At 66.7% G+C, this 56,463-nt stretch carries 56 protein-coding genes and 1 pseudogene; 18 read left to right on the top strand and 39 right to left on the bottom strand.

Going from position 1 to position 56,463, the window contains the following annotated elements:
- Positions 1–16 precede the first annotated feature (16 nt).
- The 4 genes from pstC to VGP60_RS37150 all read left to right on the top strand — a co-directional run bounded on the left by pstC (position 17) and on the right by VGP60_RS37150 (position 4,649).
- A complete protein-coding gene (gene pstC, locus VGP60_RS37165; RefSeq protein ID WP_327552894.1) occupies positions 17–1,006 on the top strand; it encodes a phosphate ABC transporter permease subunit PstC in 990 nt (329 codons plus the stop codon).
- Complete coding sequence (gene pstA / locus VGP60_RS37160; RefSeq protein ID WP_327552893.1) at positions 1,006–2,160, top strand: phosphate ABC transporter permease PstA; 1,155 nt, start codon at positions 1,006–1,008, stop codon at positions 2,158–2,160. Before pstC ends, pstA begins: the two co-directional genes overlap by 1 nt.
- Before the next feature lie 125 nt (positions 2,161–2,285).
- Positions 2,286–3,077: a phosphate ABC transporter ATP-binding protein gene (locus tag VGP60_RS37155; protein WP_327552923.1), complete on the top strand. Its 792-nt coding sequence runs from the start codon at positions 2,286–2,288 to the stop codon at positions 3,075–3,077.
- Between the two features lie 15 nt (positions 3,078–3,092).
- A complete protein-coding gene (locus VGP60_RS37150) occupies positions 3,093–4,649 on the top strand; it encodes a substrate-binding domain-containing protein (protein ID WP_327552892.1) in 1,557 nt (518 codons plus the stop codon).
- Positions 4,650–4,769: 120 nt separating this feature from the next.
- Here VGP60_RS37150 and VGP60_RS37145 read toward each other — a convergent pair whose 3' ends face one another.
- Together VGP60_RS37145 and VGP60_RS37140 are read right to left on the bottom strand one after the other, a co-directional pair.
- Positions 4,770–5,534, bottom strand: coding sequence for a polysaccharide lyase family 7 protein (locus VGP60_RS37145; protein WP_327552891.1), 765 nt, complete (start codon positions 5,532–5,534; stop codon positions 4,770–4,772).
- A gap of 82 nt (positions 5,535–5,616) precedes the next feature.
- The gene (locus VGP60_RS37140) at positions 5,617–6,921 is read right to left on the bottom strand and encodes an alginate lyase family protein (RefSeq protein ID WP_327552890.1); all 1,305 of its coding nucleotides are present in this window, start codon (positions 6,919–6,921) and stop codon (positions 5,617–5,619) included.
- A 174-nt stretch (positions 6,922–7,095) separates the two neighbouring features.
- On the opposite strand from VGP60_RS37140, the gene VGP60_RS37135 reads away from it, so the two are divergent.
- Positions 7,096–9,657: an ATP-binding protein gene (locus VGP60_RS37135; protein ID WP_327552889.1), complete on the top strand. Its 2,562-nt coding sequence runs from the start codon at positions 7,096–7,098 to the stop codon at positions 9,655–9,657.
- On the opposite strand, the gene VGP60_RS37130 is transcribed toward VGP60_RS37135, so the two are convergent.
- Complete coding sequence (locus VGP60_RS37130) at positions 9,621–10,106, bottom strand: carboxymuconolactone decarboxylase family protein (protein ID WP_327552888.1); 486 nt, start codon at positions 10,104–10,106, stop codon at positions 9,621–9,623. The genes VGP60_RS37135 and VGP60_RS37130 overlap by 37 nt on opposite strands.
- A 177-nt stretch (positions 10,107–10,283) precedes the next feature.
- On the opposite strand from VGP60_RS37130, the gene VGP60_RS37125 reads away from it, so the two are divergent.
- Together VGP60_RS37125 and VGP60_RS37120 are read left to right on the top strand one after the other, a co-directional pair.
- Positions 10,284–11,210, top strand: a complete 927-nt coding sequence (locus VGP60_RS37125; RefSeq protein WP_327552887.1) for an RNA polymerase sigma-70 factor — start codon at positions 10,284–10,286, stop codon at positions 11,208–11,210.
- Positions 11,211–11,314: 104 nt separating this feature from the next.
- Positions 11,315–11,467 (top strand): hypothetical protein, encoded by a 153-nt coding sequence (locus VGP60_RS37120; protein ID WP_327552886.1) that lies wholly within the window; start codon positions 11,315–11,317, stop codon positions 11,465–11,467.
- A gap of 18 nt (positions 11,468–11,485) precedes the next feature.
- On the opposite strand, the gene VGP60_RS37115 is transcribed toward VGP60_RS37120, so the two are convergent.
- Positions 11,486–12,814: an aspartate aminotransferase family protein gene (locus VGP60_RS37115; RefSeq protein WP_327552885.1), complete on the bottom strand. Its 1,329-nt coding sequence runs from the start codon at positions 12,812–12,814 to the stop codon at positions 11,486–11,488.
- An 86-nt stretch (positions 12,815–12,900) separates the two neighbouring features.
- On the opposite strand from VGP60_RS37115, the gene VGP60_RS37110 reads away from it, so the two are divergent.
- Positions 12,901–13,854 (top strand): LysR family transcriptional regulator, encoded by a 954-nt coding sequence (locus tag VGP60_RS37110; protein WP_327552884.1) that lies wholly within the window; start codon positions 12,901–12,903, stop codon positions 13,852–13,854.
- Here the strand turns inward: VGP60_RS37110 and VGP60_RS37105 are convergent.
- The 3 genes from VGP60_RS37105 to VGP60_RS37095 all read right to left on the bottom strand — a co-directional run bounded on the left by VGP60_RS37105 (position 13,836) and on the right by VGP60_RS37095 (position 15,070).
- Positions 13,836–14,441 carry a dihydrofolate reductase family protein gene (locus VGP60_RS37105; RefSeq protein ID WP_327552883.1) on the bottom strand — a complete coding sequence of 202 codons (606 nt, stop codon included), beginning with the start codon at positions 14,439–14,441 and terminating at the stop codon, positions 13,836–13,838. The genes VGP60_RS37110 and VGP60_RS37105 overlap by 19 nt on opposite strands.
- Positions 14,442–14,510: 69 nt before the next feature.
- A complete protein-coding gene (locus VGP60_RS37100) occupies positions 14,511–14,924 on the bottom strand; it encodes a nitroreductase family deazaflavin-dependent oxidoreductase (protein ID WP_327552882.1) in 414 nt (137 codons plus the stop codon).
- Entirely contained in the window at positions 14,921–15,070 is a 150-nt protein-coding gene (locus VGP60_RS37095) for a hypothetical protein (RefSeq protein ID WP_327552881.1), read from the bottom strand. Before VGP60_RS37095 ends, VGP60_RS37100 begins: the two co-directional genes overlap by 4 nt.
- 48 nt (positions 15,071–15,118) lie before the next feature.
- Here VGP60_RS37095 and VGP60_RS37090 point away from each other — a divergent pair, with 48 nt between their 5' ends.
- Entirely contained in the window at positions 15,119–16,042 is a 924-nt protein-coding gene (locus tag VGP60_RS37090) for an SDR family oxidoreductase (protein ID WP_327552922.1), read from the top strand.
- 466 nt (positions 16,043–16,508) lie between these two features.
- Here the strand turns inward: VGP60_RS37090 and VGP60_RS37085 are convergent, their stop codons facing one another.
- Genes VGP60_RS37085 through VGP60_RS37075 form a run of 3 tightly spaced genes read right to left on the bottom strand, consistent with a single transcriptional unit; the run spans position 16,509 to position 19,440 of the window.
- Positions 16,509–17,402, bottom strand: coding sequence for a CoA ester lyase (locus VGP60_RS37085; RefSeq protein ID WP_327552880.1), 894 nt, complete (start codon positions 17,400–17,402; stop codon positions 16,509–16,511).
- The gene (locus tag VGP60_RS37080; protein WP_327552879.1) at positions 17,399–18,553 is read right to left on the bottom strand and encodes an acyl-CoA dehydrogenase family protein; all 1,155 of its coding nucleotides are present in this window, start codon (positions 18,551–18,553) and stop codon (positions 17,399–17,401) included. Before VGP60_RS37080 ends, VGP60_RS37085 begins: the two co-directional genes overlap by 4 nt.
- Before the next feature lie 8 nt (positions 18,554–18,561).
- A complete protein-coding gene (locus tag VGP60_RS37075) occupies positions 18,562–19,440 on the bottom strand; it encodes an FAS1-like dehydratase domain-containing protein (RefSeq protein WP_327552878.1) in 879 nt (292 codons plus the stop codon).
- On the opposite strand from VGP60_RS37075, the gene VGP60_RS37070 reads away from it, so the two are divergent.
- Positions 19,412–19,891, top strand: a complete 480-nt coding sequence (locus VGP60_RS37070; protein WP_327552877.1) for a hypothetical protein — start codon at positions 19,412–19,414, stop codon at positions 19,889–19,891. The two genes, VGP60_RS37075 and VGP60_RS37070, sit on opposite strands and share 29 nt — an antisense overlap.
- Here the strand turns inward: VGP60_RS37070 and VGP60_RS41840 are convergent.
- The 5 genes and pseudogenes from VGP60_RS41840 to VGP60_RS37050 all read right to left on the bottom strand — a co-directional run.
- Positions 19,823–20,104: pseudogene (locus VGP60_RS41840) on the bottom strand (hypothetical protein); the annotation flags it as partial. The gene VGP60_RS37070 and the pseudogene VGP60_RS41840 overlap by 69 nt on opposite strands.
- 9 nt (positions 20,105–20,113) lie before the next feature.
- On the bottom strand, positions 20,114–21,403 hold the full coding sequence (locus VGP60_RS37065; protein ID WP_327552876.1) for an aromatic ring-hydroxylating dioxygenase subunit alpha: 1,290 nt from the start codon (positions 21,401–21,403) through the stop codon (positions 20,114–20,116).
- A gap of 25 nt (positions 21,404–21,428) precedes the next feature.
- Positions 21,429–22,235: an enoyl-CoA hydratase/isomerase family protein gene (locus VGP60_RS37060; protein ID WP_327552875.1), complete on the bottom strand. Its 807-nt coding sequence runs from the start codon at positions 22,233–22,235 to the stop codon at positions 21,429–21,431.
- Between the two features lie 82 nt (positions 22,236–22,317).
- Positions 22,318–23,115 (bottom strand): enoyl-CoA hydratase/isomerase family protein, encoded by a 798-nt coding sequence (locus tag VGP60_RS37055; RefSeq protein ID WP_327552921.1) that lies wholly within the window; start codon positions 23,113–23,115, stop codon positions 22,318–22,320.
- 17 nt (positions 23,116–23,132) lie between these two features.
- A complete protein-coding gene (locus tag VGP60_RS37050; protein WP_327552874.1) occupies positions 23,133–23,918 on the bottom strand; it encodes an SDR family NAD(P)-dependent oxidoreductase in 786 nt (261 codons plus the stop codon).
- A gap of 431 nt (positions 23,919–24,349) precedes the next feature.
- Between VGP60_RS37050 and VGP60_RS37045 the strand changes: the two genes are divergently transcribed.
- The 6 genes from VGP60_RS37045 to VGP60_RS37020 are packed head-to-tail and all read left to right on the top strand — an operon-like array spanning position 24,350 to position 31,721.
- The gene (locus tag VGP60_RS37045; RefSeq protein ID WP_327552873.1) at positions 24,350–25,888 is read left to right on the top strand and encodes a class I adenylate-forming enzyme family protein; all 1,539 of its coding nucleotides are present in this window, start codon (positions 24,350–24,352) and stop codon (positions 25,886–25,888) included.
- Positions 25,885–26,337 (top strand): Zn-ribbon domain-containing OB-fold protein, encoded by a 453-nt coding sequence (locus tag VGP60_RS37040; RefSeq protein ID WP_327552872.1) that lies wholly within the window; start codon positions 25,885–25,887, stop codon positions 26,335–26,337. Before VGP60_RS37045 ends, VGP60_RS37040 begins: the two co-directional genes overlap by 4 nt.
- Positions 26,334–27,482 (top strand): thiolase family protein, encoded by a 1,149-nt coding sequence (locus tag VGP60_RS37035; protein WP_327552871.1) that lies wholly within the window; start codon positions 26,334–26,336, stop codon positions 27,480–27,482. The genes VGP60_RS37040 and VGP60_RS37035 overlap by 4 nt, the downstream gene beginning before the upstream one ends.
- The gene (locus VGP60_RS37030; RefSeq protein ID WP_327552870.1) at positions 27,479–28,528 is read left to right on the top strand and encodes a TIGR03617 family F420-dependent LLM class oxidoreductase; all 1,050 of its coding nucleotides are present in this window, start codon (positions 27,479–27,481) and stop codon (positions 28,526–28,528) included. The genes VGP60_RS37035 and VGP60_RS37030 overlap by 4 nt, the downstream gene beginning before the upstream one ends.
- 34 nt (positions 28,529–28,562) lie before the next feature.
- On the top strand, positions 28,563–30,074 hold the full coding sequence (locus VGP60_RS37025; RefSeq protein ID WP_327552869.1) for an alpha/beta hydrolase-fold protein: 1,512 nt from the start codon (positions 28,563–28,565) through the stop codon (positions 30,072–30,074).
- Positions 30,075–30,119: 45 nt separating this feature from the next.
- Positions 30,120–31,721 (top strand): acyl-CoA synthetase, encoded by a 1,602-nt coding sequence (locus VGP60_RS37020; RefSeq protein ID WP_327552868.1) that lies wholly within the window; start codon positions 30,120–30,122, stop codon positions 31,719–31,721.
- Between the two features lie 52 nt (positions 31,722–31,773).
- On the opposite strand, the gene VGP60_RS37015 is transcribed toward VGP60_RS37020, so the two are convergent.
- From VGP60_RS37015 to VGP60_RS37005, 3 genes are read right to left on the bottom strand one after another with little or no spacing between them, the layout of a single operon-like run.
- Entirely contained in the window at positions 31,774–32,574 is an 801-nt protein-coding gene (locus tag VGP60_RS37015) for an enoyl-CoA hydratase/isomerase family protein (RefSeq protein WP_327552867.1), read from the bottom strand.
- Positions 32,575–32,577: 3 nt separating this feature from the next.
- Positions 32,578–33,033 carry a (2Fe-2S)-binding protein gene (locus VGP60_RS37010; RefSeq protein ID WP_327552866.1) on the bottom strand — a complete coding sequence of 152 codons (456 nt, stop codon included), beginning with the start codon at positions 33,031–33,033 and terminating at the stop codon, positions 32,578–32,580.
- Positions 33,034–33,060: 27 nt separating this feature from the next.
- The gene (locus VGP60_RS37005; RefSeq protein WP_327552865.1) at positions 33,061–35,334 is read right to left on the bottom strand and encodes a molybdopterin cofactor-binding domain-containing protein; all 2,274 of its coding nucleotides are present in this window, start codon (positions 35,332–35,334) and stop codon (positions 33,061–33,063) included.
- 529 nt (positions 35,335–35,863) lie between these two features.
- Between VGP60_RS37005 and VGP60_RS37000 the strand changes: the two genes are divergently transcribed.
- Positions 35,864–36,571 (top strand): TetR/AcrR family transcriptional regulator, encoded by a 708-nt coding sequence (locus VGP60_RS37000; protein WP_327552864.1) that lies wholly within the window; start codon positions 35,864–35,866, stop codon positions 36,569–36,571.
- A gap of 33 nt (positions 36,572–36,604) precedes the next feature.
- Here the strand turns inward: VGP60_RS37000 and VGP60_RS36995 are convergent, their stop codons facing one another.
- The 11 genes from VGP60_RS36995 to fabG form a co-directional block, all read right to left on the bottom strand.
- A complete protein-coding gene (locus VGP60_RS36995; RefSeq protein ID WP_327552920.1) occupies positions 36,605–37,837 on the bottom strand; it encodes an NAD(P)/FAD-dependent oxidoreductase in 1,233 nt (410 codons plus the stop codon).
- 28 nt (positions 37,838–37,865) lie between these two features.
- Complete coding sequence (locus tag VGP60_RS36990; protein ID WP_327552919.1) at positions 37,866–38,057, bottom strand: ferredoxin; 192 nt, start codon at positions 38,055–38,057, stop codon at positions 37,866–37,868.
- A 68-nt stretch (positions 38,058–38,125) separates the two neighbouring features.
- Complete coding sequence (locus VGP60_RS36985) at positions 38,126–39,439, bottom strand: phytoene desaturase family protein (RefSeq protein ID WP_327552863.1); 1,314 nt, start codon at positions 39,437–39,439, stop codon at positions 38,126–38,128.
- A gap of 26 nt (positions 39,440–39,465) precedes the next feature.
- Positions 39,466–40,629, bottom strand: a complete 1,164-nt coding sequence (locus VGP60_RS36980; protein WP_327552862.1) for an acyl-CoA dehydrogenase family protein — start codon at positions 40,627–40,629, stop codon at positions 39,466–39,468.
- A 2-nt stretch (positions 40,630–40,631) separates the two neighbouring features.
- Positions 40,632–41,837 carry an enoyl-CoA hydratase-related protein gene (locus VGP60_RS36975; RefSeq protein WP_327552861.1) on the bottom strand — a complete coding sequence of 402 codons (1,206 nt, stop codon included), beginning with the start codon at positions 41,835–41,837 and terminating at the stop codon, positions 40,632–40,634.
- 124 nt (positions 41,838–41,961) lie between these two features.
- A complete protein-coding gene (locus VGP60_RS36970) occupies positions 41,962–43,167 on the bottom strand; it encodes an acetyl-CoA C-acetyltransferase (protein ID WP_327552860.1) in 1,206 nt (401 codons plus the stop codon).
- Positions 43,164–44,432 carry an acetyl-CoA hydrolase/transferase family protein gene (locus VGP60_RS36965; RefSeq protein WP_327552859.1) on the bottom strand — a complete coding sequence of 423 codons (1,269 nt, stop codon included), beginning with the start codon at positions 44,430–44,432 and terminating at the stop codon, positions 43,164–43,166. The genes VGP60_RS36970 and VGP60_RS36965 overlap by 4 nt, the downstream gene beginning before the upstream one ends.
- A complete protein-coding gene (locus tag VGP60_RS36960) occupies positions 44,432–44,674 on the bottom strand; it encodes a hypothetical protein (RefSeq protein WP_327552858.1) in 243 nt (80 codons plus the stop codon). Before VGP60_RS36960 ends, VGP60_RS36965 begins: the two co-directional genes overlap by 1 nt.
- 22 nt (positions 44,675–44,696) lie before the next feature.
- Complete coding sequence (locus tag VGP60_RS36955; RefSeq protein ID WP_327552857.1) at positions 44,697–45,188, bottom strand: aromatic-ring-hydroxylating dioxygenase subunit beta; 492 nt, start codon at positions 45,186–45,188, stop codon at positions 44,697–44,699.
- A 209-nt stretch (positions 45,189–45,397) separates the two neighbouring features.
- On the bottom strand, positions 45,398–46,150 hold the full coding sequence (locus tag VGP60_RS36950; protein WP_327552856.1) for an enoyl-CoA hydratase/isomerase family protein: 753 nt from the start codon (positions 46,148–46,150) through the stop codon (positions 45,398–45,400).
- A gap of 44 nt (positions 46,151–46,194) precedes the next feature.
- Positions 46,195–46,938: a 3-oxoacyl-ACP reductase FabG gene (gene fabG, locus VGP60_RS36945; protein WP_327552855.1), complete on the bottom strand. Its 744-nt coding sequence runs from the start codon at positions 46,936–46,938 to the stop codon at positions 46,195–46,197.
- Positions 46,939–47,415: 477 nt separating this feature from the next.
- On the opposite strand from fabG, the gene VGP60_RS36940 reads away from it, so the two are divergent.
- On the top strand, positions 47,416–48,213 hold the full coding sequence (locus VGP60_RS36940) for an SDR family oxidoreductase (protein WP_327552854.1): 798 nt from the start codon (positions 47,416–47,418) through the stop codon (positions 48,211–48,213).
- Positions 48,214–48,409: 196 nt separating this feature from the next.
- Here VGP60_RS36940 and VGP60_RS36935 read toward each other — a convergent pair whose 3' ends face one another.
- The 10 genes from VGP60_RS36935 to VGP60_RS36890 all read right to left on the bottom strand — a co-directional run.
- Entirely contained in the window at positions 48,410–48,814 is a 405-nt protein-coding gene (locus tag VGP60_RS36935; RefSeq protein WP_327552853.1) for a DUF6262 family protein, read from the bottom strand.
- Between the two features lie 123 nt (positions 48,815–48,937).
- Positions 48,938–49,213: a hypothetical protein gene (locus VGP60_RS36930; protein WP_327552852.1), complete on the bottom strand. Its 276-nt coding sequence runs from the start codon at positions 49,211–49,213 to the stop codon at positions 48,938–48,940.
- A 55-nt stretch (positions 49,214–49,268) separates the two neighbouring features.
- Positions 49,269–49,709 (bottom strand): hypothetical protein, encoded by a 441-nt coding sequence (locus VGP60_RS36925; protein ID WP_327552851.1) that lies wholly within the window; start codon positions 49,707–49,709, stop codon positions 49,269–49,271.
- A 177-nt stretch (positions 49,710–49,886) separates the two neighbouring features.
- The gene (locus VGP60_RS36920; protein WP_327552850.1) at positions 49,887–50,285 is read right to left on the bottom strand and encodes a hypothetical protein; all 399 of its coding nucleotides are present in this window, start codon (positions 50,283–50,285) and stop codon (positions 49,887–49,889) included.
- A gap of 25 nt (positions 50,286–50,310) precedes the next feature.
- A complete protein-coding gene (locus tag VGP60_RS36915) occupies positions 50,311–50,712 on the bottom strand; it encodes a hypothetical protein (RefSeq protein WP_327552849.1) in 402 nt (133 codons plus the stop codon).
- Positions 50,713–50,745: 33 nt separating this feature from the next.
- Positions 50,746–51,219, bottom strand: coding sequence for a hypothetical protein (locus VGP60_RS36910; protein WP_327552848.1), 474 nt, complete (start codon positions 51,217–51,219; stop codon positions 50,746–50,748).
- A gap of 38 nt (positions 51,220–51,257) precedes the next feature.
- Positions 51,258–51,767, bottom strand: coding sequence for a hypothetical protein (locus VGP60_RS36905; protein ID WP_327552847.1), 510 nt, complete (start codon positions 51,765–51,767; stop codon positions 51,258–51,260).
- A gap of 186 nt (positions 51,768–51,953) precedes the next feature.
- Positions 51,954–54,056, bottom strand: coding sequence for an ATP-binding protein (locus tag VGP60_RS36900; RefSeq protein WP_327552846.1), 2,103 nt, complete (start codon positions 54,054–54,056; stop codon positions 51,954–51,956).
- Positions 54,057–54,219: 163 nt separating this feature from the next.
- Positions 54,220–55,959 (bottom strand): BTAD domain-containing putative transcriptional regulator, encoded by a 1,740-nt coding sequence (locus VGP60_RS36895; RefSeq protein WP_327552918.1) that lies wholly within the window; start codon positions 55,957–55,959, stop codon positions 54,220–54,222.
- Positions 55,960–56,276: 317 nt separating this feature from the next.
- Positions 56,277–56,463 (bottom strand): RidA family protein (locus VGP60_RS36890; protein WP_327552845.1); only part of this gene is annotated, 187 nt, incomplete at its 5' end.

Here is a 56,463-nt window from a genome sequence, read left to right as displayed (position 1 = left end):
TGAAGGAAGGCAGCACGTGACCATCGCGCTCCCCCGGCCCGAACCGTCTCCGCCGGATTCCCCGGTCCGGCGAGCGGTCTCCGACGAGCCGTCGAAGGCGGACCGCGCGTTCCGCCGGGTGACCACCGGCGCCGGGCTCACGATGCTGGGCATCCTGGTGGTCATCGGGTTCTTCCTCGTCTACCGCTCGAGGCCAGCCTTCGACGCCAGCGGCTTCGGTTTCTTCACCACGATCGACTTCGACCCGGCCAACAGCGCGCTCGGCGTCCTCGGGCTGCTCTACGGCACGATCGTGGTCGCGCTGATCGCCGTGTGCGTCGCTGTTCCGCTGAGCATCCTCGCCGCCCTCTACATCACCGAGTACGCCAGCGGCAGGCTTCGCGGTTTCCTGACCGGCTTGGTCGACCTGCTGGCCGCGATCCCCAGCCTGCTCTACGGCCTGTGGGGGTTCAGTTTCCTCGGCCCCCAAATCGTGCCGGTGTCGCGCTGGCTGACCGACAACTTCGGCTGGTTCCCCCCGTTCGCGGCCCAGGAGAACGCGCTGTTCATCAACTCGATGTTCATCGCCGGGCTCGTGGTGTCGCTGATGGTCCTGCCCATCACCACCTCCGTGATCCGTGAGGTGTTCACGCAGACCCCGCCGGGCGAAAAGGAAGCCGCGCTCGCGCTGGGCAGCACTCGGTGGGGCATGGTGAAAACCGTCATGCTGCCCTTCGGCCGCGGCGGGATCATCGGCGGGTCGATGCTCGGACTCGGCCGCGCACTCGGCGAGACCATCGCGGTTTCCCTTCTGCTGCCCCAGGTTCCGGAGATCACCACGCACTTCCTGGAATTCGGCGGCGCCACGATCTCCGGCTACATCGCCAACCATTCGGGAGCCTCCGGGCTCGCTCTGAGCGGGCTGATGGCCGCCGGTCTGGTGCTGTTCGTCTTCACCCTCGCCACGAACTTCACCGCTTCGGTGATCATCTCGAAGAGCCGGTCGGGCGCGGGGGTCGACGCCTGATGACCACCACGATGAACGCTCCGGACGAGGTCGCCGCCGCCCCGCCGAAACCGCGGCCGATGCTCAAACGCCGGACGTCGGCCACCACCCCGCAGGACCGGTGGGCGGCGCTCGGCTGCGCGGTGTCCGCGACCCTGCTCACCTGGTTCCTGATGCACCTGCTGCTGGTCTCGCCGGGCTGGCTGGCCGACCTGATCGTGGCCTACGCGCTGTATCTGGTCATGCTCTACCTCGTCACCCGCGACCGGCTGGGCAGGCTGACCGCTGTCGACAGGCTGGTGTCCACGGTCGTCGTCACCGGCGCGCTCGGCCTGCTGGTGCCGCTCCTGTTGCTGCTCGGTTACATCGTCGTCAAGGGTGCGCCGTATCTGCGCTTCGATTTCTTCACCCACGACATGTCCACCGTCGCCCCGACCGCTCCGGCGTCGGAAACCGGTGGCCTCCACGCGATCGTCGGCACCCTGCAGCAGACCGCGCTGACCCTGGTCTTCGTCGTCCCGCTCGGTCTGCTCACGGCGATCTTCCTCAACGAGACCCGCTCACGCTTCCGCCGCCCGGTGCGCATCCTGGTCGACGCGATGAGCGGGCTTCCCTCGATCGTCGCGGGCCTGTTCGTGTACGCCGCGCTGATCATTCCCGGCATCCAGGCGGGCGTGGGCCTGTTCAGCTTCAACGGTTTCATGGCGACGCTGGCGCTGACGATGGTCATGCTGCCCACGGTGACCCGCACCGTCGACGTCGTGCTCCGGCTGGTGCCGAACGGCCTTCGTGAAGCCTCCCTCGCGCTCGGTGCGAGCCGCGCCAGGACGGTGTGGTCGGTGGTGTTGCCGACCGCACGCACCGGCGTCACCACCGCGGTGATCCTCGGCGTGGCGCGGGTGGCCGGGGAAACCGCGCCGCTGCTGTTCACCTCGTTCGGCGCGCTCGGCATGAACGCCAATCCGTTCTCCGGGCCACAGGAAAGCGTGCCGTTGTTCGTTTTCCGCTACATCAAGGAACCGCTGGAGAACGTCCAGCAACGCGGATACGTCGGCGCGCTGGTGCTGATCCTGCTGATCTTCACCCTGTTCGCCATCGCCCGGCTGGTCGGACGCGACCGGTCGAAGCGCAAAGCCAAACGCACCACCACGAAGAGAGCACGGGAGACCCGGTGACCGACACCACCGAACTGTCCGATGTAGACAACAAGGACGACGACGCGGCCACCGTTCCCGACGGCATCGGCTACCTCGACGCCGAGTACGAAGACGGCCCGGCCGCCGCGACCAGGGAAGTACACCTGACCGGCGGCCCTCCCCCGGGCGCCGCCGAACTCGAATCCCGCGAGGTGGCCGCCTGGTTCGGCGACCGGCTCGTGCTCGAAGGCGTCTCCCTGCACATGCCCGCCCGCGAGGTCACCGCGCTGATCGGCCCGTCGGGCTGCGGGAAGTCGACGTTCCTGCGCATTCTCAACCGGATGCACGAACTGGTTCCGTCCGCGACGCTGGCGGGCGAAGTATTGCTGGACGGCAAGGACATCTACGCCGACGGGACCCGCGCCCAGCAGGTCCGCCTGCGGGTCGGCATGGTCTTCCAGAAGCCGAACCCGTTCCCCGCCATGTCCATTCGCGACAACGTGCTCGCCGGGTTGAAACTGGCCGGGGTGAAATGCGACGACAAGGCAGCACTCGTCGAGCAAAGTCTCGAGCGGGCCGGACTGTGGCGTGAGGTCCGCGATCGGCTGAACTCACCCGGCGGCGCCCTTTCCGGTGGCCAGCAGCAGCGGCTGTGCATCGCACGCTCACTCGCGGTCCAGCCGAACGTGCTGCTGATGGACGAGCCCTGCTCGGCACTCGATCCGACGTCGACGCGGCGGATCGAGCAGACGATCGCCGAGATCGGCCAGGAGGTGACCGTGGTGATCGTCACGCACAACATGCAGCAGGCCCAACGGGTTTCCGACCACTGCGCGTTCTTCCTCGCGGCCGAGAACGAGCCCGGCCGGGTGATCGAGCACGGCCCGACCGAGACGATCTTCAGCGCCCCAGCCGACGAACGCACCTACGACTACGTCAACGGCCGTTTCGGCTGAGGCGAAGGGAAACCCATGATCCACCAGACTTCCCTCGCGCGACGACTCGGTGCGCTCGCCGCCTGTTTCGCCGTCGCCGCCGGGTCCCAGCTCGCGCTCGCCCCGGCGGCGAACGCGTTCACCCAGATCACCGGTTCGGGTTCGACCTACGTCGGTCCCGCCATGAGCGACTGGCAACGCGGGGCCTCCGCCCGGGGTATCCCGGTCAACTACTCGAGTCTGGGCTCGCCCACCGGGGTGAACCAGTTCGGCGACCAGACCGTCGATTTCGGTGCCACGGAAGCGGAAGTCAGCTCGCTGAAGGCCGCCGGCGGTGGCGGTCAATCGGCCGAGCAGCGTGGCTACCAGTACGTCCCGGACGTCGCGGGGGCCGTCGCCGTCATGTACAACGTCAAGGACGCGGCCGGAACCCAGGTCGACTACCTGCACCTGACCCGCGGGGTCATCGGGCGGATCTTCAGCCGTGACATCACCCGCTGGAGCGACCCGGCGATCACGGCGACCAACGGTGGCAAGGCGCTTCCCGATCAGCCGATCACACTACTCGGCCGGACCGGGCAGTCCGGGACGACCGCTTTGTTCTACGACTTCATCGCCCAATCGGCACCCGGCCCCTACCAAAGCTTCGTCACCCGCAACGCCGGAACAGGAATCGGGGCTCTCCCGCCCGGCGTGCGGCCCATCCAGCTGCCGACGCGGGGCCCGGACGCCGAGTGGTACCGGCTGTTCGCCGATTCCGAGCAGATCGCGACGGGCATCAAGTCGGGGAACGTCCCCTACTCCATCGGATACGACGAATTCAGCTACGCACTCCGCTACAAAGTGCCGACGGTGTGGGTGGAAAACCAAGCCGGTGAATACAAACAGCCGTTCGCGGAGAACATCGCGGCCGCGCTGACCGCCGCCGAACTCCGCCCGGACCTGAGCCAGAAACTCGACAAGGTCTACACCAACCCAGACCCGAAAACCTACCCGATCTCCGCGTACTCCTACATCATGATGCCCTGCACCACCGGCCGCGACACGTGCCGCGGTGGCTACGGCGACCAAGCCAAGACCGACACCATGACGGCGTTCCTCGAGCACATCGCCTGCGACGGGCAGGTCAACATGGCGAAGGTCGGGTATTCCCCGCTCCCGACCAACCTGTCCCAGGAAATGATGAACGCCAACGCGCGGCTGACCGGGCGACCCGCGAAACAGCTCAATGCCGGAAACTGCGCGAACCCGACCTTCCACGGCGGTCTCGGTGCCGGTGCGTCCAGTCCGCCGGACCCCTTCGAGAAACTCGGCGGCGTCGGCAAGTTGACCAACGGGGGCAACGGCAATCCCTCGGCGACGACCGGTCCGGCCTCAGGTCCCGCGTCGGAGTCGGCACCGGCCTCGGCAAGCACCCAAGCGGACGCCGACCTCGCCAACGGCGGTTCCAAGAACTGGCGCGACGCCGAGCCCGCCGCGTACGGGGAAAACGCTCCCGGCGGTTTCGGTGGCTGGGCCGCGCTGGTGCTGTTCGCCGCGATCGTCACGCCACTCGCGATACGCGGACTGGTCCGCAAGATCAAAGGTTCGTGACCAGTGCGTGGGTGCCGAACACTCGGCAAGGAGACCCCTCGCGGTTTCCGCTGGCCAGGTGGGGTCGTGAGTGGCAACAAGTGTTAGAACACTCGTAAACACTCACGAGTGACCGCTGAACTATTTGTGGGTGACGGAAAGGTTGTGGATCACGACCTCGCCGTAGTTGCTCGACGAGCAGGGCGAGGCGTTGGTGCAGTTCGCCTGTGTGTAGGCACCTGCCTTGAAGAAGTTGCTCGACGAACTCGACGAGACCGTCGCCTTCAGGGCACCGTTGTAGTACACCTTCACCTTGCCGCCACCGGCGACGAACTTCGCCTCGAACTTCGTCCCCAGCTGGTAGGAGCTGGTGACGAGCTGGTAGGTCGAGTCGTTGCCCTTGCTGATGTAGAGGCTGGTGCCTTTCAGCCGGAACGCCGTCAGGTCGCTGCTGGAGTCGTGGATCTGGCCCGCGATGATTTCCGGCTTCCCCGACGGCAGCTGGGTGATCGTCTGGTCGACGATCATCGTGTGGGTGCCCGACGTCGTCGACCAGCTTGCCAGGCCGGCGCCGCCGTTCGTCATCTCGCGCAGCTCGGAGCGCGGGTAGCCGGAGTTGGAGGTGGTCACCCCGTTCACCGCCGCCCGGAACTGGACGCCACCGCAGCCGGAGGCCGCTTTGAACCAAGGATCGACCGAATAGGTGGCAAGCTTCGGCTGGGTGATCTCGGTGGGCTTGCTGGACGATCCCGTAGGCAGGGTCTGCTTCCAGTTCGTCAGTGCGAGGACGTCAGCCGGGTAGCTGCATGCCTCGGCCTGCCCGGTCGACGCCGAGGACGGCAGTGCGGGGACTACGCACAGACCGGCGACCACTGCCGGAGCGATCATCCACAGTAGACGCTTCATGGGTCTTGATCTCCTTTGACGGGGACGGGGATCGGAAAGACGGCGGCGGGATCTTGAGGCGCAGCTCGGTCGGCGGGTGCCGTCAGCCGGGGGTGACGATAGAGATGTCGTCGAGTTGCTCGGCCGCGGGCCGCACCGGGTAGAGGTCGCCACCTGGTGGTACCGGTACGTGCCGCAGCGCGGCCTTGGCCTTGCGGTCGCCGGCGTCCGCGGCGGCGTGCAGCGAGTCGAGTGCGGCGTACTGGGTGAAGTCGGTTTCCGGGAAGGGCCAATGCGCTTGCCCGCGCGTCGCGGCCGGGATCAGGAAGTCGACGGCCTTGGCCAGGCTGCCGCCCGCGGGTGTCCGGTAGGCCCACAGGTCGACCCCGACGTGCTGCCCGATGCGCGCCAGCCGCGTCATCGCGACCAGGTTGAAGGTGAAGTAGTGGTAGCTGCGGGTGCGGGTGGCCTCCATCGGCTGGCTGCCGTCGGCCGCGATCTGCTTGTCGATGCGGGTGGTCGCAGCGGTCTTGACGAGGGTCCGCGCGGTGTCCCGGTCGCCGGTATAGAGGGCGATCCCAGCGGTGAGCATGTCGTAGAACGTGCCGTGATTGTTCTGCTGCGCGGCCTCGTCCTTGCCGTTTTTGCTGGTCTGCAACCAGGTCAGGAACTCACCGGACCAGGTCTTGAGCCCGGCGTCGTCGCTTCCGCTCCATCCCGGCGCGCCGGTGTTGAGGATCGCGGCCGCGTCGAGCACCTGGGTGAACGTATAGGAGAACTCGATAATCCCGATGCCCCGGCCGTCGGTCATGCACGGGATGCCCTGGGCGAAGTTGAGGTTGGGGTTCATCCGGGTGCCGGCATCGAGGAACCAGGTACGCAGGTCCAACGCGGCACGCCGGGCGTAGTCGGGGTTTCGCGTGTAGTACCACGCCAGCGACAGCTGGTAGATCGAGTTGAACGCGGTCAGCCGTGACGGCTTGTCGGGGATCGCGTCGGTGGCGGGATTGCGCACGCCGTCCTTCTCCACGTACGGGCAGCCCTGCGGGTTCTCCGGAGTCGGGGGTTGCGTCGGCCACCAGTAGGGCGCGAGGCTCATATAGTCATGGCGATCACCGCTCGGCGGCACCTGGGTCTTGTCCGTGACCGACCACGGCCCCTTGGTCAGAGCCACGTTCGCCTGGGCGAGCAGCGCGTTCAAGGAGGTCCGCATCATCCGGTCACCGGCGCGCAGGGCGAGCTTGTTCCGGACGAGCTGGCCGCCGTCGAGCACCACGGTGTCCGGCCGACGGGCCGTATCAAGGAAGGTGGCCGGATCGGCGGTGGCGACGCCCGAAAAAGTGGCGCACAGCGTCACGCCTGCCATGGCGACGGCCGCGAGACGGCCCAGTTTGCTGCGAAACGACATGAGTGGCAACACCGCAACTCCGTTCAAGTACATGAACAAGTGACATGTATGTAAACACAAGTTAAGGTCCTGAACCGACGTCTTCCAGTCGGCAAGTTGTGCAAGCGTGACGAAACCCAGGGCAGACAACATTTTTCACAGCTGAATCTCGTTACAGATCACCTGAGGTGGTTCATGTCCGCTCCGAACGCCCGGTGTGCCGCCTGCGGGACGGCACTGCCCGCCCGCGATCCGGCCACGTCCCCCCATCCGGGCGGACGCCCGGCGCGGCACTGCTCGAACGCCTGCCGACAACGCGCGTACCGCAGGCGGGTAGCCACGGAGACCCGCCGCGACACCACCGGTCTCCCGTTGCTGTCGCGCGGGCTGGACACGTTCATCGGGCGCAAACGCGAGACGGCCGATGTGCGCCGGCTGCTCACCCGGCACCGGCTCGTCACCCTCATCGGATCGGCCGGAGTCGGCAAGACCCGGCTGGCCGTGGAGCTTGCCGACCGGGCCCGGCCCGCGTTCCTCGACGGTGTCCTCTGGGTGGATCTCTCCGGTATCGACCGGGACGAGCAGGTCTTGCCCGCACTCCGCGACGCCGTCAAGGCCGACGGGGAACCGGTCCGCGCCACCCGCGGGCGGACGGACCACGCAGTGCTCCTGGTGCTGGACAACTGCGAGCAGGTCGTCCGCGGCTGCCTGGCGGCCGTGGCCGCCATCCTGCGGGACTGTCCCCATGTTCACGTCCTGGCCACGGCGAGGGAAGCACTGGGGATCCCCGGCGAGCAGATCTACCCGGTACGGGAGCTCGCACTGCCCGGACCCCACGAGGACATGACGCCGGATCGCCTCTGCCGGATCGAAGCCGTCCGCCTTTTCGTCGACCGGGCCCGGCGGGCGGACCCCGGGTTCACGGTCACCATCGGCAACATGGCCGATGTCGTGGCGATCTGCCACGAGATGGAGGGAACACCGCTTGGCCTGGAATTGGCGGCGCAGCGTGTACGGCTGCTCGGGGTGGCCGGCCTGCGCCACCTGCTGGCCGACCCACTCGAACTGACGAACGACGTCGACCGGGCCGTGCACCCACGGCACCGGAGCCTCCGCTCGGCGATCGAATGGAGCTACCGGCTCCTCGATCCCGGTGAGCAGGCCGTGTGGCGGCGCCTTTCCGTCCTGACCGGTCCGTTCGACACGGAGATCGCGGTCGCGGTCGGCACGGGGAACGGGCTCGCCGCGGAGCCCACGCTGTCCATCGTGGGCCGGCTCGAGGCGAAGTCCCTCCTGGTGTCGGTACCGGGTGCGGACGGATCGATGTCACACCGCCAACCGAACCTCGTACGCGCCTACGGCCGCACCCTCGTTGCCACGGCAGGGGAATCCGACGCGACACAGGAACGGCTCGCTTCCCATCTCGCGGCCGCGATCGAACCGCATCTGAACTCGTTCCTGATTCCGCCCGCGGTCTGCGCGCAGATCGCCGCCCGGGAGCACCAAGTGCTCGCCGCGATCGAGTGGCTGGTGTCCCGCGACGATCCCAGGCTCGCCGTGCTCGCTTGTGGACTGGCCCGGTCGTGGCTGGCACTGGGCCGGAACCTGGTGCGCAGCCAGGATCTGCTCAACGACGCACTGGCGCGGGTATGGCACGAGCCGGATCTGACGGCCTCGTTGCTCGCCGCGTTGTGCAAAGCGATCCACCGGCACGGGAACTACGCCGAACAGCTGCGGATCGGGCAGGACGCGCTGGCGCTCGAACGGACCCTCGATCGGCCCAGCCGGCTGGCCTCGGTGCTGGACCTGCTCGCCGCGGGCCAGCGTTCCTTGGGACAGCACCGGGAGGCCTACGACGGGTACGCCCGCGCGCTCGGGATCGTGCGCACACTCGGCGACCCGGCGGAACTTTCGGTGATGCTCAACGATCTGGCCTGGGCGGCACTCGAGTGGGAACAGCCGGACCTCGCGCATTCGATGCTTGCCGAAGCCCTGCCACTGGCCAGGGCCCACGCCACGCCTGGACGACTGGCGAGCGTGCTCCACACCGCGGGAGCGCTCGCGCTCTCCGAAGGCGACCACGGCAGCGCCGAAACCGCCTTCGTCGACGCGCTGCGGTCGGGCAACCCGGCCGACGGCCTGAAGATCCCCTATTTCCTCGAAGGACTCGGCATCGCACTGGCCGCACAGAACGCCGAGGAACGCGGGCTGAGCCTGATCGCCTGCGCGGCAACCATTCGGAAGGCCGAGCGCGCCGTGGCCGAACCCGTCTGGCAGCGACAGGTCCAGCGGTCCGCGGAGAACACCGCTGCGCGCGTGGGCACGCGCCGGGCTCAAGCGGCCACGGCCGCCGGCAGCCGGATCGGGCTGGCCGGCGCCGCCGCGTACGCGCTCGGCACCAGTACGCATTCGCCGGCTTCAAGCGGAAACCTGCTGACACAACAGGAACACACGGTGGCGGCCCTGGTCGCCGACGGCCTGACCAACGAGCAGATCGCCCGGCAACTCCTGATCTCGGCGCGGACAGTCGCCACCCATCTCGAGCGCATCCGCGCCAAACTCGGTATCCGGTCACGACCCGCGATCGCGACCTGGTTCACGCGAGCCGGTCAGCTCGCCGGCGCCGACACCGGCGAACCCGCGAGCACACTCAGTGCGTCAGACGACCTGCGCGGGCCCGGCTCGGATCGAATGATCCCGGGCCGGGACTTGCCCGCCGATCAGCTCTTCATACTGGCGAACATGCCGGGCTCGTAGGAACCCGCCGGGCTGCGCACGATCACGTTGAGCCGGTTGGCCGCGTTGATCAGCGCGACCAGTGCGACCAGCGCGACGAGCTGGTCGTCGTCGTAGTGCTTGCGCGCATCGGCCCAGGTCTCGTCGGACACGCCGTGGTGGGCGTCGGCGAGCCGGGTGCCCTCCTCGGTGAGCGCCAACGCGGCCCGCTCGGCCTCGGTGAACACGGTGGCCTCACGCCAGGCCGCGACCAGGTTGAGCCGCACCGCGGTTTCACCGGCGGCCGCGGCGTCCTTGGTGTGCATGTCGGCGCAGAAGCCGCACCCGTTGATCTGGCTGGCGCGCAGCGACACCAGCTCCTGGGTGGCCTTCGGCAACAGCGATTGGTCGAGCACCATGCTGAGGTTGGCGAACCGCTTGCCGAACTTGGCGGCGAGCTCGTTGTCGAACAGGTTCAATCGGGCTTCCATGACTTCGTCCTTACTCGTGGCGTCGCAGTGAACGAACACCAGATGCCGCCGGCCCGAACTGTGTGACAGCGCGGCTACGTGACGCACGCCACAGCGGGTGGCTACCGTCTCGGTGTCACAAAACGGCGGCGACCGGTGTCCGATGGGCGAAACAGTCGAGAACGAACAGGAGCCACCATGGCCGGCACGTCGCGGACCGCCCCCGACGATCGCGACGGGAGCACGAGCCAGGACCCGGCGACCGAGGCGTTCCTCGCCCACCGCAACCTGCTGTTCACCGTCGCCTACGAGATGCTCGGCTCGGCCGCCGACGCGGAGGACGTTCTCCAGGAAACCTGGCTGCGATGGGCGGGCGTCGACCTCGGCACCGTCGAGAACCAGCGTGCGTACCTGGTTCGGATCGCCACCCGCCAGGCACTCACCCGGCTGCGCACGCTCGGCCGCCGCAAGGAGTCCTACGTCGGCTCCTGGCTGCCCGAGCCACTGCTCACCACACCTGACGTGGCCGAGGACGTCGAACTGGCCGACAGCGTCTCGATGGCGATGCTGCTGGTGCTGGAGACACTCACACCGACCGAGCGGGCGGTGTTCGTGCTACGCGACGTGTTCGCCCTCGGGTACGACGAGATCGCCGAAGCCGTCGACAAGAACCCGGCCGCGATCCGCCAGATCGCCCACCGGGCACGGGCACACGTCGCCGCGCGCCGGCCGCGCGGCGACATTTCCCCGGCCGAGACCCGAAACGCGTTCGAAGCGTTCCAATGGGCGGTCGAAACGGGCGACCTCCAACGGCTCGTCGACATCCTCGCCCCGGACGTCGTCCTCCTGGGTGACGGCGGCGGCATCAAACAGGCCGTGCCGCGCCCCATCGTGGGAGCCGGCAACGTGGCCCGCGTGCTGGCCGCCGGGCTGAGCAGGATCGCCGCGGCGTCACTGCGGCCGGCACAGGTCAACGGCTACCCGGCACTGATTCTCCGGCAGGACGGCGAGATCGACACCGTCCTCGCGATGCGCATCGACGACGGCCTCGTCACCGGGATCTACGCCGTGCGCAATCCCGAGAAGCTGTCGCACATGGAACAGGAGACCGCCCTGCGCCGCTGAGGCGTCCTAGTCGCTCAGCGGCGCGGCGGTGCTCGAGCGGACGACCAGTTCGGTCGGGACACTCACCGCCGCCGCGGCGGAGTAGGCCGAGTGCCATCTGGTCGTTGGCGGCGAACACGGCTGTCACCGCGGGTCGGCGGCGAGCCGAAGACCGTGGTCGTAGCCGGAGTGACATCGTCGTGCTCGAACTGGACACCATGCTCGAACCCGAAGCTCGCTTCCTGCCCGGTCCGTCTTTGGGCCACACCGAGTTCTGACCCACCAGCCCCGGCCACTCACGACCACTTGGCCGAGGCGTCGGCGATGGCCTGGTCCAGGATTTCCAGGCCCAGTCCCAGTTCCTCCTCCGTCGCGGTCAGCGGTGGCGCGATCCGGAACACCCCGCCCATGCCCGCCAGCTGGACGATGTTCATGTGCAGGCCGAGTTCGAGGCAGCGCCGGGTGACGGCCGCGCCCAGTTCGTCGGAGCTCGTCTTGGTCTCCCGATCGACGACCAGTTCGAGGCCGGCCAGCAGACCCCGGCCCCGGATGTCCCCCACGACGTCGTGCCGCTCGGCGATCCGCTCGAGGCCGTGGCGCAGCAACCCGCCGAGCTGGAGCGCGCGCTCGTCGAGGCGGTCGCGGGTCAGGACGTCGAGCACCGTGTTGCCGACCGCCGCGACCAGCGGGTCCGAAACATGCGTGGTGAAGAACAGGAAACCGCGGTCGTACGCCTCCTGCTCGATCTCGGCGCTGGTCAGCACCGCCGCCAGCGGCAGACCGGCGCCAAGTGTCTTCGACAGCGTCAGAATGTCCGGGACGACGCCGTCGCGCTCGAACGCGTACCACGTACCCGTGCGGCAAAGCCCGGTCTGGGCCTCGTCGAGGATCAGCAGCATCCCGCGCTCGCGGCACTTCTCCCGCAACGCGGCGAAGTAGCCCGGCGGCGGCTCGAGGACGCCGCCCGAGGACAGGATCGGCTCGACGATGCACGCGGCCAGGCTGCCCACGGACTGGGCGTCGATCAGGTCGAACCCGAAGTCCAGCTGAAGCCGCCAGTCGAGCGAGCCGTCGGCGTGGGTGAAGTCCGGCCGGTAGGGATTCGGCGCCGGGATGGCGAAGTTGCCCGGCGCCGACGGGCCATAGCCCTTGCGACCCGCGCTGTACGTCGCGCTCGCCGCGGCGTGCGTCATGCCGTGCCACGACCGCGCGAACGACACGATCTCGTGCTTGCCCGTGACGAGCTTCGCCATCCGGATCGCCGCTTCGTTCGACTCGGCGCCCGTGGTCAGCAGCAGCGCCTTCGTCAGCGGCGCGGGCAGCGTCCCGGCCAGCCTCCGGGCCAGATCGACGACCGGGCGGCTCAGCATCCCGCTGAACAGGTGGTCCAGCGACCCGATCTGCCGCCGCACGGTGTCGACGATCTCCGGATGCGAGTGGCCGAGGATCGCGCTCATCTGACCGGAGGTGAAGTCGAGGATGCGGCGCCCGTCCTCGGTGTAGAGGAAGCTCCCGGCGGCGCGGTCGATGATCTCGGGGGTGAACTCACCGCCGTAGCGGACGAGGTGCCGTCCGGCGTCGGCCCAGAACTCGATGGACGGCGATGCGGTGCTCGGAGTAGCCATGCCGTCGAAGTTAGGAGCCCTCGAGCGACACGTCCATCTCACGTTTCCGACTGTGCTGTTCGGCAGAACCGCACAACAATGGGCGCATGCTGAACCCGTGGCGGCTGCGGCTGCTGAGCCTGCTGGACACCTTGGGCACGGTCCGCGCGGTCGCCGAAGCGGCCAACCTGAGCGCGTCGAGCGTGTCCCAGCAGCTCGCTGTCCTCGAGACGGAGACCCGTACCCAGCTGCTGGAACGCACCGGACGCCGGGTCCGGCTCACGCCCGCCGGGCTGATGCTGGCACGGCGGGCCCGTGCGATCCTCGACCACATCGACACCGTCGAGGCCGAGCTGCGCAGCCTCGGTGAGGAACCGGCCGGGCTCGTGCGGGTGGGTGCGTTCCAGAGCGCGATCCACACCCTCGCCGTCCCGGCGGTGACCAAGCTGGCACGCACCCATCCGCACGTCGACGTCGAACTGCTGGAGCTGGAACCGCACGAGAGCATCCCGGCGCTGCGCGTCGGCGACGCGGACCTGATCATCACGACACCGGACTCCGTCGAGCTGCCGCTCGGCCCGGACGTCGACGTCGTCCCGCTGGCCACCGACCCGATCGTGCTCGTCGTGCCGCCGGACAAGGCGGGGCGCGGCCCGGCCGACCTCGCCGCCTACGCCGGTGAGCCCTGGGCGTTCGACATACCCCAGTCCTACATGGCGAACCTCGTGACCCGGCTGTGCCGGCAGGCGGGGTTCGAGCCGAGAGTGGTCTGCCGGTTCAGCAACTACCTGATGACTTTGGAGCACGTCGAGGCCGGGCTGTCGGTCGCCCTGCTCCCCGCGCTCGCCGTCGATCCCCGCTATCGGGTCGCCACGCGCGAGCTGGCACCGGCTGTCACCCGCACGATCACGGCGGTGGTCCGGCGCGGCTCGCGGCCGCGAGCCGCGGTCGACCTGGTGCTCGAAACGATGCGCCGCCTGCCGATGCCGGCCGGTACCCAGGGCGCTTGGGTATCACCCAGCCAGGGCGGCGTGGGCGCCGATCATCGGACGACTTCGTAGTGGAGGTGGGTCACGCCGGGTGCCGGGATGGCCTCCAGCAGACGGAGGCGCACGTGCTTCGGGAGCTCCTGGAAGAAGCTGCGACCGCCGCCCAGCAGGATGGGCACCTGGTGGAGGATCACGTCGTCGACGAGGTCCGCTTCCAGCGCGGAGGTCAGCGCGCCGCCACCCATGAGGGCGACGTCCTTGTCCCCGGCGGCCTCGCGTGCCGCCGCGATCGCGTCCTCGATGCCGGTGGTGACGAGCGTCTGCGTCTCGCTGATCTCGGGCGCGGGCCGGTGGCTGAGGACGAAGAGAGGCGCCGTCGGGTGCGGGCCACCGCCTCCCCAATGGCCGGAATGCTCGTAGGTGGTGCGTCCCGCGACAATCGCCCCCACTCGTCCCGCGATGGCGTCGAAGAACCGGGCGCTCGGCTCACTCAGCTTGAATCCGTCGAACAACCGGCTCGGTGTGTCCCCGTCCATGTACCAGTCGAAGAGCCTGGGCGCGTCACCGAGACCGCGGCCGAACTCCTCGTCGCCGTCGGGGGTGCGACCACTGATATAGCCGTCGACCGAGACTGCATGGGCGGTGAAGACCTTGCTCATATCTCTCCTTCGCCGGCGGGGCGCTGACGCCGCGCGTCCGGCCCGGTGCGGGGCCGGACGCGCGGAACGTCACTGGCGCACCAGCTCCACGACCGGGATGAGCCGATCGGTCTTCTCCTGGTAGGCACCGAACTGCGGCTGCACCGCGGCCTGCTTGGTGTAGACCTCGTCGCGCTCGGCGCCTTCGAGCACCGTCGCACGCACCGGGAACGTCTCCTCGCCGACCTCGACAGTGACCTCGGGGTGGGCGAGCAGATTGTGATACCACGCCGGGTTCTCCGGCGAGCCGCCCTTACTCGCGAAAATGAACAGACGGTCACCGTCGGCGAAGTAGACCAGCGGCGCGATGCGCTCGGTACCGGACTTGGCTCCGAAGTGGTGCACCAGGATCAACGGCGCGTCGGCGAACATACCGCCGACCTTGCCGCTGTTGGCGCGGAACTCCTCGATCACCGGTGCGTTCATCGCGGCGAAATCGGTCATGTGTTTCCTTTCTCGGGGTCGTCCGCTCCAGTATGCGTCTGGCGCTCGAACGACGCCGGGCCGTCCCATCCACTGCCCGCCGCCAGCGCGTCGATCGGCGCGGCGGACGTCATAGTGCCGGAAGCGATGTCAGTTGCTGACATCACGTGTAGTACTGTTGATGACAGCAACTGACATCAACAGCGAGGTTCCTCATACGAATCTTTGTGACCGGCGCGTCCGGCTTCATCGGCTCCGCCGTCGTTCCCGAACTCCTCGACGCCGGGCACCAGGTCGTCGGGCTCGCCCGCTCCGACGCCACCGCCGCCGCGCTCACCGCCGCCGGTGTGGAGGTCGTCCGCGGCACTATCGACGACCTCGAGGTCCTGCGGGACGCGGCCGCCGCGTCGGACGGCGTGATCCACCTCGCCTTCAAGGGCGACGTCGCGTTCAGCGGCGATTACCAGGGCGCCGTCGAGGCCGATCGCCGCGTCGCGGACGCCTTCGGCGACGCGCTCGCCGGCACCGGCCGCCCCTTCGTCCTCGCCTCCGGCCTGATCGGCCTCCCGCCTGGACGCGTGGTGAACGAGCGGGACATGCCCGCGATCGACGACTTGCCCATGGCGGTCCGATCGGCCACTGCCCTGGCGACGCTCGCCCTTGCCTCGCGCGGCGTCCGCTCATCGGTGGTGCGACTCCCTCCGACCGTCCACGGCGAGGGAGACCCCGCCTGGATGGCGGGCGTCGTCGCCACCGCCCGTGCCAAGGGCGTCTCCAGCTACCTCGGCGACGGCACCCATCGCTGGCCAGCGGTCCACCGCCTCGATGTCGCACGGCTGTTCCGCCTGGCCGTCGAGAAGGCACCGGCCGGGTCGGTGCTGCACGGCATCGCGGAGGAAGGCGTCGCGCTCCGCGACATCGCCGAGGTGATCGGCCGCCACCTCGACGTGCCGGTGACCTCCGTGACCCCCGAGGTCCCGCCTGCGCACTTGGCCTGGCAAAGCGCCTACACCAGTTTCAACGCCCGGGTGTCGAACACCCTGACCCGCGAACTGATGGACTGGCAGCCGGCCCACCCCGGCCTGCTCGAAGACCTCGACCAGGGCCACTACTACCGCACCCCTGCCACCACCACCTGACCAGCCCCGGAGACCTGTCCGGCTTTGCCGCCGGCACCATCGGAACCCTCCGGGGCCGGGCCTACTGCAGCGGGCCCGCCCCGGAGGTTCCGGCGCGCTGGGTATGGCGCTGTCCATCGCTTTCCCCGTGAGACCTTGTTTGAAGGGAAAGCCCCGCAACTCGAACCGGCGAATCTCGTCACCCGCCGCGTCGTCCGGGGTTGACCGGTGAAACGGACCATCGGCCACGAAACAGTGCTGGATGCCGATCCACCGGAGTCGGGCAGCCACTGGAGCTGTCCACATAGGGCCGATCCGCCACACCGTGCCGACAGACACCGTTCCTCGCGGCGTAGCGCAGCGCCTCCCGGACCTCAGACATGGTCAGCGGCGCAATCTTCACAGCAGACCTCGGGTGAACGGAACTTCTCGGACCCACCACAGCCATCACCGCAGCATCCAAGTCGACCGTGCTGAGGCTCCGTGCTCATGGTTGTTCCTTCCTGCCAGGTCCTGAGGGCTGGGGCCTGGCCAGGGTGGTGTCTTCGGGCGGGCCCTCGCCTGCTGCCTGGATGATCGACTCGGCCTGGGCCAGGACCGGGGCGTCGATCATTTTCCCGTCGAGCTGGAACGCTCCGCTCTTTTCACTCGCAGCGGCTGCACGTACCGTGCGGGCCCAGGACATCTCGTCGGCAGTGGGGCGAAAGCTCTCGCGGACGATCCGTACCTGGGTGGGATGGATGCAGGCCTTGCTGGAGAAGCCCGCGTCGGCTGCCTCATCCGCGTCGGCCCGCAAGGTCGCCGGATCGGTGATGTCCACGAACACCGAGTCGATGGCGGGGAGTGCGGCGGCGCGGGCGGCGAAGAGCACGCTCCATCGGGCCTGTGCCACCACGGGACGCATCCGCCCGTCGGCGGCGCGTCCAGGACGCCCGCCGAGGTCCGCGACGAAGTCCTCGCTGCCCCACATCAGACCGCGGCAGTTGGCCGCGCGCGCGATTTCCCGCGCCTCCAGGACGCCCGCCACTGTCTCGCACAGGGCGATGACCGGCCGAGGCGCGAGCGTCGCCACGTCCGCGGCCGTGGCGACCATCGGGAGCATCACGACGACGTCGGGACGCCGCTCCAGCGCCCGCATGTCGTCGGAGTGCCACGAGGTGCCGGTCGCGTTGACCCGGACGATGGTGCGAGCGGGATCGAGCCGGCCGAGCAGGCCGCTCAGTGCGTCGCGGGCCGTCGCCTTCCGTTCGGGGGCGACCGCGTCCTCCAGATCGATGATCACCGAGTCGGCGGCGCCCGCGGCCTTCATGACCCGTTCGGGCCGGTCGGCCGGGCAGAACAACAGCGCCGGCCCTTGGAGGCGGACGGGGGTGATCGTCATTCGAGGCCGCCGCGCTTGACCAATTGGCCGACGATGACGTTGCGCTGGATCTCGTTCGTGCCCTCACCCACGATCATCAGCGGGGCGTCACGGAAGTAACGCTCGACGTCGAACTCGGTGGAGTAGCCGTATCCGCCGTGGATGCGCACAGCGTTGAGCGCGATCTCCATCGCGGCTTCGGAGGCGAACAGTTTCGCCATGCCCGCCTCCATGTCGCAGCGTTGACCGGTCTCGTGGCGTTCGGCGGCGTGCAGGATGAGCTGACGAGCTGCCGTGAGCCTGGTGGCCATGTCGGCGAGATAGTTGCCGATGGACTGGTGCCGCCAGATGGGCTTGCCGAAGCTCTCGCGTTCCTGGGCGTAGCGCAGGGCGTCGTCGAAGGCGGCACGGCCGACGCCAAGGGCGCGGGCGGCGACCTGGATGCGGCCGGTCTCCAACCCCTTCATCATCTGGGCGAAGCCCTGGCCTTCCTCGCCCCCGAGCAACGCGGTGGCGGGCGCCCGGTAGTCGTCGAAGGAGAGCTCACAGCTTTCGACGCCCTTGTACCCGAGCTTGGGGAGGTCGCGGGACACGACCAGCCCCGGGCCGTGCTCCACCAGCAGGATCGAGACACCCTTGTGTTTGGGCTCGGACACCGGATCGGTCTTGCAGAGCAGCGCGATCAGCTGTGAGCGTCGGGAGTTGGTGATCCAGGTCTTGGAGCCGTTGACCACATAGCCGTCGCGGTCACGACGGGCGGTGGTGGACATGGCCTGCAGATCCGATCCCCCGCCAGGCTCGGTCAGTGCCATCGTGGCCCGGATCTCTCCGGTGGCCATTCTCGGCAGGTAGTGGTCCTTCTGCTCCTGGGTGCCGAAGGCGAGGATCAGCTTGCACACCACGGTGTGCCCGCCCATCGCGCCGGCCAGGCTCATCCAGCCACGGGCGAGTTCGGCGGTGACCAGCGCGTAACACGGCATGGAAACCGGGGCCTCACCCCAGGGCTCGGGAACGGCGAGGCCGAAAATGCCGAGATCCCGCATCTGCTCGATCAGCTTCGCGGGGTACTCGTTGGCGTGCTCGAGGTCGCGCACGACCGGGCGGACCTCACGGTCGACGAAATCGCGGACCGTGGCCAGAACGGCCTGTTCCTCGGTATTCAAAGAATTCATGTCAGCACTCATTCACTCGGTTTCCGTGCGGCCACGCCTGTGATGGATGGTGCATTGCCGGCGACGCCCGCAGACAACTCCAGTTCGCCGTTGGTTCCCCAGCGGCCCCCCGCGGCGATCTCCGCTCCGGAGAAGGCCGGTTTGCTGAGCCGGTAAGAGAACGACGAGAACCGCTCGCCGGGACGGTGCCGCCGGGGGACCTCCAACAGGAGTAGCGCCAGCAGCGGCCCGTGGACCACGAGGCCGGGGTACCCCTCGACGGAGGTCACGTACTCATGGTCGTAGTGGATGCGATGGGAGTTGAAAGTCAGCGCGCTGAACTGGAACAGGACGACCGGATCGGTGGCGAAGCGGATCTCCAGGTCGTGTCCTGGGTCCTGGGCTGGAGTTGCCGAGGCAGGCCGCCGGGGCGACCCTTGGGCCTGACCGACCGGCTGCGACCGGTAGGCGATGTCCTGTTCCTCCACGACGAGCAGCCGATCACCGTGGCTGATTTCGTGGCCCACGGTCACGAACGCCGTCTCACCGCTGCTGCCGTCTTTGACGACGACGCCGCGCACCGACGATCGGCGGGTCACCTCGTCGCCGATCAGGATCGGCGCGTGCCATGCCAGGCGCCCGCCGGCGAACATGCGACGCCGGTCTGGGATCGGCGGCAAGAAGCCGCCTTCCTGGGGATGACCGTCCTTACCAAGCTCAGACCGGCGATGGCCGTCGAGGAGGTAGAACCAATGCCACAGCGGCGGCAGCGGGTCGCCGCTGTGCATAGTGTCAGGCAGGTCCAACAGCGCCGAGAAGGCGTTGGCAGGCCGGGGATCGATCCGCCCGGTGGTGTTCACCGGTGCGGGTGCCCAGTCTTTGAGGGCCGCGTTCAGATCGGTCGTCATCGCTCTCCTAACGACTTTTGGGCTGCGCTACCGCCGATGCTGGGCGTTCGCGACGGCCGCCTTCGACGTGCCGGCGGAGCAGGTGGCGTGCCAACCCTCGGAGAAGCACGGTCAGCCCAGCAGGAGGCCGAGCCGTGCCACGATCAACAAATGGGCGGCGGGTCTCGCCGACACCTACGTGCTGACTCGCTTTGCCGAGTTCACCTGCCGCGCGGTGCCGATCGCGGTCCTGCCGTTTGGGAACGCCGCGTTCGTGGCGAACCCCGCCTTCACACGTAGCGTCGAGACCCTGCGCTCCGCCGGAGTGGTAGTGGATATTCTCATGGCAGACGCGGCTGACGACCAGGGTCTTGCGTCGGCACGCGGCCATCTGCTGAACCCGGGCGGGCCGTCCCCTGGCGTTGAGGTCACGACGGTGCCGGATGTGGCACACCTCGACACCATCATGTGACCCACACATTTCGCAGGTATCGGCGAGCAGACGCTTGACTACTTCACTGCGCCCGCTGTTCCACACCTGTTTCGGACGATCGTTAAGGTTGCCGGTCCTGATCTTGCGTGCCAAGGAAATCCACTCCACTGCACCACCAGCGCCGCCGCGCCCGCCTATGCTCAACCGACTGACGCAATCACCTTGGGAAACGACACCACCCGTGCCCGGCATGTGAGCTGGTCATCCGTCTTGCATGAGTCGACGGTATTGCGACCAGAACGACCGCATGCCGACTTCGTCGTTAGCGGACCCAACCGTGAGACCACGCTCGTCTACGCGCTCACGATGAATTCCACGCTGGATATCCAGCCATTCTGGTTGGCGCGCCGCCACCCCGCGCTGGTTGCGTTCGTACATCTCGGTGTCGTCGGCGAGCAACATACCAGCCGGCCCAAAGGAGCCGATCGTCTGCGACACCATGCGCCTGTTGAGTTCAGGCGCACCCTTGAACTGGATCGCCGTTATGTGCTGAACACACTCGTTCACCGCGAGCGGCTGGATGACCACGAGTTGGATTTCAGCGATGAACAGATTCGGAAATACCATCATATGCGGCGAACCGTCGATCAGGATCTCATCCGCTGCGGCGCCGTAATTGTTCCGCATTGCCGCCACATACTCCGGCACCCGCGATTCAGTGGTGCCGAACCAGCGCATCGGCTCGCCATGCCGCCGAAACTCGGGACGCAGGTCGTTCTCGCTGTGCCCATTGCCGAGATCGCGTGTCACCGCCGCGGAATTCTCGCTGTAGAGCGGGCCTATCGGGCTTCCGGTAACGCTGAAGATGGAGCCGTGCACAAACTGGGGGTGGTAGCCGTCTGTTTCGTTTTCGGCCAGAAACTTCCAGTTTGCTTTCGCATGATGCTTGAGCCATCCTGCGGTGAGCTCGATCTCACCCTCCGGCGACAGCCGCGCCAGCCGATCGAGCTCACCGGCCGCCGGACCGAGATGTTCGGCAAGCGTGGGACCGTCCGGCGCGAAACTGGCGAACACGAAGCCCCGGTAGGACTCGACCCGGGGGATGCTGGCCATACGCAGATTCAGCTTTCCCCTGCCGCCATAGCCGTTGTTGTACGGGTAGCCGAGGAGCTCGCCCGTGTTGCGATAGGTCCAGCCGTGATACGGGCAGCGGAACGAGCTAGAGTTTCCAGCCGCATCCTCACACACCAGATTTCCCCGATGCGCGCATCGATTCATAAGAAGATGCACCGTGCCGTCACGATCCCGTGTCATTACGATGTCCTGCGGCCCGATGTTCTTACGCACGTAGTCATTCGGGTTGGCCACCTCGCTTTCGTGACCGACGTAAACCCAGGTGCGATAGTAGATCTTCGCCATTTCCTCGGCAAAGATGCCCGGCTCCGTGTACAGCGAGCCGTGCACCCTGGTGGGCTCGATCAGCCCTTCAACCTTGCTGTGACTCTCCGCCGAGTTCTGCGCACCTACCTGGCTATCCACCGTGGCCGCCATCGTGACTCACCTCCAGAAATACTGCCTATTTGCCAGTGAAGATCGGTTTGCGGCGTTCCAGGACAGCAGCAAGGCCTTCATGAGCGTCCGCGGTCCTCGCAAGCTCAGACTGTGCGCGCGCCTCCTCCGGCAATTGCGCGTCCAGCGTCGAGCCCAGGCCACGCCACACCAGACGCTTGGTCTCTGCTATCGCCGCAGGCGCCCCGGCCGCGATCGCGTGTGCGAGCCCGAACGCCTCCGCCAGCAGGGCATCATCGGGCACCACCTTCGTCAGCAGGCCGACCTCCAGAGCCTCGGCCGCGGTCAGAGTCGGATTGGTCACGAAGATCTGCATGGCCTTACGGAGCCCGACAATCTGAGTCAAGGTCACGGTGCTACCGGCGTCTGGAACCATGCCCACGTTCACGGCGGCAGGCATGAACCTCGCAGACTCCGCCGCGATCACGAAGTCTGCGGCACACACCAGTCCGAAGCCACCACCTCCTGCCGCGAAGCCGTGCACTGCGGCGATCACCGGTGGCCGCAGCTGCGTCAACGCCGAGGCAGTCGTCTGGAGCCACGCGGTGGCTTCCCGGATATAGTCGGGCAGGTTCGCTCCCTGGGCGGCAAAGGTTCGCACATCGCCGCCCGCGCAGAAGTTCTTTCCCTCCCCGGTCAGGACAACCGCGCGGATCGCCGTCTCGACGTGGCAGCGCATGATGGCGGCGTGTACCGCCTGGAGGAACTCGACACTCATGCCGTTGGCCGCCTCCGGCCGGTTGAGCCGCAGCCAGGCAATTCCGTCGGAATCCAGATCCAGCAGCGCAAAACCGGAATCGATCAGCGTCGTCATTACGATAGGTTCCTCTCCTTGCCGGCCCATCCTCGATGACACCGTCCAGCCAGAAAGTGGTTCAGCGGACTTTGACGAGGCCTCATCCGCCGCCCGTCTGGAAGATCCGCGCATAGGTAGCAGACCCGCTCTTCGCCGCATCACGGGCGGCTGCCAGCTCGTCATCGCCGGCCATGGTGGAAATGACCTGCCGCTCGAAGGCCAGAGCAGAGGTCAGCGGCACCTCGGTTGCCTGGTCTACCAGCAACTTCGCCGCATTCACCGCGAACGACGGGCGGCTCGCCAACAGCTCGGCGAACTCGACGACCTCGGTCATGAGCGCATCCGGCGCGCACACCCGGTCAACGATGCCCAGTTCACCGGCCAGCTGAGCGGTGAACTTTTCCCCGGTCATGATCAAACGCTTAGCGCGCGCCGGCCCCACCAGCCTGGTCAACCGCGGAATCCCCCCGCCCATCGGGAGAGCGCCGAACAAGATCTCGGGCAACGCCAAGGTCGCGGTGGCGGCAGCGAACCGGAAGTCGCAAGCCAAGGCCAGCTCGAAACCACCCCCGAACGCCGGCCCGTTGATCGCCGCGATCACTGGTTGCGGAATGTCGATCGCGAGGTGCCGCCCGGGAGACCGCCCGCCGGTCTCCATCACCCATTGCAGATCGGCGCCACCACAGAAGTGCCGGCCGGCACCAGTGACGACCAGCACTCGGATCTCGGGGCTCTGCGCGATGTCGCCACACGCGGCCTCGACGTCATCGAGCAGCGGTCCGTTGAGAGTGTTGGCCTTGTCCGGCCGGTTCAAGGTCAACACCGCCACGGCGCCGCGCACATCAACAGTGATAGTGGACAACGTCATGAAAAGAGCCTCCTCTGCCAGCCAGATCATCCTGGCCACGCGCTGACCTAGAGCGCGAACGAATAGCCACCGTTGACCGGATAGGTCTGACCTGTGATCCACGACCCTCCCGCGGACGCCAGCAGCAGCACCATCGGCGCGATGTCCGATGGTTCGCCCGGTCGCCGGAGGACATACTTGGACATGACCCTCTTCAAAGTGCCCGGATCGGACAGCTGCTCGTCCACAGCGGGGGTCCGGGTGGCCGCAATGGCGATGTTGTTGGCCGTGATGTCGTAACGACCAACGGATCGGGCGATCGCGCGGGTAAATCCGGCCGCGCCGGCCTTCGCCGCCGAGTACACCTCGGAACCAGCTTCCCCCACCCGGCCGGCGTCGGAGACGATCGTGATGATCCGCCCCCTGCGTCGCTCCACCATTCCCGGCAGTGCGGCATGGGCGCACATGATCGGGCCGTAGAAGTTGACGCCCACCCACGGCTGCCACTCCCGCGGATCAATGGTCCAGAACTCGCCAAAGGTAACCGCGGAGGCGTCCGCGCCGTAGTTTCCGGCGTTGCTGACCAGGATGTCCAGGCTGCCGAACCTCGCATTGACCTCGGCGACCATGTCACTCACCGCAGCCAGGTCGGTGACGTCGGCAACCGCGGCAGCCGCCCTGCCCCCGGCTTCCTCGATCTCCGCGACGACAGCCTCCGCCCGGTCACGATTGACGTCGTTGACCACAACCGCCCCGGCGTTGTGCAAGGCGAACTGGATGGCGATCTCCCGGCCAACCCCCTGCCCCGCACCCGTCACGAGCGCGGTCCAGCCCTGCAGGTCGAGCACGTCCATTGCAACCCCTCCGTGGGCACCGTCGATGGTCATCGACGAGCTTGAGCACACCACACCTTCCGGGCGTCAGGCAAGTGACACAGCCGAACTTTTCAAATCTTGATTATCAAAATCGACCAACTCGGCACCCGCGAGAGGCCCACATTGCCATCGACGGCGCCCTCGCCGGGCGTGCCACGCCCCGCGACCTTGCCGCCAGCGTATGCGTGGCACTTCACCAGCGGGTATCGACACCGACGGCGCGGCTGGCCCCCCTGCTGGCTTCCCGCCCATCCACCACCTTCCGATGGCGGGAAGAATTCAACCTTCGGAGAATTTTTTCTTCCAGAGATTCAAAAGTTTCTTGATAGAAGCCTCCGGGCTATGTATCGTGAACCGCACTGATCTCGTCATGTCAAGGCTGTGTTCTCAACGAGACAAAGGCGTCAACGATGAGCGATCCACAGGTCGGAAGCCTGGAGTTCTGGGCCGCGAAGACTCCCGGCAAACCCGCGATCATTCACGACAGCACCGTGCTGACGTACCAGGACTGGAACGACCGTGCCGACCGGCTGGCCGGCGCACTCGTCAAGCACGGTCTGGGCCCCGGCGACCACGTCGGTGTTCGGCTGCACACCGGCGCCGGATGGGCCATCGCCCACCGTGCGTTCGGGAAGCTCGGTGTCGTTCAGGTATCCGTCAACTGGCGGCTCACCCCGTCGGAGGCGGCCTACATCCTGCGCGACAGCGGCGCGGCGGGACTCATCTGCGACGACGCCGACGTATCCGGCTGGGACGAACTGGACCTGCCGTTCCTGCTCACCGTGGGCCAGCCCGCGGGCAGCTCGCGGCTACGCATGGAAGACCTGCTGGACGAAGGCGACCTCGAACGCCGCTACGGCCCGGTCAACCCACCGACAGTCATCTACACGGCCGGCACGACCGGCCATCCCAAGGGGGTGCCTCCTGCCGATCCGGCGACGATCGATCTGCAGCGGCTCGCCCGGTATCGGGCCGCACTATTGAACAATCCTCCGATACCCGACCAGGTCCGAGCGTTGATGACCCTGCCGGTGCACCATGCTGCGGGTCCGCTGGTCGCCAGCCTCACCATGGAGCGCGGCGGGTGCCTGATCATGCTGGACCGCTACGACCCGGAAAAGGTGCTCGCACTGATCGACGAGCACAAAGCACAGACCTGGCTCGCGGTCCCGACCATGCTGCTGCGTCTTCAGGCACTGCCACCGGATGTCGTGGCCAAGTATGACCTGACCTCCCTCGAAGCCTTGTCGGTCGGCGCGGCCCCGGTACCCGCCCCGCTGAAGCTCTGGATAGCCACACTGCTCGGCAAGGACGTGCTATGGGAGTCCTACGGCTGCACGGAAGCCGGCATGGTCACCGTCCTGCCACCCGAGGATCTCACCCGGAAGACGGGATCGAGCGGGCGGCCCTACCCCGCTGTCGAGGTCAAGATCGTCGATCTCGACTGGAACGAAGTACCGCCGGGCGTCGATGGCGACATCGCGGTGAACTCGCCTGCCGCGTTCCGCGGATATCTCGGACAGCGACCGCTCGGCAACGACCTGCTTCGTGATGGCTACTACCGCACCGGAGACATAGGACACCTCGACGACGACGGCTACCTGTACGTAACCGACCGCGGTAGCGACATGATCGTGGCCGGCGGCACGAACATCTATCCCGCCGAAATCGAAAAGGTGCTGGTCGAACATCCCGATGTGGTGGATGCCGCGGTGATCGGCGTCCCGGAGCCCGATTTCGGTGAGCAGCCCCTCGCGATCGTCGTCGCCAGCCCCGGCAGCGCACCCACGCTGGCCGAGCTCGTCGCGTTCGCCTCTCAGCGTCTGGCCCGGTACAAGCTTCCCCGCCAGCTCGAACTGGTGGACGAGCTGCCACTGAGCCCGACGGGCAAGATCCTCAAGACTGAGCTGCGCAAGACCTACCGCGCCAAATACCAGGTGCCGGCGTGATCGGGCGTGACGCCGGCACCAGTACGCCGGCGCCGAAGCGAGTCGCAGCGCAGGAAGGGCTCTTCGACGTGGCCTGTGATCCCCCGGTCCTGCTCGGAACGCGGTGCGGCGCATGCGATGCCGCGTTCTTCCCGCCGCTGGGTGTCGGATGCGAGATCTGCGGGGCGGCTGAGGAATCGCTGCGGTCCGCACCATTGCGGGCCACCGGGCGGCTGCAAGCCTTCGCCACGGTCTTCCGCCATCCCGGCACCGACATCGAAACCCCGTTCACCGTTGCAGAGATAGAACTCGATGACGGCCCGGTCGTACGGGCTCTGATGCTGGCGCCCACTGACGATGACCTGGCTGTCAACGACGGCGTGGCGGGCGCATGGATCAGTTGCGGTGCAACCGAAAAGGGCGAAGAAATCATCGATCTGCGCTTTGCGGTGAAGGAGAATCGGTCATGACGAGTCGCGGACTGCGGAGCCTTCGGCCCGTGCATGTGGTCGGGGTCGGCTTGCACCCCTACCGGTCCCCGAGTGACGCGGCGTACCCCGCTCTGGGAGTGCACGCCGTGCGTGCGGCATTGGCCGACGCGGGGTTGAGCTGGCCAGACGTCCAGACCGCGTACACCGGAACCGCGACAACGGTGATGGCGCTGTCCCGGCTGATGTATCGCCATCTCGGCGTAACCGGGATCCCGATGGTGCAGGTGGAAAACGCCTCGGCATCCGGGTCGAGCGCATTCCGGCAAGCATGTATCGATGTCGCGAGCGGCCTGCACGACGTGGCCATCGCGGTCGGAGTCGACAAACCGCTGCACATCCGGTTTCCCCACCCGGTGGCCGGCGTGCGGGACCTGACCGGCGACAGGGTCGTTCCCTTTACCCATTTTGCCTTACTGGCCAACCGCTACCTGCATGAGTCGAAATCAGACGTCGCACAGCTGGGCCTGGTCGCGGTGAAGAACAGCCGCAACGGCGCGCTCAACCCCTTCGCCCAGCGCCGGCGAGCGTTGACTCTCGACGAAGTGCTGGCACCTCCCGCCATCAGCGGAGTGCTCACACGCCTGCAATGCTGTCCGGTCGGCGAAGGCGCGGCCGCCGCGATCGTCGCTTCGGACGCCGCGATCGAGCGACTCGGCCTGGACCAGGCTCGCAGCGTCCGGGTGCTCTCGTCCACCGCGCGATCGGAAACCGTTTACCCCGGCCAGGACCCTGATGCCGCGCTGACCAGGGAAACCGCCGAACAGGCGTTCCTGGAGGCAGGCGTGGTACCAGCTGATCTCGACGTCGTCGAACTGCACGATGCGTTCACCGTCGAGGAGTTGCTCTACCTGGAAGCCATGGGCATCTCACCGGACGGTGAAGCTGCCCACCGGCTTGCCGAGGGGGAATTCGACATCGGCGGCCGGGTCGCGGTGAGCCCCTCCGGGGGGCTGCTGTCCATGGGCCACCCGGTGGGACCGACCGGCGTAGGCCAGATCTGTGAGATCACCCGGCAGCTGCGCGGCGAAGCGGGCGAGCGGCAGCAGCCGGACGCCACGCTCGGGCTGGCACACATGGTCGGTGTCGGCGAGGTGTGTGTCATCCACATCCTGGAAGCACCATGACCGGACAACACTTGTCCGTCGACTACTCACTCGGCAAGACCTTGGTCTCGCGCACCGGCCCTCTGAGCACGGCCGGCGCCTTGGCCGCCCGCGCCGAATCGCTGGGCTGCGGCCGGGTGTGGACCACCGAAACCGCGTGCGACCCGTTTTTGCCGGCGGTCGCCGCCTTGGGCACGACGAATCAGCTCGTCGTAGGCACCGGAGTCGCGGTTGCCTTCGCCCGCAGCCCCATGATCATCGCTCAGCAGGCCCACGACCTGCATGCCTTCTCCGGCGGCCGTTTCGTGCTCGGTATCGGTAGCCAGATCAAGGCTCATATCACGCGGCGCTACTCCATGCCCTGGGGCAAGCCGATCGCCCGGATGGGCGAGATGATCGGGGCATTGCGCGCGATCTTCGCACACTGGTACGACGACGCCACATTGGACTTCGAGGGCGAGTACTACAGCTTCACGTTCAATTCCGAGCCATTCCGGCCGCCCGTCCCGCCCGGCCTGCGGCCGCCACCGATCTACTTGGCCTCGGTGGGCCCACGCATGACCGCGCTCGCCGGCGAGCTGGCAGACGGCTACCTCAGCCACAGCTTCATCACCGAGGCCTTCCTGCGCGAGAACATCCTTCCCACGCTGACCAGGACCCGCGACCCGCGTCGAACGCCACTGGATCTCGTCATCACCTGCCCCACCGTGGTCCGCGCCGCCGACGAGACCCTCGAACAGGCACGTAACCGCGCGAAATCCACGATCGGGCTCTACGGATCGACCCCGGCATACCGGACGGTGCTCGATCATCACGGGCTTGGTGCGCTCCATGAAGAACTCAACCGGCTCAGCCGGCTCGGCCGCTGGTCCGACATGTCCGGCGCCATCGACGACGACACCCTGGACCTGTTCTGCGTCGTCCGGGAAGACCCGAAGGACGCGGCGATCGAACTGCTTCGCCGATTCGGACCATTGGCGACGTCGTTACGGCTGCCCGAAGACGCTATGACAGTCGTCGAACCATTGACCGCCCTGGTCGCGGAAACCGCGACCCCAACAAGATGATATTCGTATCCGACCAATGCTAAGCGAGCCAACGATGTCTCACGCCACCAAATCTCTGGCGAAAATACTGGCCACCCTGGCGCTCACGGTCCTTTTCGGCGCGAGCGCGGTCCTGCCGGCGAGCTCGACCCAGCTGGACACCAGCGCCGTCGAAGGCCTGTTGTCACACTCCACTGCGAATCTCGGGTTTCCATTCAGTGGCTGGGACGTCGACGTGGTCCCGTACGGGTCGAACCCCCGAGTCCTGGACGTATCGTTCAACAGCCCCCTGCTGCGGCAACGCGTCACCAACCGTGTGTACCTGCCCGACAGCTACACCGCCGCCGGCTCATCATCGGCCGTGCTGTACTACCTCCACGGCACGGTGCTGACTCCGCTGGACAATCCCGTCACCAAGCCGATCACCGACAACGAAGCGCTCCTCAAGGCCGTCGGTCAAGGTGGCGGCGCATGGCAGACGGATATCTTCGATTTCGGCAGCCAACTGTCACGAGCGCATTTCCTTGTCGTCTCGCCCGACTCGTCTGCCACAAATTCGGTGTGTGAAACGTGCGCGTGGATCGACGGACGAGACGACATCGTCCCCAACCTGCCGCCGCTCACAGCGACCACCATGCCCGCGGACAGCTTCCTCCACCAGGAACTCTATCCGCTGATCCAGACCCTCTTCAACGTGCGCTCCGACCGAGGCGGGCGCGGCGTGGCGGGCTTCTCGATGGGCGCGATCAGCGCCTACCTCCAGGACATGCTGCATCCCGACGACTACGCCTTCGCGGCTTCTGTGAGCGGCGCTCTCGACGTGGTCAATGACCCGCTGACCCAAACGATCTGGGACGTCAACCGCTACCTGCTCGACCAAGGCTACGGTACCGCCATCACCAACCCGGTGGAATGGCACGGCTTCAACCCGATCGACATCGCCAGCAACCTCGCGGGGACGGACACCACGATCCTGAGCAGCGGAGGGGACGGCTGCCTGCCACTGACCTCACTGCTCGCACCGGACTGCGTACGGCTGCCGGCCTTGACCAACCCCCTAGCCGCGGCCACCGAGACTCTCCTCGCCCAGCAGTTCCCCCGATACAACGGCTTCCTCTCCACCTTCGGCGTGCAGGAAACCCGCGTGCGGTACCCCGGTGTGCACGGCGCGAACAACCACCTCGTCTACAGCCACGACATCGTCCCGCTGGCGAACTCGGTCTTCACCCGCGCCACCACGGCCACCCCGGCGCAATTCAGCTACCGCACGGCGATCCCGCACTTCACCATTTGGGGTTATGACATCACGGTGACCCGGACCACCGCGGAGTTCCTCGACCTCACCGGCGCCCGCGTCGACGGGCGGCAGCTGGTCCTGCATGGGTCCGGTGTGGCGGAGATCCGATTCCCGGCCGCGTTCCAGCCAGGGCACAGCTACCAAGTCGACGCATCGGCCAGTGGGTCCGCCCAGACGCAGACGGTCGTAGCCGATTCTGCGGGACGCGTCACCGCGCACATCCCCCTTCCCGGCGCCAGTACCGCGGTCACTGTCTCGGTGCAGGGGTGAACTCGCTGTCACATCGGAGCATCATCCGACGAAAGGAGCACCACAGTGACCAGCGAGACCGGCGGGCCCACCGGCCACCTCGTCGCCGCGGCACGGCAACACGCAACCGGAGACCTCCTGCGCCGCACAGCCGCACGACACCCCGGCAAATTGGCCATCATCGCGGGCGAGAAACGCCTGACCTTCGCCCAGTTCAATACCGCCGTCAACTCCTGCGCCGCGGCATTGACCAGCCGGGGCATCCGCAAAGGTGACCGGCTGGCGCTGCTGAGCCACAACTGCTGGCAGTACGCGGTGCTCGTCTTCGCCACCGCGAAGCTCGGGGTCATCCTCGTGCCCGTCAACTTCATGCTCGGCCCCGACGAGGTCGGGTTCATTCTCGACCATTCCGGGGCGAAGGGAATCGTCGCCGAGGACGCACTTGCCGCCACCGCGGGCAAAGCTCTCGCCACCACCCGGCTCACCGGCGTGCTCCGTGGCCGGATCAGCTTCTCCGGGCAACCAGCCTTGGACGGCTGGCAGGATGTGGACGGCTGGATGAGCGACGCCGACGCACCTGAGCCGGAGGTGCGAGTCGCCGATGACGACCCGCTGCGATTGATGTACACCTCGGGTACCGAGTCCCGGCCCAAAGGTGTGCTGCTGTCCAGTCGTTCCCTGATCGCGCAATATGTCAGCTGTGCGATCGACGGCGAGATGAGCGTCGACGACGTCGAGGTCCATTCCCTGCCCATGTACCATTGCGCTCAGCTCGACTGCTTCTTCTCCGTCGACGTCTACCTCGGCGCGACCAGTATCATCCTGCCCTCCCCCGATCCAGCCGAACTGCTGAAAACCATCGCCACCCAGCGGGCGACCAAACTGTTCTGCCCGCCCACGGTATGGATCTCCCTGCTCCGGCACCCGGATTTCGACAGTACCGACCTGTCATCGCTGCGTAAGGGCTATTACGGCGCCTCGGCAATGCCCGCGGAAGTGCTCCACGAACTGGCCCGCCGGCTTCCCCACACGCAACTGTGGAACTTCTACGGGCAAACCGAAATGTCCCCGCTGGCCACGATCCTGCGCCCCAGTGAGCAGCTAAGCCACGCCGGTTCAGCCGGGCGGGCAGTCATCAATGTCGAGACCAGGGTAGTCGGCGACGACGACAACCCCGTGCCGAGCGGTGAAGTCGGCGAGATCGTGCATCGCAGCCCGCACGCTGCCCTCGGGTACTACCGTGACGACGAGAAGACGTCCAGCGCGTTCCGCAACGGCTGGTTCCACTCCGGCGACCTGGGCGTGATCGACTCGAACGGCTACCTGACCGTGGTCGACCGCAAGAAGGACATGATCAAGACCGGCGGGGAGAACGTCGCCAGCCGCGAAGTCGAAGAGGCGATCTACCAGCTCACCGGCGTCGCCGAGGTCGCCGTTTTCGGTATCAGCCACCCACACTGGATCGAGGCCGTCACCGCGGTGATCGTGCCCAAGGCCGGCGTCGATCTCACCGCTGAACAGGTCCGCGGCCATGCCAAGCAGGTGCTAGCCGGCTACAAGCGGCCCAAATATGTCGTGTTCGCCGATTCACTGCCGAAGAACCCCAGCGGCAAATTGCTCAAGCGCGAACTGCGCGCCCGTTACACCCATCTGGCCGGCCAAGAGTGACCGTGCGCGGGCACGCTGGACTTCCACCGCGTGCCCGCGAACGCGGGTACTGTCAGGAACGCTTGCGGGTGACGAACTTTTCGAAAGCGGAGCCACCGTCCTGGTCACCGAGATGAGCCACGACGGCATCGATCTCCATCGCCAGCCCGTCGGCCAGCGGCTTGCCGAGTCCGTCATGGACCAGCCGTTTGACCGTCCGCAGGGCACGTGGGCTCTTCGACGCCAAGCGCAGCCCGAATTCACGCACAGCCTCGTTGAACTCCGCCGGCTCATAGTTTCGGTAAGCAAGTCCCCAAGAAACCGCCTCGGCCGCAGACAGCCGGTCACCGGTCAAGATGTGGGCCAGCGCCCGCTGACGGCCCACCAATCTGGCCAGCCGCTGCGAACCGCCACCGCCCGGCACCATGCCAAAATTGGAATGCATGTCAGCAATCTTGGCATCATTGCTCACCAACACAATATCACTGGCTTGCATCAGCTCGAACCCTCCCGCCAGCGCGTAGCCCTCGACCGCGGCGACAACGGGAACATCGATCTCGGCGATAGCCGAGCAGGCCCGGCCGAAATTCTCGAACAGTGGGTACAGCGCCGCCGGGCCGATTCTCCGGAGTCGTTCCACTTCATCGAAATCTCCGCCGACCGAGAAATTTCCCCCAGCACCTCTGAGGACAATCACCGCTACCGACTCGGCGAGCTCACGCAAGCCTTGCTCGAGGCGCATTCCCAGATCCACAGTGATAGCGTTCATCGCCGCAGAACGGTTGAGAACGATATTGCCAACGGCACCGTCGCGACTGACCACGACCACGTCACCAGCCACAGAGTTGCTCAATTCGACCGCACTCTCCCACATTTATCACATTTCCTTGGCCGCCGCTTTGATCGCCTCGCGGATCCGAAAATATGTTCCGCAGCGGCAGACGTTCTCGATCTCGTCAATCTCGGCATCGGTGGGCACTTTCGTGCGATCGAGCAGAGCCACCGCCGCCATTATCTGCCCAGGCTGGCAGTACCCGCACTGTGCGACATCTTGATCGAGCCAGGCTTGCTGCACCGGATGAAGATCACCCCCCTCGGCAAGACCTTCGATGGTAGTGACCTCCCTGCCGGCGCACTCCGACACCGCGGTGACACACGGATTGAACGCCTTGCCGTCGAGGTGAGATGTGCACGCCTTACAGACATTGATCCCGCAACCGTATTTCGGACCGCGAATACCGAGTTTGTCGCGCAGGACCCAGAGCATGGGCAGGTCGGCAGGCGCCTCGACCGACACGGACCCACCATTGAGGTCAAACGTGAACTTGGGCAAGTGAACCTCCTGCAAGACCGATGAACGTTACCGGGGGAACGGTTCGAAGTCGACGTCGAAATTTATCGGAAAGCTGCGTGGCCGCACGCCAGTCGCCCGGGAGAATGCATTCGCCACCGCGCCAGATGCTGCAGCGATGCCGAGTTCCCCGGCTCCGCCAGGACGGCCGTTGGCCGGCATGATGAAGATCTGCACATCCATGGGAGAGTCCTTCTGGCGCGCGTAATGAAACTGCGAGTAACTGCCTTCCAGCGGCAGTCCTTTGTCGAAATGCAGCCCTGCGCGCAGCACAACCGAGATTCCATCTGTCAGCGTGCCGAGTAGTTGCGCCTCAAGACCACGCGGGTTGATCGGCAACCCGACGTCGGCCGCGATCACAGCCTTGGTCACGCGTGGCTGACTCGGGTCTCGCGCGTCTATTTCCACCAGGTAGGCAGCACAGGACTTGAATTCCTCATGGAAGGCGATCCCCTGTGCGTATCCGGCTGGCATCGGCCGTCCCCAGTGACCTTCGGTGGCGACCTTGTCCAGCACCGCACGCTGCTTGTCGTTCTTCAGTACAGCTCGCCGGAATCGGTACGGATCCTTACCCAGTGACGCGGCGATCTCATCGATCAGGATTTCCTGTGCTGTACGCGCGGTCCCGGTGAACGGCTGACGCCACGCCGCTGTGTTCATCTTCAGCGGCACCTCGCTGAGTGTCGCGGTGACCAGACCGAGGTTGTAGGGCATGACGAGGCTGAGGTTGAAGGCGAACTGGGCGAGGGTACGGCCACCGAGCTCGGTCCCGGACACGACAGCGGTGATGGCCTCGCCGAGCCCGTGGCTGAGATCCGTTTGCACGGCCGACATCCGGTGCTCGAAGGAGAGCACATTTCCGGCGGCGAAGGTCGCGCGGATCTTGTGGTGATCCGCGGGCCGGCCGCGCCCATGCCGCATATCGTCGATGCGACTCCACATCAGCTTGATCGGGCGGCCGGATTTCCTGGATATCCTGACCGCCTCGATGGCAGCGTCCGGGAACGCTCGTCGCCCGAACGCGCCGCCCCCTTGGGGAACGTGGACGACGACGCGGTCAAGGGGCAGACCGAGTTCGGCCGCGATCTGCTCTGCCGCCCAGATCGGTGCCTGCAGGCTGGACCAGATTTCGGCCCGGTCCGCGCGAACGTCGGCGATCGCCGAGTTGGTCTCCATCGGCGCATGGCTCACGAACGCGAAATCAAACTCGGCGTCGAGATGGCTGACCAGCAAGGGAGGCACGAGAAACGGCTGGACCGCTCCCCGTAGCCGGTCGCGAATCTGGGGATCTGAGAATCCATCGATCGTGCCATCGTTCCAGGTGACCTGCAGGGCGTTCTTCCCGTCGAGCGCCTGGCCGAACGTCTCGGCAACCACCGCGACGCCGGTGGGAATCGGGACGACGTCCACAATGCCCGGCATCGCCCGGACGGCCGCTTCGTTGAGGATCGATCGGGGCGAACCCTGCACGGTCGGCGGCCTGCGCACCATCGACGGCAGTGCACCGGGCACCTCAAGGTCCAGGGTGTAGGCCTTGGCGCCGGTCACCGCGGCCCGCGCATCGATCCGCGACGCCGGCCTGCCCACGACCGTGTGCTGGGACTCCGGCTTCGGCTGTCCACCAGTCGCCGCGAGGCCCGGGCTGGCCGCTGCGGCCGACAACGACCCGTAGGTCGCCTCGCGGCCATCCGGTGCGATCACTGAGCCGTCGCGAACCGCGAGCTGGCCGACTGCGACGCTCCACCGCGCCGAAGCCGCCGCCAGCAGCCTCGCCCGCACCGCCGCGGCCACATAGCGCACCGGGTCGTACATCGACCTGATCGTGGTCGACCCGCCGGTAGCCTGATTGAGCATGAGTTCGGGCCGCGCGTCGGCCAGCGGGACGTCGACCTGGCTCACCGGAATGTCCAGTTCCTCCGCGACCAGCATCGCCACCGCCGTCGTCACCCCCTGGCCGACCTCAGCACGGGGCAACTCGAATCGAACCCGTCCGTCCTCTGCGACTTCCACTTTGAGCAGCATCGAGGTCGGCAGCGCGGCAAGCACCTGGACATCGCCGAGATCGACGATCTCAGCCGGCCCCGGCAGCGTGGGTATCGCAGCCCCGGCGCGCGGAGGATCGAGCGCTTCGCCAGTGAGCCCTGCAGCGACCACCAAGGTCGGGCCGGCGACCAGGTAGGTCAGGAAACGGCGGCGGCCAAGGACGCGGCTTCCCTTCGCATCCGGATCATCCGGATGCGAGTGATCGGCGCTTGATGCGGTGTTCGAATTTGAAAGCGCCATTGCTCTCACCTTCAGGGCTGTCCTGGGCGGTTGATAGAAGCAAACCTCATGTGGAGTGCCTAGTCCGACAAACTGGCACCTGTCATCCTGCCCGCCATTGAACCGTTCCGCAAGCACAAAATCAAATCCATAGTCATAATTGCCACGCCTCCCAGTGGTCCCGGTGCCTTCACGAACACGAAGAACGCCAGTTCAGGGCGGTTGTGATAGCACTGCGCCCGCGAGCGAATCAGATTAGAATATAGATTAAGTTCTACGCTCAGCGGTCGCGCGACAGCGCATCACGAGCAGGACCTTAAGCAGATCCTGCCGTGAAGGTACCTAGCACCAGGACAGCCTCAGTGGTGTGAGCCAGGTTCTCCGTCGTCCGCGCCGTCGCTGTCCAGCACGGCTTCCAGGATCCATCGGGCCTCACCCCCGGCGAGAACTCTCACGAGATCAAGCCCTCCGCATCCGCCGACCGCCCCCGAGACCGGCGTCATCTGCGGGATGCGCCCGCAGTCGCTCCTCGCTCCTCTATAATCGACATGTGGCTAAAAAACCGGCGTCGAAGCCCAGCTCGGACGACATGGGCTCGAAGTCCGCGCGTACCCGGGAACGGATCCTCAACTCCGCAGCGCACGTGCTGAGCAGGAAAGGCTACGCCGGGACGCGGATGACGGACGTAGCCGAGCAGGCGGAGCTCCAGGCGCCGGCGATCTACTACTACTTCCCGTCACGGGAGGATCTGATCGAGGAAGTCATGTGGACGGGGATCGCGCACATGCGAGAACACATGAGCGAGGTCCTCTCAGCACTTCCCGAAGACATTGATCCACTCGCCCGCATCAACGCGGCGATCGAGGCGCACCTGCGTTACGAACTCGAGATCTCCGATTACACGACAGCGTCCATCCGTAACGCTGGGCAATTGCCGGAAGCTATCCGCGTTCGTCACGACGCCGAGTCCTCGGCCTATATCGATGTGTGGCGTGAGCTGATCCAGACCGCGGCGAACGCGGGGCTGCTGCGTACCGACCTCGACCTGCGTGCGGCCCGCATGATGATCCTCGGCGCACTCAACTGGGCCGCGGAATGGTGGAACCCCCGCCGGGGCTCACTCGACGTGGTGGTACGCACCGCACAATCCATGGTCCGGCACGGCATCGGCACGACGGCGGCAGCGGAAGAACCGGCCGGACCACAGCGCAGTCTCAATCCAGCACGCAAGCAACGATCCACCACGGCGGCAAGCTGAACCGAGCGCGGCGATCAACGTGCCGCCCGATCGCTAACGAGGTGGACTCACAGCAGGGCGGCGACGACCGGCGAAATCCAGCGCGTCGCTCCAAGTAGCACCGGTCGTGATCATGCTGCGGTATTTCATGATGACGGACTGCCCGTTGATCGCAAACGCTCCGACGAGGCGGCCACCGGCGCGGTAAAGAGCGACACAACGGGCGTCGCGATCCAGGTCACCGTCGACCATGCGCACCTCGTCGGCGTCGGCGATCCCCACGAACTGGATCCGGTTGCCGTACAGGTCCGACCAGAAATACGGGACTGTCGCATAGGGCTTCGCGGTGGCCGGTTCGACGGCGTTTCGCGCCGCGAGGGCACCCTGCTCCGCAGCGCTGGTCCAATGCTCCAGACGCATCGGCCGCTCGAACAACGGGTTGTGCCAGCGCGCCACGTCGCCGGCGGCATACACGCCAGGCGCTCCGGCGAAGAGCGTTTCATCGCACACGACACCATCACTCAACCGAAGACCGGAGTCATGCAGCCAGTCCGTGGCCGGCACCGCGCCGACACCAGCGACCACGAGATCCGCATCCACGCTGGTCCCATCGGAGAGCGCAACACGCTCGACGTGGTGCTCGCCCTCCACTCTCGCGACGCTGACGCCACAGCGCAAGTCGGTACCGTTGCGCTGGTGCAAGGACGCGCACATCGCGCCCATCTCCTCGCCGACCGCACGGACAAGTGGTGTCGGCTGCGCTTCGATCACCGTGACCGGCAGTCCGCGTTTACGCGCTCCCGACGCGATCTCCGAGCCGATGAACCCCGCGCCGATCACGACGGTGCGTGCGCCCGAGTCCAGGGCTGCGCGGATCGCGATCGCATCCTCGATGGTGCGAAGGGTGTGTACGCCCGGCAGCCCCGCGTTACCACGCAGGGTGCGGGCCACGGCGCCGGTGGCGATCACGGCCGCGTCGTACTCGATACCGCGGTCGCCTATCTCAACAACCCGCCGGATAGTGTCTAGTGCGGTCGCCTCGGCCCCGAGCACGAGGGCGACACCGAGCTCGTCGCGCAACGTCTGCTCAGTGCGGAACACCGGCGTGTCCGGAGGCATCCCGGGTTCCAGGTAGCCCTTGGACAACGGTGGGCGGTCGTAGGGAAGGTGTGGTTCAGCTCCGACGAGCGTGATCGCCCCGGTGAATCCCGTCTTCCGGGCGCCTTCCACCGCGCGCAACCCAGCTAGCGAAGCTCCGACCACAACCAGGTGGCGGCTCGACGGCATGGCTTCCTCTCTCCGCACGGAACTCCGGTCAGGACTCCAGCCTCAGCGCTTCGGTCGGGCAGCCCGCCACGGCGGCCTCGACGTCGTCTTTCTGGCCGTCGGACACCTTGTCCTGCTTCACAATCAGTTCACCGGCGTCGTTGACCTCGAATACGTCGGGCGCCAGGGATTCGCAAACCCCCAGGCCCGTGCACCTTGTGTGGTCGAGGACGATCTTCATCACGATTTCTCCTTAAGGGCTGAAAAGCATTGCCCGCAAAGGCGTAGCTCACTGCACAAGACAACCTGTCAGCTGCCCTTGAGAACGTCGATGGGGAAAGCACCGGCGATCTGGTCAACGACGATCTTGGCGGTCTCGGCGCACGCCGTGGTCCCACCGTTGGCATATTCCTTGACGCCGTCACCGACATTCCACAAATTCGGGATCGGAGTGGCAGGTGGCAGGTCGAAGCCCGACACCGCGCGTTGCGGAGGCCACTCGTCACGGGTGACCACAGTGGACAGAATGCGGGCGTGCTCGAAGCCCGCGATCTGTTCGTGCAGGTCGTCCATCAGCAGTTGCGTCTCGGCGGCTTCGTCGAAGTCCCCGACCGCCGGCTTGGGCACGGCGGCGGCCACATAGAGATGCCACCCGACGGGCGCCATCTCCGGGCAGGTATCCGTGAAGTTGGCGATGTAGCACAACCTGCGCGTCTTGGCGAAGCTGAGCATCCCGGGCGCGTTGATCAGCCGTTCGCGGCTGGCGAAATTGACCGCGATCATCGCGCACGGCCGGTCACGGCTACGCACAGACTCGAGATAGCCGCCTGGCAAGCTCTGCTCGCCGACCAGGTTCACGGTGGCGGCGGGCCCGATGTCGCTGACCACGAACCGCGCGCCGACCTCGACGGTGTGCCCGTCTCGTTCGATCACCGCACCGCGCACCAGTCCTCCGGACATCGTCAGCGACGTGACTTCCGCGGACAACCACACCTCGCCGCCACCGGCCACGATGGTCTCGGCGAGTGAGCGCCAGATTCCGATCGTGCCCTGCGGGCAGAAACCGAACTTCTTGAACGCGCTCTTGCGCGTGAAGTAGGTGAGGAACACCCGCGCCGGGAGCTCCTCCGAGCCGACCGCGAAGATCGACCCGCACATGTTGCGGAAGATCCCGTGCACGGATTCGTTCTTCGTGTATCTCGCGACCCACTCCGCCGTCGATATGTCCTGTTCCGGGAGCCCGTCGTCGTTACGCGCGGCGCCGAGACCGCTCAGCAGCTTGGCACCTTGACGAGTGAGTTTCGACAGCAGGAAACCCCAGCCGCCGCCGGTGACGTCGACGTCCTTGCTGCCGATCCGGTACAGGATCGGCGGGTCCGGCCGGCGCACCTCGAATTTGGCACCGACCTCCTCGAACGTCTGCTGGGTGATTCCGTCGACCTCGATCACGACCGCGCCGTTGTTGACCTTGAAGCCATCGATATCGCGAGTGGAGGCACGGCCACCGACGTACTCCAGCCGCTCGACCACCAGCGTGCGGTACCCGAGATGGGTCAGCCGTGCCGCTGCGCACAACCCGCCGGCGCCGGCGCCGATCACGATCACATCAAACGCGGATTCCATGTGCGCGCCCTTTCCACATCGAGGTATCAGTAGGAATTCGGCAGGCCCAGACTGGTCTGTGCCACGAAGTTGAGCACCATCTCCCTGCTCACCGGGGCGATACGCATCAACCTGGTGATGAACCACAGGTCCGCCAAGCCGTACTCGCGGGAAAGACCGTTGCCACCGTGGGTCTGAATCGCTTGATCGAGGGCCTTCAGCCCGGCTTCGGCGGCAGCGAACTTCGCCATGTTGGCCGCCTCCCCCGCGTTTTGCCCGGAATCGAACAATTCGGCGGCTCGCGCGGTGGCGAGCCTGGCGAGTTCGACGGCGATGTGGGACTCGGCCAGCGGGTGGGAGATGCCCTGGTGCGTGCCGATCGGGGTGCGCCAGACCTTCCGCTGAACCGCGTAGTCCCTGGCTTTCGAGACGGCATACCGGCCGATGCCGTTGCACAGCGCGGCTGCCAGGATCCGTTCGGGGTTCAGACCGGAGAACGCCTGGCGCAGTCCCTCGCCTTCGCTGCCGATCAGCGCCTCGGGCCCCACGCGGACGTTGTCGAAGAACAGCATGAACTGCTTGTCCGGTGACACGACCTCGGTCTCGATCTGTTGCAGTGTCAAGCCTTCAGCACGCGTGGACACGACGAACAGCGACAGCGGGCGGCGCCCGGGCGTACCCGGAAGGTCGGCGGCACGAGCGACCACCAATATCGCGTCGCAGTCGTCGACAGCGGAGATGTAGTACTTGCCGCCGGTGATCGTCCAGCCATCGCCGTCCTTGCGGGCGAGCGTGCTGACGTTGTGGCTGTTGGAACCAGCATCGGGCTCGGTCAACGCGAACGCCATTTTCCGGGTACCTGCCGCGATCGCCGGCAACCACTCACGTTTCAATTCCGGCGACGCGTGCGCGGCGAGGATCGCCCCGCAGATCGCAGGTGAGATCACCGCGGCCAGCAGCGGCATCCCGTGCGCTGCCAGCTCCTCCAGAACAACCACGAACTCCGACAACCCGGCACCACCCCCGCCGTACTCCTCTGGCAGGTGTACGCCCAGCAGACCGGCCTCGCCGAGTTCGGCCCACATCTCACCGATGCGCTCGCCCCTGCGCGACCGCTCCGCGAAATACGCATGCCCGTATTTCACGGCGACCTTGGTAACGCTTTCCCGGATCAACCGGTGTTCCTCGTTGTCCGTGATCAGTCCCGTCATCGTCACCTCCCTCGAAATTCCGGAACAGTCTTGGTGACAAAGCTGCGGACGGCGCCGACCACGTCGGAGGTGGCACCGGCGCGGGCCATTGCCCCGGCTTCCGCGGCCAGTTGCTGCGGCAGCGTCGCCGTCCACGAATCACGCAGCAGGGTCCGGATTTCGGCGTAGGCGCGAGTTGGGCCCTGGGCGAGCCGGCGGGCAACCGCTTCGGCCTGCTCCACGAGCTCCTCAGCCGGTACGACCCTGGTGACCAGGCCGCAGTCCGCCGCTTCGCGCGCGTCAAGCACGCGCTGCTCGAGGTACATCTCCGCGGCCTTGCGCGGGCCGATGAGCCGGGGCAGGAACCAGGAGTTGCCACCATCGCCGGGAAGCCCGATCGTGGTGAACCCGGTCGCGAACTTCGTGCCTTCGGCGGCAAGCGCTATGTCGGCGAGGTGGACCAAGCCGAGGCCGCCGCCGGCTACCGCACCCTGCACGGCCGTCACTATCGGAACGCCGAGGGTGCTCAACACGAGCAGAGCCTCGTTGAAACGCCCGGCCATCCGCCGCAGGGTCCCTGGCAGTTCGGCAGGCCCGGCGTCGGCGAACACGCGAATGTCGCCACCCACGGTGAACGCGGAGCCGTTGCCTACCACGAGCAGGGCTCGCAAATCCTGCTCGGTGGCGCAGCGCTGTGCGACCTCGTACAGTTCGTCGGCGACAGCCTGGTTCAGCGCGTTGCGTGTATCCGGCCGATTCAGCCGGAGTACGCCCAGCCCGGCCTCGATGCCGAATTCCACCGCGTCGCCACCGGACCGAAAGTCGCCTTGTGCCAAGGCCTCGCGCCAGCGAGCAGTGTCCGTCAGTTGTACCAACCCCGAGATGGCCGTTCCGGTGAACGACAGGAGATGCACGAACTCGGCATCCAGTTCCCGCCCGGTGAGCTTGACCACGCCGCGGTAGTGCCCACGCACGAGGAGCCGCCCGTCCTCGAGCAGTCCGAACTCGATCGGCTCAGCTCGTATCGCGAACTCGCTCCCGATACGACCCCAGAACTGCTCGCGCATCGCCGCCGGACTGTCGTAGCCGCCACCGAGCGCAAGCGGCAATCCCGCGGCCGTCCGGCCACTGAATTGGGAATGCAGCAGGCGGTCGAGCGACTCGCGGTCACCACCGGCGAGCGCCTGATAGAGCTCGGTCGCCAGCCTTTCCGCGACGGTCCCGTCCACCCTGCCCACCTCCACAACAGCCGAAGCCACGAAGCCGTGTCCAGCACCGAATTAAATTTAATATAGATAAGATTCTATGCCAGTGTCAATACTCATTCCACTCGCGGGCCGCACCCGTGCGGCCTCACATGGCTTCGAACAACGCCGCCATCCCTTGCCCCCCGCCGATACACATCGTCTCCAGTGCGTAGCGTCCGCCACGGCGACGCAACTCGTGCAACGCGGTGGTGAGGATGCGCACCCCGGTCGCGCCGATGGGATGCCCCAGCGAGATACCAGAACCATTGACGTTGAGCCGATCCGCGACCTCGTCGTCGTTGAGGCCCCAGCCCTTGAGTACCGCCAGAACCTGGCAGGCGAACGCTTCGTTGAGCTCGATCAGGTCGAGATCGTCGAACGACAGGCCGGTCCGGTCGAACAGCTTCGCGACCGCCGGTACCGGGCCGATACCCATGGTCGCGGGTTCGCAGCCGACGGCGGTCCATCCCGCCAGCGCCCCCAACGGGGTCAGGCCCAGCTTGCCGAGCATGTCTTCCGCAACGACGAGGCACGCGGCTGCCGCATCGTTCTGCTGGCTGGAGTTACCGGCGGTGACGGTGCCGCCCGGCATGATGGTGCGCAAGGCTCCGAGCGTCTGCGCCGTCGAGCCGGCACGGACGCCTTCGTCGACACTGAAGCTCACCTGTTCCCCGCGGCGTTGCGGCACCTCGACCGGAATGACCTCGTCGTTGAACCTGCCGGACTGCCAGCCGTCCGCTGCGCGCTGGTGGCTGCGAACAGCGAAGCTGTCGGCCTCTTCCCGGGTGATGCCGAAGCGCTGCGCCAGATTCTCCGCGGTCTCGACCATGCCGCTGATCGGGCCGAAGCGCCACGCCGGTTGTGCGCGCTCCCTGCCCCGGTCGAGGCGGTCGAACAGGGTGACGTTCCCGGAACGGCTGCCCCACCGCATGCTGGTGGTGTAATGCTCGATGGAGCTCATGCTCTCCACACCACCGGCCAGCACGACATCGGCCGCGCCGGTCTGCACCATCATCGCGGCGGTCACCACCGCCTGCAGCCCGCCTCCGCACCGGCGGTCGGTCTGCAGCCCGGGCACCCCGATCGGCAGCCCGGCGTGCAAAGCGGCCCACCGCCCGATGCACGGCGCTTCGGAGTTCGCATAGGACTGCGCGAAGACGACGTCCTCGATCAATGCCGGGTCGATACCCGACCGTGCCACGACCGCCTTGATCACGGCGGCGGCAAGGTCTTCGGCCGGCACCGAACGGAGTGTTCCGCCGAAGGTGCCCACCGGCGTGCGCAGTGGAGCGACTATCGTGGCACGTCTCATATTCCTGCTCCTGTGTTCTCGATGGCCGCTTCCAGCGAACGCCGGTGATCGGGATGGGCGATCGCGAGCATCCGCATCTGACGCTGCCGAAGCGGCTGCCCTCTCAGGTCCGCGATCCCGAACTCGGTAACCACGAACCCGGCGTCGGCGCGCGCGGTGCTCACGGGGCCGGACAGCCGCGCGACGATCCGGCTGACCTCACCCGCGGTCGACGGCAACGCGACGATCGGCACTCCCCCATGCGAGCGCGCCGCGCCACGCAGGAAGTCCGCCGCGCCGCCGACGGCCCCCGCATAGATCGAGCCGATCCCCTCGGCGTTCACCTGTCCGGTCAGATCGACCTCGATCGCGGAGTTGATCGCGACGAGCCTGTCTTGCGCGGCGAGTACACCCGGATTGTGCGTGTAGCGGGTGTGCCGGAGTTCCAGCGCGGGGTTGGCATCAGCGAAAGTGAAAAGCCTGCGCGTACCCATGAGCACCCCGGCCACCGACTTGCCGCGATCGAGACTCTTGCGAGCGTTGGTGATCACCCCGGTCTCCATCAAATCCGCCGCGGTGTCGTTCATGAGTCCGGAGTGGACGCCCAGGTCGCGACGATCGCCCAGTTTCGCGAGCACGGCCTCCGGCAGCGCGCCGATCCCGAACTGCAGCGTCGCCCGGTCCTCGATCAGCGACGCCACGTTCTCCGCGACACGGCCGGTCCGGGCGTCACAATGCCGGGCGGGCATCTCGGCAGGCGCCCGTGATGTGCGCACGATGACGTCGAGGTCCCCTTCGGACAGCCGCCGGGGACCGCTGGTGCGTGGCGCCTGGTCGTTCACCTCGGCGATGACGACACGCGCGGTGTCGATCGCCGCGGACACGTAGTCGTCGGCGAGCCCAAGGCTGTACTGACCATGTTCGTCCGCGGGCGGCACCTGCAGCATCACGACGTCCGCGCGCAGCGGCCCGCGGCTGAGGAGGTCCGGCAGCATCGAATAGTGACAAGGCAGCACATCCAGCACACCCGCCCGGTACAGGTCCCGGTTGCCGCCACTGCCGCAGTAGGACACGAACGACACCTCGTCTCCGTGCTCTGGACGCACCGTCGCGGACGCGGGAATTCCCAGGAAGCAGCGAAAGCCGCCGATAGCCCGCCGCTGCCGCATCAGCCGTTCGGTCAGGCTCAGCGGCTCGGCGCAGGCCTGCCCCCACACGACCAGGTCGCCTTGGCGGACAAATCGCGCCAGGTCGAGCGCGTGGACCCCGTCGGCAACCTCCGCCATCAGCGGCCGGGCTCCTCGCGCCAGCGGTCAGCCGAGGGATCGAGGATCTGCCGCAGGTGTCCCTCGGGGAGCCACACGACGGTTTCCAGCTCCAGCGCGTCCAGATAGCGGACACGACCGGTGCGGCGATCCTCCAGCCTGAGTCGTGGGCCGTTCGCGGCCATGTCGACGTCCACCGCGACCTCCGCGAACTCACTCCCGATCACGTGCGGCTGAACTTCATTACCGGGTACTTCGGACATTCGCCCTCCCATGATCGATCCGTCAGATCAGGAACGTCATGGATGGCAGCGCCTGATCACCGTTGACGAGCAGCACCTTCTTGTAGGCGAGCCGGATCTCGCCGTCGACAACACGCAGGCGATAGGTGAACCGACCGACCCACAGCTGCACACCCCGGGTGCGGGACTCGGTCACCAGCCCGTTGGCACCGACGATCGTGTCAGTGCCTTCGACGCCGAGCACCTCGATGTTGGAGATCACCCGCCGCAGAGTGGACGGCGGCGACTGGGCGTACCGCTTACCCGTGCGCAGCTGTTTGAGCCGGGTGGAAATGCGGGCGCGATTGTCGTAGATGATCGACATCCGTGTCCCTGGATCGATGGAATCGTCGCCGGCCGGCACCCAGTACAGCGCGTCGTCAGTCCACAACGCTTCCCAAGCGTCGTAGTCGTGCTCGTCGGCGTAGCGGGCCTCACGGTAGAGAAACTGCTCGATCTGCCGGAGATCGAACTCGGTACCCGTAGTCGCGGTCAAGGTGGTCCTCCTGTTTCTCGCCTCACCGGCTGCCGGTGGACGCGGATAACATCCGGGGTGCGCGGGTTCCGCTCCGGGTGGTCTCTCGAAGCTGGGAGCGACATGGCTCGCGGCCCGGCACCACACACACATCCTCCCCACCTTCTAATATCAATTAGAATAGTTGCCGGAAGCCCGCGGCACAACAAGCAGCGCAGGTCAGCCATACCTCAGCGCCCGCGAAAAACCGGGGCGCGCCGTTGACCGAACGCAGCGATCCCCTCGGCGACGTCGTCGGTATCGAACAGCTGCTCCTGCAGCACCACCTCGCGCCGCAGCACCTCCCGGAGGTCGACCGGCCAACCTGTGAACATCGCCTTGACACCGGCCAGCGCCAGCGGCGGCGCGGCCGCCATCACCGCCGCGTCGGCCAAGGCCCGGGCCAGCGCCTGCCCGGGTTCGGCCACACAGTCGGCCAATCCCATATCGAAGGCCTCGACACCGGAGAGGCGACGGGGCAGCAACATGAGCTGGCGAGCCACCGCGACCCCGACCCGGGCCGGCAAGCTGGCGAAGATACCCATGTCACCGGCCAGGCCGACGCTGGTGAACGCAGGGTTGAACGTGGCGTTCGACGCCGTGACGACCCGGTCGCAGGCGATCGCGAGCGAAATTCCCGCGCCGAACGCGAAGCCCTCAACCGCCGCGATCACCGGTTTCGGCCCGCTCCAGATCGCGCTGATCACGCGTTGAGCCGCCTGGGCCCGTGGCCGGGCTTCCTCGGCAGGCTGTCGTCGCATGGTCGAAATGTCACCGCCGGAACAGAAGGTGCCGCCGTTGCCGGTCAGCACGACCACTCGCACCGCGGAGTCAGCCATCGTCGACTCCAGCGCCTCGGCGAGCCGGACCCGCAGCGGCATGTCGATCGCATTGCGTTTACCCGGACGATTCAGCGTCAGCTGCGCAACGTGGTCGACGGGCATGCTGACCAGGACGGTCTCCTCCCCTGCCGGTTCTACTGGCGCGCTCACATGAACCTGCCGCCGCCGACCTCGAGCACGGCTCCGGTGATGTAACTGGACAGATCACTCGCGAGGAACAGCACCGCCCCAGCCACTTCCCCGGGTTCTCCCGCGCGTCTCATCGGAATCGCGGCCTCCCGCTCGGCGAACGCCTGCGGCGACATGGCCGCGGTCATCGCCGAGCGGATCAGCCCCGGCTGCACCGCGTTGACCCGCACGCCCTTGTGGGCGAGCTCCTTGGCCGCCGCCTTGGTCAAGCCGACAATGCCCGCCTTCGCGGCACTGTAATTGGTCTGGCCGGCATTGCCGGATTTGCCCGAGAGCGACGAGATGTTCACGATCGAGCCGCGCCCGGCCTCCCGCATCACCGCCGACGCCGCACGCACACCGAGCCAGCTCCCTTTGAGATGAACATTCATGACCGCCTCAAAGTCGTCGACGCTCATCTTGCGCAATGAGGCATCCCGGGCAATTCCAGCGTTGTTCACGTAGATCTCGAGCGATCCGAACTCCTCGACGGTCTGCCGCACAACCTGCTCGACCGACGCCTCGTCGGTCACATCGCAGGCCAGTGGCAGCAGCCTGTCCCCGCCGATTCCGGCAGCAGCCTGTCCGGCCAGATCGGCAGCCAGATCGACCAGCACGACCTTCGCTCCATTTTCGTGCAGCAGCCGGGCGATCGCCAAACCGATCCCCTGTGCGGCGCCCGTGACAATCGCCGTGCGCCCTGCCACCAGATCCGCGCCCATCGGCTCACCTCCCACCCAGCGATGACGCGGGCGATGGACTCGACGACACACGCCGACGTCTCACTGCCGGCATCTCGATCACGCTCGTCACGGCGAGCAGCACCGCTTCCGCCAACGGAGTGACGTCACTCATCCGCGGCTGAACAGCTACACGCATCGGGGAAACCAGACGCATCCTGGTGATTCCGCGACCCAGCGCTGTCCGAACACCATCGCCCCGGCAGATCTGAGCCCAGACACGCGACACCAACCCCTGTGCGATGGCACCGCCGAATGGCCCGGTCTTCCGCCCCTCGGCGGGCCGTCGGCCACCACCGCCGGCCCGCGCACGCGCTTGAGTTACGGCATCCTCGATGCCGAAGTTGCCGACGAAGATCCTCATCACGCCACCATTCAGCTGTTGACATTTTAAAATCTAGAATAGATTCTAGGGTTAACCGAGTCAACCGGATGGCGAGCGACGCAAGGGAGGACGTCATGGATCTCGGCCTGGCCGGAGCACGCATCCTGGTCACGGGCGGTGCATCGAACATCGGCCGTGGAATAGTGCACGGTTTCGCCGCCGAGGGCGCACGGCTGGCGATCTGCGACGTCGACGCCGAGCAGGCCGAACGCGTGCGGGCCGAGGCGCTTGAATGTGGCGCGAGCGCGGCCGTCGTGGTGGAGCAGGACCTCACTGAGGATGGAGCGGGTGTCCACGTCGTCGAACAGGTTGTGAGCCGTTGGGGTGGCGTCGACACGTTGGTCAACAACGCGGGCTGGACCGAACCCGCTTACCTCGCCGAGGACACCGACCGCGGCAAGTGGCAGCGAACGGTTGAGATCAACTTGTTCGCCGCCATCGACTGCACCCAGGCGGCTATCGCGCAGATGCGCACGACTGGTGGCGGGTCGATCGTGTTCATCTCCAGCGACGCCGCGTTCGGCGAGGTGCGCCAGGGTATTTACGGCACGGCAAAGGCAGGTCTCATCGCGCTGGCGCGGACCGTCGCCAAGGAGCACGGCCGGCACGACATCCGGTCCAATGTGGTCTGTCCCGGTCTTGTCCTGCCCGACGGGCCGAGCGCGGTCGGCACGAACAGCCTGTGGACAGCCGGGCGTGACAAGATCTTCACCGAGAAGCAAACCGAAGGACTGCGGAAGCTGGTCCCCTTGCGCAGGCTGTCCACCGCCCGCGATGTCGCCCATGCGGTCGTGTGGCTTTCCTCGCGACGCTGCGCACATCAGATCACCGGCCAGGTGATCTCGATCAGCGGCGGCTACTCGATGCCGTGACGAACCCATCGGGCTCGTTGAAGCCTCGACGGACCGGCCATCCGCGCGCGCCTCGCACAAGCGGCTGCCGGGCCCTTCCCAGGGAGGAAAGCGGGTCTCGATCTTTTAATCCGTAGGTTGTGGGTTCGAGTCTTATCTTGAGGTCGAACCACGAAATGCCTGGTCAGCTACCAGATCGCCTGTGGTAGAGACCCTACTACGGGGACGCGGCTAGCCGCCGCAGGCGCGCACGAAGATCGGATACTTCTCCGCGTAGCGTCTCGTTTTCCTTGGCTAGCAATGCGTTGCGGGCGTTCGTCTTGTTGAGACGGTCAATGACGACGTCGAGCTGGACCCTCAAAGAAGCCGCGGATGCTGCATCGTGGCTGGAACGGGCTTTGCGTCGGGCGGCAGCGATGCGGTCACGCAGTTCAGAATGCTTGCAGGGGAAGCTTTCGGAGACGTGAGCCTCGGCGGCGACGCTGGCGAACGTCACCGTCCCGCCGCGGGCGACGAGCGTCGTGACGGCTCGGTGTGCCCGCGCGATCGCGTCGGCGGAACGGGTCGCCGCAGCTTCCCGGAGCCGTTCGACGCGCTGTTCGCGATCCACGTGGTCAGGCACTCGCGTCTTCCTCCTGCAGATTCGGGTCCTGCCCGAGGACCTGGTCAAGCCGATCGAGCGTCGTCTGGTTGAGATCCACGACCGCCTGCTCGCCCGACTCGCGGGCGTCGGAGATCAGGGTCTTCAGGCGGATGCGATGGGCCTGGTGGTCTCCTCGACTCCCTCGCCACTGGGCTCGAAGAACGAGCAATCCAGGCACGGGTTCGGCCGGAAGTCACACGACATGTTCGCCGGCAGCTTGCAGCCTCCGTTGGGCAGCACGACCGAGAACTTCTCGCGCAGGCGTTCCACCTTGGGGTCCAACCGTGATGCAGCGGCCGTCTTGTTCTGCTGCCGACGGAACTCGTTTGCCTTCTTGGTCAGCGTCTCATCTGTGATCTTGGCGTAGAAGGAGGTCATCGTGGCGGAGATGTGCCCGAGGAACCTTGGACCTCGGGCTGTGACCAGTTGTTGTTCAGCAGTGCGGTACCGATTGTGTACCGGTAGCGGTGAATCTCGCCGCCGCTGACAACCTCGCCCGTGAGGGCAGACCGGCCGCCGTGTTTGGCGAACAAGGCCTTGACGTGAACACCGCGTGGACGGCGTCCTGTTGGGCTCGCATCTCCGCGGCGAGGTCGTCCGGGATCGGGAACCGGCGCCAGCTGTCCGTCTTGGTCATCCAGTACTCGACCCAATAGCCGCCTCCTGGGTTGTGGTGCAGCACGTCGAGCGGCATGGCGATCAGCTCGCTGATGCGCGGGCCGGACCACCGAGCGAAGCGCAGCATCATACGAACGGTCGCATCGACGTCGGGATCTTGAATAATCGTCTGGTCGATCTGGGCGACATGTCGGCCGGATAGGGACGCGGATTGCGGGCTGACAACGACGGAACCGATTCCACGGTCGATTGCCATCGACAGTCTGGGGGACGACCGCGTCGCGGTCACCACAGCGCAAACCAGCTGCCGCGTTCGCCGAGACGACCGTGTTCACGCGCCGCTCCGGCGGGAACGACCCGAGCGTGGTCGTGACCGTCCCGCGCGGAGACGGGGCGGGGGCGTCCGTCGCCTCCCGCCCCGCGGCCCCACCGGTCAGCGGCGGTGGAACTTCACGACGCTGTCGTTGCGGGTCCAGCGGCCGTAGAAGGCCCAGTTCCGATAGCCGCCGTCGCCCTTGCGGACGAACTCGCCGTCGCCCTTGAAAACCACCCAGTGGTAGTTGCTGAGTCCAAAGAGTTCGCCGCAGGGCGTCGCCCTGACCGTGCCCGAGGAGACGATGCCGTTGAAGCGGCTGGACTTCCGGGCGCTCTCCTTGTAGACAACGATGTTCTTGGACTTGTCGGACCCGAAGCCCTGCAGTTCGTCGATCTTCGTGCTGAGGTCGCAGGGGTTGATGTAGTCGCTCGCCGACGCCACCTGCGGGGCCGCGACGGACAGCGTGCCGGCGAGCACGAGCATAGTGAGGCCCTTGGCCATTGTCTTGGTCTGCATCTCGCGATGTCCTTGTCTGGAGGGGTTATCGGGGGAGGAACTTCACGTACTTGTCGTTGCGGTTCCAGCGGCCGAAGAAGGCCCAGTTCCGGTAACCGCCGTCGCCCTTGCGGGTGAACTCACCGTCCCGGAACACGACCCAGAAGTAATGGACGGTTTCCGGGACTACGGCCGCGCATTGTCTGGCGGTGGCGTGCCCCTGGATTACGATTCCGTTGAAGCGGCTGTGCTGGCGTGCAGACTCCTGCCACACTACGATGTTGTACTTGCCGTTGGTGTCCCAGCCGCGTAGCTCGTTGACCTTCTTGCTGAGATCGCAGCTATCGATACCGGCCGCGGACGCCGCCTGGGGAGCCGCCAGGGTCAGCGCACCGGTGAGCGCGAGCAGCGCGGTGGCGTAAGCCGCGATCTTCTGTCGGACCTTCATTGTTCGGTGTCCTTTCTCGGTGCGGAACACCGGTCAGGGGTGGCGGAAGGTCACGGTCATTCCGTTGCGGTTGAACCAGCCACGGAATCCCCAGTTGATCCAACCTCCGTCACCGGTGTTGGTGAATTGCCCGGCTTCTGTGATCCACAGGCCGTAGCTGATGCTTTTGTAACGGATGTTCGCATACATCCGCTTTCCCTGAAGTCGCTCGTTGTAGCCCTGGCTGAGGTTCATGACAATGACGTTGAAGCGCCTCCCGCTTACCGTGAAGGCCGTGTCGACCACACGCTGGACGAACTTTCCTCGATCTTTCTCGTCAATGTTGCTGATCGCGTTGGCGACCCGGATACCGTTGGCGCCGTTGTCCAGGTGCACGGTGACGGACGGCTTGTTGGACGCCACCACGACGGAGGCGGACTGTTCGGCTGCGGCGTGCCCGGGGACCTGCGCTCCGAGCATCGTGAGCGCGGTGATCGGCAGGGCGACGAGCAGTGCCTTGAGCTTCATCTGTTGTCCTCTCGGAAGTCGGCGGTCAGCACGCGCGGTCACGGCCTGCGGAAGTTGACCGTCATTCCGTCGCGGTTGAACCAGCCACGGAAAGCCCAGTTGATCCAACCGCCGTCGCCGCGGTTGGTGAACGTGCCGGAACTGAAGACGATGACCCGGAAGGCGGGATAGTCGCTGCCGTGGACGGTGGCGTCGTAGACGATGTTTTTCAGATTCGCGGTGTAATTGTGACCCGCCTTGATCACCATCACGTTGTACCGCTGGCGGGCATCGTAGAAGGAACCCTCCATCAGGCTCTTCACGTAGCCGGAGCGGTTCTGGTTCTGCGCGATGGCGGCGGAGATGATTGAATAGAGCTTTCCGGTGATGTTCACGGTGTTCGTGACGACGTCAACCGAGATGCCGAGGGCGGCCATCTCACTTGAGATCACGGCCGGCGAATGCTGCTCCACGGGTGCGGCCTGGGCGGTGGCGGCGGGCAGCATGATTCCGGTAACGGTGGCCGCGCCGAGGAGCAGCGCGGTTATCTGATTGCGGATGGGATGCATTTCGTTCTCCCTGATCCCCTTGCCCGGCAGGATTGCCGAGGCAGAGAAATCATTTCCTGCGCACGGATAGCTTTCAAGTGTTCACCACTGCTCACTGCGACTCACCAGTGCTCACCTGGCTGCGGGCAGACGGGTATCCATTATGGGAGAAAGAGCAAGGGAATACGGAATTCGGGTCGCTGGCGGTCAGAGCCGCGTGCGCGTGGGGCCGGCCGGGAGGTGGCTCGGCTCGTGCTCGGCGCGCGTCCGGCTCCTCCAGAGGAGATCGCAGATCTGTTGCACTCCGGCGGTGAGATGCCTGCGGTAGGTGCTGAACGGCAGGGCGAGCCGCTCCGCGGTTCCGGCCTGGGTCGTGTTGCCGTTGAGGTAGGTCGCGGTCACCACGCGGTGGTACTTCACCGTGCGGGCGGTTTCGGCCAGCTGGTGAATCGCCTCGGCCAGCCGGGCGCGCAGCGTGTCCGGCGAGGAGCCGCCGAGACCTCCGGCCAGCGCGAGGTCGCGGAGCAACGGGTTGGCCGCGAGTTCGGCGGGGCTGTGCCAGCATCGCAGCGCGTCCTTGACCGCCGCGTCGAACTCCGGCCGCCGCGATTCCTGGGTGGCGCGGGCGTGGTCGGCGGGGTTGCGCTCCGGCCGGACGCACAGCCGTTGGTCGAGGCAGACCAGCAGTTCCTCGGCCGGGCCCGCCCGCCAGTCGCGGGCGTTGAGGTGGAACGGGATGCCTTCTGGCACGACAGTTCCGGTGTCGGAGAATCCCCAGCGAGTGAGCCAGGCCGGGGTGCTGCCCCGCACGAGCCGGAAGGACCAGGCGGGCCGGTCCGCGTGGAAGGCTTCGGCGACCTGCCGCCAGGAGAGCAGGTCGGTGATGCCCTGAACGCCGCGGGCGGCCGGGTCGATGACCTGCCGCGCGACAACGATGTGCTCGCCATCGGCCAGTGGTCCCGCCTCGGCCACATGGTTCCAGGCGGCGGCCACCGCCGGATCGGCGGCCGACTCCTCCGCCGCGGGTTCGACCAGTCGCAGTCGCTGGAGGAAGGCGATGATCCGGCCGTCGCGGGTGGTCCGGTAGGTCAGCACGGACTCGGGCAGGCGGTCCAGCCAGAACTCGATCACCGGCACGAACTCGGCCCCCCTGTCCGCCGCGGCGACGCCGAGCACCGCGTCCCGGTCCTCCTCGCGGAAATCGTCTTCATAGGTTCCGTCGACGGCGTGCCGGCCGCTTTCCGGCACCGGCCTCTCCGGGCGGTGCAACCGGCAGAGGTGGATCAGCTCCCGGGTACGCGCCATCAGCTGCGCCGGGGACGCCGAGCGAACGCGCTCCAGCAGATGAGTGCGCAGCCGTTGGTGCACCAGGGCGAATCCCTCGGGATCGCGCCAGCGCAGGTCGGCGCCGAGCACCCCGCGCAGCACGTCGCGGAGGAACAGGCCGTGCTCGCCATGCTCCACGAATGGCAGGCACCGCAGCCAGGTGAATAGGGCGGCGGCGTCGTGTTCGGGGAGTACGGCGCGCAGCAGCTCCTCTGTCGTGACCAGAGTGTGCGCGCAGATTTCCAGCGCGCGCCGGTGGACCGGTGTCGGGGCCTCGTCCAGCAGGCGCGCCAGCAGGGTGCTGATCACCTCGGGTGCGGGCGCCCACTCCCCTGAGTGGTCGTCATCCCGGGTGATCGCCTCGGCCGCCAGCCGCAAGGCCAGCGGATGCCCACCGGCGAACCGGAGCACGCTCCCGTGCCGCTCCTCCGGCATGCCGCATGCCCGCAGCAACTCCACCGCGTCGGCCGTCCCGAGATCGTCCAGCCGGGCAACCCGCATGAGATCCGCCCAGGCCGCGTCCGACGTCCACTGTGGACTTGCTGGCTGCCGTCCCGCGATGACCACCACCGTGTCCTCCGGCAGCCGGGGCAGGAAGGTGTCGCGCAACCACGCTTCCTCGTCCTGGCAGTGCTCGAACGCGTCGACCAGCAGCACCGCGGAGTCGTGGCCGAGCACCTGGCTCGCCTCGGCCCGGAAAGCCGCCGGTCGACCCGCGATGGTCTGGCAGTCAAGTTCGACCACAGCCCGGCCCGCGGCGACGGCATCGTCGGCGAACCGGCGAAGCAGCACCGACTTCCCGACGCCGCCAGCCCCATGCAGGAACAGCACCGTGACGCAGCCGGCCTCGCCCGCCAGGACCTCCCGGAACGCGGCCAGCTCACTGGCGCGCCCGACGAAGGCGCGCCTGCGCGCCGCCGAGAGCCGATCCGCCAACAGCACGGGCAGGCGGGAAACGGGGCACGTTCCAGTCGGCTGCGCCATGTGAGGTCATCCTTCGGCTGAGAACGAATCGGCTTCACGCGCCGGCCGCTCGCGCGGGGGCGACTTGATACAGCGTTTCTAGCAGAGCCTTCTCGTTCGGAGATATATACTTTAGGGCAGGTCGCGAAAGCAGTTTCGATGAGAAACTGAAGGGTGGCATTAATTACGATGGGATGAGTTGCCGGCCGTCGCGGGTACGGCTCAACGGCACCTCCGTTGTAGTTCCCGCGCCGATTCGAGCATTTCCGCGTGCATATGAGCACCGCGTAAACATTTGTTCAAGTGCTGCTGCGGAAACGACAACACTAGCCCGATGGGCGGCGACCGCAGCCGCGGTGCCGTGCGCCATGACGAAATTGTGGCCGGTGTTGGTGTCGGCCCGCAGGATGTACGACGGGCGCTGGTGTTCGTCGTGGGTGAGGGTGTCCGGTTCCGCGGTCACCCTGGTCCAGTTCCCCGCCCAGAAGTCGTAGGCGGCGTTCACCAGGTGCAGATCCGCGGGCAGCGCGTGAAAGGGGGCCAGCCACCAGAGCTGCGGTCCGGGGCCGCCTGCCGCATTCAGTGCTTCTTGATCGAGTAAGGCGGGAAAAGGCGTGCCCATGGAGAAAGGTGACCATCTTCGCGCCAGCCAGGATCTAGGTATCGGCAATTCGTCGGAAAGCATCGCCAGCAGCGACTCGTGCCGCTGGCGCCAGGTCTCCGGGATGTCTTCGTCGCTGAGAGCGGTAATAACGTGGCGCAGCGCCTCGTCGATCTCGTCTCGCCGGTAACACACGTAACCGAGTATCCAGTGCATCTCGGCGGTGAGCGAAGGCTCCGTCGTCGCCGTGAGAACGGACCTGACTTCCGCATCCGGTTGCCTGCCCACCCAGAACAACAGCCTGGCCAACATAGCCGAGAGCCCCACCTGATCGACACGCTCGGGCACACCGAGCCCGAGAACCTGGCGAAGCAGCCCGATCGCGAGGTGCGGGCGTTCAGCGGCGACCGTGGCGGCGTTCGCCCGCAGCCATTCGGCGGCCCACGGCGCCATTGCCGGGCCGACAGCGGCAAGCTGTTCGGCTACCCGGACCGCGGGAGCGCTGGCCTCGTCCGCCCACTGAAAGTTGTCCCCGACCAAAACCAGGGGGCCTTCCTCGCACCGCTGCGCCATGAGCTGACAAACCTGGTCCACATCACCGCGCCGCTCCTTGACGTCGGGGAACTCGTCCATGAGCAACATCACGATTCTGGCACCGGGTTCCCCCGCCGTGGCCCAGCAAACCCGCGGTTCGCCAGGAAGCGGGTTCAGTGTCGCCGCGAGCAGTGTCGACTTACCGATACCTGGTTCACCTTCGACCCACACCACGCGGCCGCGCCCTTCGCCGGCGTCCGCGATCGCGCCGCGCAACAGTGCCAGCTCGCTTTCCCTGCCGATGTGCAGGATCGGCAGGGGCGGTACCGGATCGGGTACTCGCCTCGTCATGACAGTGCGTTGAAGTTGTTCGTGCAGTTCGTGCAACTCGGGTCCGGGCTCCAGCCCCGATGCCTCGACGAGATTCCGGTATGCGGCGGTGAACACGTCGATGGCCTCGATGGTGCGCCCGACGCGATGCAGCCCACGTATCAGCAGACCCTGCAGCCGTTCTCGTAGCGGATGCTCGCGGCACAACGGCTCCAGTTCGGCAACCGCCTCGCCGTGGCGGCCGAGTTCGAGCAGGAGTTCGGCATGATGCTCAGCGACGGTTACTCGCAGCCCGGTCAGCCTGGCCCGCTGGGCCTGCGCGAACGGGCCAGGTATCCCGGCGAGAGCCTCGCCGTGCCACCGCGCCGTAGCGGCTTCGAGATCCGCCATCGCGGCTTCCGGTTCGCCCGCCTGACGGTGCTGTGCCGCGCTCGCCCGCAGCGCCTCGAACCGGTGCACATCGATGAGATCGCAGTCGAAAGCGAGCGCGGCGAACAGGGCGCGTCGGTGCCTTGAGCCGAGCTCGACCTCGACCTCACCACGCCAGCAACGGACCGGGCCGAGGAGTTGGAGCCGGTCCACGGCGTCATTTTCGGAAAGCAATAGTCCCCCTGGGTCCGAATCGATGGATCGTGCGGGTCCGGTCGCGTGGGTGGTATTCACGGTGACCTCCGTGAGTCGTCGCTGCGCCCACCCGGAAGGGCAGGCCGGTAGCTCATGAGAATGGGGGGATCCCGGCCGCACGAGCTACCGGCTGGTAGTGACGCGTTAGCTGGTCACCAGGACCGGGCGACCCCCCCTGCGAACAGGGGCATCTTGTCGGGGGTCCAGTCGACGAGGTAGACGGTCAGTTTCGCCACGTCGTCGAAGGAGCCGCCGACCTCGGCCAGCGCGGTGCCGAGGTTGAGGTAGCACTGCTCGACCTGGGCGGCGAAGTCGCCTTCGCCGACTTTGCCGCCGTCG

This window comes from Amycolatopsis sp. (genome assembly GCF_036008905.1).
Classification (GTDB): domain Bacteria; phylum Actinomycetota; class Actinomycetes; order Mycobacteriales; family Pseudonocardiaceae; genus Amycolatopsis.
The sequence above is the reverse complement of the archived record's forward strand: the minus strand, read 5'-3'. Positions and strand labels throughout refer to the sequence as shown.

Bases quoted from the DNA above. Each gene is read 5' to 3' on its own strand.
- VGP60_RS36995 (WP_327552920.1), bottom strand. From the start codon at position 37,837: ATGCCGTCGAGCCGCCACCTGGTTGTGGTCGGAGCTTCGCTAGCTGGG.
- VGP60_RS37025 (WP_327552869.1), top strand. From the start codon at position 28,563: ATGTCTCACGCCACCAAATCTCTGGCGAAAATACTGGCCACCCTGGCG.
- VGP60_RS37115 (WP_327552885.1), bottom strand. From the start codon at position 12,814: ATGGCTACTCCGAGCACCGCATCGCCGTCCATCGAGTTCTGGGCCGAC.
- VGP60_RS37145 (WP_327552891.1), bottom strand. From the start codon at position 5,534: ATGAAGCGTCTACTGTGGATGATCGCTCCGGCAGTGGTCGCCGGTCTG.
- VGP60_RS37065 (WP_327552876.1), bottom strand. From the start codon at position 21,403: ATGGCGGCCACGGTGGATAGCCAGGTAGGTGCGCAGAACTCGGCGGAG.
- VGP60_RS37055 (WP_327552921.1), bottom strand. From the start codon at position 23,115: ATGATCTGGCTGGCAGAGGAGGCTCTTTTCATGACGTTGTCCACTATC.
- VGP60_RS37150 (WP_327552892.1), top strand. From the start codon at position 3,093: ATGATCCACCAGACTTCCCTCGCGCGACGACTCGGTGCGCTCGCCGCC.
- VGP60_RS37005 (WP_327552865.1), bottom strand. From the start codon at position 35,334: ATGGCGCTTTCAAATTCGAACACCGCATCAAGCGCCGATCACTCGCAT.
- VGP60_RS36965 (WP_327552859.1), bottom strand. From the start codon at position 44,432: ATGGCGGAGGTTGCCGACGGGGTCCACGCGCTCGACCTGGCGCGATTT.
- VGP60_RS37110 (WP_327552884.1), top strand. From the start codon at position 12,901: ATGCTGAACCCGTGGCGGCTGCGGCTGCTGAGCCTGCTGGACACCTTG.
- VGP60_RS37050 (WP_327552874.1), bottom strand. From the start codon at position 23,918: ATGGACGTGCTCGACCTGCAGGGCTGGACCGCGCTCGTGACGGGTGCG.
- VGP60_RS36900 (WP_327552846.1), bottom strand. From the start codon at position 54,056: ATGGCGCAGCCGACTGGAACGTGCCCCGTTTCCCGCCTGCCCGTGCTG.
- VGP60_RS37125 (WP_327552887.1), top strand. From the start codon at position 10,284: ATGGCCGGCACGTCGCGGACCGCCCCCGACGATCGCGACGGGAGCACG.
- VGP60_RS36910 (WP_327552848.1), bottom strand. From the start codon at position 51,219: ATGAAGCTCAAGGCACTGCTCGTCGCCCTGCCGATCACCGCGCTCACG.
- VGP60_RS36990 (WP_327552919.1), bottom strand. From the start codon at position 38,057: ATGAAGATCGTCCTCGACCACACAAGGTGCACGGGCCTGGGGGTTTGC.
- VGP60_RS36960 (WP_327552858.1), bottom strand. From the start codon at position 44,674: ATGTCCGAAGTACCCGGTAATGAAGTTCAGCCGCACGTGATCGGGAGT.
- VGP60_RS37075 (WP_327552878.1), bottom strand. From the start codon at position 19,440: ATGACGACCGATCTGAACGCGGCCCTCAAAGACTGGGCACCCGCACCG.
- fabG (WP_327552855.1), bottom strand. From the start codon at position 46,938: ATGGGCGCGGATCTGGTGGCAGGGCGCACGGCGATTGTCACGGGCGCC.
- VGP60_RS36915 (WP_327552849.1), bottom strand. From the start codon at position 50,712: ATGAAGGTCCGACAGAAGATCGCGGCTTACGCCACCGCGCTGCTCGCG.
- VGP60_RS37080 (WP_327552879.1), bottom strand. From the start codon at position 18,553: ATGAATTCTTTGAATACCGAGGAACAGGCCGTTCTGGCCACGGTCCGC.
- VGP60_RS37140 (WP_327552890.1), bottom strand. From the start codon at position 6,921: ATGTCGTTTCGCAGCAAACTGGGCCGTCTCGCGGCCGTCGCCATGGCA.
- VGP60_RS36930 (WP_327552852.1), bottom strand. From the start codon at position 49,213: ATGACCTCCTTCTACGCCAAGATCACAGATGAGACGCTGACCAAGAAG.
- VGP60_RS37130 (WP_327552888.1), bottom strand. From the start codon at position 10,106: ATGGAAGCCCGATTGAACCTGTTCGACAACGAGCTCGCCGCCAAGTTC.
- VGP60_RS37060 (WP_327552875.1), bottom strand. From the start codon at position 22,235: ATGACGACGCTGATCGATTCCGGTTTTGCGCTGCTGGATCTGGATTCC.
- VGP60_RS37030 (WP_327552870.1), top strand. From the start codon at position 27,479: ATGACCGGACAACACTTGTCCGTCGACTACTCACTCGGCAAGACCTTG.
- VGP60_RS37045 (WP_327552873.1), top strand. From the start codon at position 24,350: ATGAGCGATCCACAGGTCGGAAGCCTGGAGTTCTGGGCCGCGAAGACT.
- VGP60_RS36925 (WP_327552851.1), bottom strand. From the start codon at position 49,709: ATGGCAATCGACCGTGGAATCGGTTCCGTCGTTGTCAGCCCGCAATCC.
- VGP60_RS36905 (WP_327552847.1), bottom strand. From the start codon at position 51,767: ATGCATCCCATCCGCAATCAGATAACCGCGCTGCTCCTCGGCGCGGCC.
- pstA (WP_327552893.1), top strand. From the start codon at position 1,006: ATGACCACCACGATGAACGCTCCGGACGAGGTCGCCGCCGCCCCGCCG.
- VGP60_RS37085 (WP_327552880.1), bottom strand. From the start codon at position 17,402: ATGACGATCACCCCCGTCCGCCTCCAAGGGCCGGCGCTGTTGTTCTGC.
- VGP60_RS37035 (WP_327552871.1), top strand. From the start codon at position 26,334: ATGACGAGTCGCGGACTGCGGAGCCTTCGGCCCGTGCATGTGGTCGGG.
- VGP60_RS36970 (WP_327552860.1), bottom strand. From the start codon at position 43,167: ATGAGACGTGCCACGATAGTCGCTCCACTGCGCACGCCGGTGGGCACC.
- VGP60_RS36950 (WP_327552856.1), bottom strand. From the start codon at position 46,150: ATGCCCGTCGACCACGTTGCGCAGCTGACGCTGAATCGTCCGGGTAAA.
- VGP60_RS36920 (WP_327552850.1), bottom strand. From the start codon at position 50,285: ATGCAGACCAAGACAATGGCCAAGGGCCTCACTATGCTCGTGCTCGCC.
- VGP60_RS36985 (WP_327552863.1), bottom strand. From the start codon at position 39,439: ATGGAATCCGCGTTTGATGTGATCGTGATCGGCGCCGGCGCCGGCGGG.
- VGP60_RS37135 (WP_327552889.1), top strand. From the start codon at position 7,096: ATGTCCGCTCCGAACGCCCGGTGTGCCGCCTGCGGGACGGCACTGCCC.
- VGP60_RS36940 (WP_327552854.1), top strand. From the start codon at position 47,416: ATGGATCTCGGCCTGGCCGGAGCACGCATCCTGGTCACGGGCGGTGCA.
- VGP60_RS37100 (WP_327552882.1), bottom strand. From the start codon at position 14,924: ATGACCGATTTCGCCGCGATGAACGCACCGGTGATCGAGGAGTTCCGC.
- VGP60_RS36980 (WP_327552862.1), bottom strand. From the start codon at position 40,629: ATGACGGGACTGATCACGGACAACGAGGAACACCGGTTGATCCGGGAA.
- VGP60_RS37105 (WP_327552883.1), bottom strand. From the start codon at position 14,441: ATGAGCAAGGTCTTCACCGCCCATGCAGTCTCGGTCGACGGCTATATC.
- VGP60_RS37015 (WP_327552867.1), bottom strand. From the start codon at position 32,574: ATGTGGGAGAGTGCGGTCGAATTGAGCAACTCTGTGGCTGGTGACGTG.